50 protein-coding genes (1 of these 50 running past the window's edge) are annotated in these 57671 nt (G+C 65.8%); 19 read left to right on the top strand and 31 right to left on the bottom strand.

Annotated features, from left to right (window positions below; all coding sequences use genetic code 11):
* From NWF22_RS15595 to NWF22_RS15580, 4 genes are all read left to right on the top strand, one after another.
* Positions 1-1706 carry the 3' portion of a CaiB/BaiF CoA-transferase family protein gene (locus NWF22_RS15595; protein ID WP_160903497.1) on the top strand. Its footprint begins 703 nt before the window's first position, so only the last 1706 of its 2409 coding nucleotides appear in the window; the start codon falls outside the window, past its left edge; it ends in the stop codon at positions 1704-1706.
* 35 nt (positions 1707-1741) lie between these two features.
* Complete coding sequence (locus NWF22_RS15590) at positions 1742-2038, top strand: hypothetical protein (RefSeq protein WP_160903498.1); 297 nt, start codon at positions 1742-1744, stop codon at positions 2036-2038.
* Between the two features lie 4 nt (positions 2039-2042).
* Entirely contained in the window at positions 2043-2699 is a 657-nt protein-coding gene (locus NWF22_RS15585; RefSeq protein WP_160903499.1) for a 3,4-dihydroxy-2-butanone-4-phosphate synthase, read from the top strand.
* 270 nt (positions 2700-2969) lie between these two features.
* Entirely contained in the window at positions 2970-3692 is a 723-nt protein-coding gene (locus NWF22_RS15580) for an IclR family transcriptional regulator (protein ID WP_233751552.1), read from the top strand.
* A 198-nt stretch (positions 3693-3890) separates the two neighbouring features.
* Here the strand turns inward: NWF22_RS15580 and NWF22_RS15575 are convergent, their stop codons facing one another.
* From NWF22_RS15575 to NWF22_RS15565, 3 genes are all read right to left on the bottom strand, one after another.
* Positions 3891-5717: a flavin-containing monooxygenase gene (locus tag NWF22_RS15575; protein WP_160903501.1), complete on the bottom strand. Its 1827-nt coding sequence runs from the start codon at positions 5715-5717 to the stop codon at positions 3891-3893.
* A gap of 6 nt (positions 5718-5723) precedes the next feature.
* Complete coding sequence (locus NWF22_RS15570; RefSeq protein ID WP_160903502.1) at positions 5724-7058, bottom strand: NtaA/DmoA family FMN-dependent monooxygenase; 1335 nt, start codon at positions 7056-7058, stop codon at positions 5724-5726.
* 281 nt (positions 7059-7339) lie between these two features.
* Complete coding sequence (locus NWF22_RS15565; RefSeq protein WP_160903503.1) at positions 7340-8365, bottom strand: VOC family protein; 1026 nt, start codon at positions 8363-8365, stop codon at positions 7340-7342.
* 266 nt (positions 8366-8631) lie between these two features.
* Here NWF22_RS15565 and NWF22_RS15560 point away from each other — a divergent pair, with 266 nt between their 5' ends.
* Entirely contained in the window at positions 8632-9378 is a 747-nt protein-coding gene (locus tag NWF22_RS15560; protein WP_258321166.1) for a hypothetical protein, read from the top strand.
* A 266-nt stretch (positions 9379-9644) separates the two neighbouring features.
* On the opposite strand, the gene NWF22_RS15555 is transcribed toward NWF22_RS15560, so the two are convergent.
* The 3 genes from NWF22_RS15555 to NWF22_RS15545 all read right to left on the bottom strand — a co-directional run bounded on the left by NWF22_RS15555 (position 9645) and on the right by NWF22_RS15545 (position 12305).
* Positions 9645-11303, bottom strand: a complete 1659-nt coding sequence (locus tag NWF22_RS15555; protein ID WP_160903504.1) for an FAD-binding protein — start codon at positions 11301-11303, stop codon at positions 9645-9647.
* 80 nt (positions 11304-11383) lie between these two features.
* Entirely contained in the window at positions 11384-11653 is a 270-nt protein-coding gene (locus NWF22_RS15550; protein ID WP_160903505.1) for a cytochrome C oxidase subunit IV family protein, read from the bottom strand.
* Positions 11654-11657: 4 nt separating this feature from the next.
* A complete protein-coding gene (locus tag NWF22_RS15545; protein ID WP_309249715.1) occupies positions 11658-12305 on the bottom strand; it encodes a cytochrome c oxidase subunit 3 in 648 nt (215 codons plus the stop codon).
* A gap of 373 nt (positions 12306-12678) precedes the next feature.
* Here NWF22_RS15545 and NWF22_RS15540 point away from each other — a divergent pair, with 373 nt between their 5' ends.
* From NWF22_RS15540 to NWF22_RS15530, 3 genes are all read left to right on the top strand, one after another.
* Positions 12679-13542, top strand: a complete 864-nt coding sequence (locus NWF22_RS15540; protein WP_160903506.1) for an alpha/beta fold hydrolase — start codon at positions 12679-12681, stop codon at positions 13540-13542.
* Positions 13543-13723: 181 nt separating this feature from the next.
* The gene (locus tag NWF22_RS15535) at positions 13724-14908 is read left to right on the top strand and encodes an acyl-CoA dehydrogenase family protein (RefSeq protein ID WP_160903507.1); all 1185 of its coding nucleotides are present in this window, start codon (positions 13724-13726) and stop codon (positions 14906-14908) included.
* 35 nt (positions 14909-14943) lie between these two features.
* Positions 14944-15480, top strand: a complete 537-nt coding sequence (locus tag NWF22_RS15530; protein ID WP_160903508.1) for a flavin reductase family protein — start codon at positions 14944-14946, stop codon at positions 15478-15480.
* Positions 15481-15586: 106 nt separating this feature from the next.
* On the opposite strand, the gene NWF22_RS15525 is transcribed toward NWF22_RS15530, so the two are convergent.
* The 5 genes from NWF22_RS15525 to NWF22_RS15505 form a co-directional block, all read right to left on the bottom strand.
* Entirely contained in the window at positions 15587-16393 is an 807-nt protein-coding gene (locus tag NWF22_RS15525; RefSeq protein ID WP_160903509.1) for a crotonase/enoyl-CoA hydratase family protein, read from the bottom strand.
* Positions 16390-17157 carry an SDR family oxidoreductase gene (locus tag NWF22_RS15520; RefSeq protein ID WP_160903510.1) on the bottom strand — a complete coding sequence of 256 codons (768 nt, stop codon included), beginning with the start codon at positions 17155-17157 and terminating at the stop codon, positions 16390-16392. The genes NWF22_RS15525 and NWF22_RS15520 overlap by 4 nt, the downstream gene beginning before the upstream one ends.
* A gap of 79 nt (positions 17158-17236) precedes the next feature.
* The gene (locus NWF22_RS15515) at positions 17237-18532 is read right to left on the bottom strand and encodes an FAS1-like dehydratase domain-containing protein (protein WP_258321165.1); all 1296 of its coding nucleotides are present in this window, start codon (positions 18530-18532) and stop codon (positions 17237-17239) included.
* 79 nt (positions 18533-18611) lie between these two features.
* Positions 18612-18854 (bottom strand): hypothetical protein, encoded by a 243-nt coding sequence (locus NWF22_RS15510; protein ID WP_160903512.1) that lies wholly within the window; start codon positions 18852-18854, stop codon positions 18612-18614.
* A gap of 13 nt (positions 18855-18867) precedes the next feature.
* A complete protein-coding gene (locus NWF22_RS15505; RefSeq protein WP_160903513.1) occupies positions 18868-20055 on the bottom strand; it encodes an amidohydrolase family protein in 1188 nt (395 codons plus the stop codon).
* Positions 20056-20424: 369 nt separating this feature from the next.
* On the opposite strand from NWF22_RS15505, the gene NWF22_RS15500 reads away from it, so the two are divergent.
* The 5 genes from NWF22_RS15500 to NWF22_RS15480 all read left to right on the top strand — a co-directional run bounded on the left by NWF22_RS15500 (position 20425) and on the right by NWF22_RS15480 (position 25508).
* Positions 20425-21282 carry a mycofactocin-coupled SDR family oxidoreductase gene (locus NWF22_RS15500; protein ID WP_160903514.1) on the top strand — a complete coding sequence of 286 codons (858 nt, stop codon included), beginning with the start codon at positions 20425-20427 and terminating at the stop codon, positions 21280-21282.
* 70 nt (positions 21283-21352) lie between these two features.
* Positions 21353-22822 carry an aldehyde dehydrogenase family protein gene (locus NWF22_RS15495; RefSeq protein WP_160903515.1) on the top strand — a complete coding sequence of 490 codons (1470 nt, stop codon included), beginning with the start codon at positions 21353-21355 and terminating at the stop codon, positions 22820-22822.
* A complete protein-coding gene (locus tag NWF22_RS15490) occupies positions 22822-23706 on the top strand; it encodes an NAD(P)-dependent oxidoreductase (RefSeq protein ID WP_233751555.1) in 885 nt (294 codons plus the stop codon). Before NWF22_RS15495 ends, NWF22_RS15490 begins: the two co-directional genes overlap by 1 nt.
* Before the next feature lie 61 nt (positions 23707-23767).
* Entirely contained in the window at positions 23768-24976 is a 1209-nt protein-coding gene (locus NWF22_RS15485; protein WP_160903516.1) for a cytochrome P450, read from the top strand.
* 1 nt (position 24977) lies between these two features.
* Positions 24978-25508 (top strand): DoxX family protein, encoded by a 531-nt coding sequence (locus tag NWF22_RS15480; protein WP_258321164.1) that lies wholly within the window; start codon positions 24978-24980, stop codon positions 25506-25508.
* A 114-nt stretch (positions 25509-25622) separates the two neighbouring features.
* Here NWF22_RS15480 and NWF22_RS15475 read toward each other — a convergent pair whose 3' ends face one another.
* From NWF22_RS15475 to NWF22_RS15460, 4 genes are all read right to left on the bottom strand, one after another.
* Positions 25623-27953: an acyl-CoA dehydrogenase family protein gene (locus NWF22_RS15475; RefSeq protein ID WP_160903517.1), complete on the bottom strand. Its 2331-nt coding sequence runs from the start codon at positions 27951-27953 to the stop codon at positions 25623-25625.
* 6 nt (positions 27954-27959) lie between these two features.
* Positions 27960-28733 (bottom strand): enoyl-CoA hydratase-related protein, encoded by a 774-nt coding sequence (locus tag NWF22_RS15470; protein WP_160903518.1) that lies wholly within the window; start codon positions 28731-28733, stop codon positions 27960-27962.
* The gene (locus NWF22_RS15465) at positions 28733-29734 is read right to left on the bottom strand and encodes an NAD(P)H-dependent flavin oxidoreductase (protein ID WP_160903519.1); all 1002 of its coding nucleotides are present in this window, start codon (positions 29732-29734) and stop codon (positions 28733-28735) included. The genes NWF22_RS15470 and NWF22_RS15465 overlap by 1 nt, the downstream gene beginning before the upstream one ends.
* Before the next feature lie 137 nt (positions 29735-29871).
* Positions 29872-30678, bottom strand: coding sequence for a mycofactocin-coupled SDR family oxidoreductase (locus tag NWF22_RS15460; RefSeq protein WP_160903722.1), 807 nt, complete (start codon positions 30676-30678; stop codon positions 29872-29874).
* Positions 30679-31037: 359 nt separating this feature from the next.
* On the opposite strand from NWF22_RS15460, the gene NWF22_RS15455 reads away from it, so the two are divergent.
* From NWF22_RS15455 to NWF22_RS15435, 5 genes are all read left to right on the top strand, one after another.
* A complete protein-coding gene (locus NWF22_RS15455) occupies positions 31038-32285 on the top strand; it encodes an ABC transporter substrate-binding protein (RefSeq protein WP_160903520.1) in 1248 nt (415 codons plus the stop codon).
* Between the two features lie 44 nt (positions 32286-32329).
* Complete coding sequence (locus tag NWF22_RS15450) at positions 32330-35101, top strand: branched-chain amino acid ABC transporter permease/ATP-binding protein (RefSeq protein ID WP_160903521.1); 2772 nt, start codon at positions 32330-32332, stop codon at positions 35099-35101.
* On the top strand, positions 35098-35865 hold the full coding sequence (locus NWF22_RS15445; protein ID WP_160903522.1) for an ABC transporter ATP-binding protein: 768 nt from the start codon (positions 35098-35100) through the stop codon (positions 35863-35865). The genes NWF22_RS15450 and NWF22_RS15445 overlap by 4 nt, the downstream gene beginning before the upstream one ends.
* A gap of 124 nt (positions 35866-35989) precedes the next feature.
* Positions 35990-37267 carry an ABC transporter substrate-binding protein gene (locus tag NWF22_RS15440; RefSeq protein WP_160903523.1) on the top strand — a complete coding sequence of 426 codons (1278 nt, stop codon included), beginning with the start codon at positions 35990-35992 and terminating at the stop codon, positions 37265-37267.
* Between the two features lie 271 nt (positions 37268-37538).
* Complete coding sequence (locus tag NWF22_RS15435; RefSeq protein WP_160903723.1) at positions 37539-38039, top strand: NAD(P)H-dependent oxidoreductase; 501 nt, start codon at positions 37539-37541, stop codon at positions 38037-38039.
* Between the two features lie 172 nt (positions 38040-38211).
* Here NWF22_RS15435 and NWF22_RS15430 read toward each other — a convergent pair whose 3' ends face one another.
* From NWF22_RS15430 to NWF22_RS15385, 10 genes are all read right to left on the bottom strand, one after another.
* Positions 38212-39372 carry an acyl-CoA dehydrogenase family protein gene (locus NWF22_RS15430; RefSeq protein ID WP_160903524.1) on the bottom strand — a complete coding sequence of 387 codons (1161 nt, stop codon included), beginning with the start codon at positions 39370-39372 and terminating at the stop codon, positions 38212-38214.
* 34 nt (positions 39373-39406) lie between these two features.
* A complete protein-coding gene (locus NWF22_RS15425) occupies positions 39407-40558 on the bottom strand; it encodes a thiolase family protein (protein ID WP_160903525.1) in 1152 nt (383 codons plus the stop codon).
* A gap of 43 nt (positions 40559-40601) precedes the next feature.
* A complete protein-coding gene (locus NWF22_RS15420; RefSeq protein WP_202398898.1) occupies positions 40602-41717 on the bottom strand; it encodes a CaiB/BaiF CoA transferase family protein in 1116 nt (371 codons plus the stop codon).
* Positions 41714-41902 (bottom strand): ferredoxin, encoded by a 189-nt coding sequence (locus NWF22_RS15415; RefSeq protein ID WP_160903526.1) that lies wholly within the window; start codon positions 41900-41902, stop codon positions 41714-41716. Before NWF22_RS15415 ends, NWF22_RS15420 begins: the two co-directional genes overlap by 4 nt.
* A 38-nt stretch (positions 41903-41940) precedes the next feature.
* Positions 41941-43170, bottom strand: a complete 1230-nt coding sequence (locus tag NWF22_RS15410; protein WP_160903527.1) for a CaiB/BaiF CoA transferase family protein — start codon at positions 43168-43170, stop codon at positions 41941-41943.
* Positions 43171-43262: 92 nt separating this feature from the next.
* On the bottom strand, positions 43263-44411 hold the full coding sequence (locus NWF22_RS15405) for a thiolase family protein (RefSeq protein ID WP_160903528.1): 1149 nt from the start codon (positions 44409-44411) through the stop codon (positions 43263-43265).
* 66 nt (positions 44412-44477) lie between these two features.
* Complete coding sequence (locus NWF22_RS15400) at positions 44478-46010, bottom strand: class I adenylate-forming enzyme family protein (RefSeq protein ID WP_160903725.1); 1533 nt, start codon at positions 46008-46010, stop codon at positions 44478-44480.
* Between the two features lie 186 nt (positions 46011-46196).
* On the bottom strand, positions 46197-47387 hold the full coding sequence (locus NWF22_RS15395) for an acyl-CoA dehydrogenase family protein (protein WP_160903529.1): 1191 nt from the start codon (positions 47385-47387) through the stop codon (positions 46197-46199).
* 44 nt (positions 47388-47431) lie between these two features.
* A complete protein-coding gene (locus NWF22_RS15390; protein WP_160903726.1) occupies positions 47432-48214 on the bottom strand; it encodes an enoyl-CoA hydratase/isomerase family protein in 783 nt (260 codons plus the stop codon).
* A 29-nt stretch (positions 48215-48243) separates the two neighbouring features.
* On the bottom strand, positions 48244-49758 hold the full coding sequence (locus tag NWF22_RS15385; RefSeq protein ID WP_160903530.1) for a class I adenylate-forming enzyme family protein: 1515 nt from the start codon (positions 49756-49758) through the stop codon (positions 48244-48246).
* Between the two features lie 186 nt (positions 49759-49944).
* Here NWF22_RS15385 and NWF22_RS15380 point away from each other — a divergent pair, with 186 nt between their 5' ends.
* Entirely contained in the window at positions 49945-50703 is a 759-nt protein-coding gene (locus tag NWF22_RS15380; RefSeq protein WP_160903531.1) for an SDR family NAD(P)-dependent oxidoreductase, read from the top strand.
* A 337-nt stretch (positions 50704-51040) separates the two neighbouring features.
* Here the strand turns inward: NWF22_RS15380 and NWF22_RS15375 are convergent, their stop codons facing one another.
* The 6 genes from NWF22_RS15375 to NWF22_RS15350 all read right to left on the bottom strand — a co-directional run bounded on the left by NWF22_RS15375 (position 51041) and on the right by NWF22_RS15350 (position 57648).
* Positions 51041-51838 (bottom strand): FadR/GntR family transcriptional regulator, encoded by a 798-nt coding sequence (locus NWF22_RS15375; protein WP_160903532.1) that lies wholly within the window; start codon positions 51836-51838, stop codon positions 51041-51043.
* A gap of 78 nt (positions 51839-51916) precedes the next feature.
* A complete protein-coding gene (locus tag NWF22_RS15370) occupies positions 51917-53686 on the bottom strand; it encodes a thiolase C-terminal domain-containing protein (protein ID WP_233751568.1) in 1770 nt (589 codons plus the stop codon).
* A complete protein-coding gene (locus tag NWF22_RS15365; protein ID WP_160903533.1) occupies positions 53619-54677 on the bottom strand; it encodes an acyl-CoA dehydrogenase family protein in 1059 nt (352 codons plus the stop codon). The genes NWF22_RS15370 and NWF22_RS15365 overlap by 68 nt, the downstream gene beginning before the upstream one ends.
* A 162-nt stretch (positions 54678-54839) precedes the next feature.
* A complete protein-coding gene (dmpG, locus tag NWF22_RS15360; protein ID WP_160903534.1) occupies positions 54840-55916 on the bottom strand; it encodes a 4-hydroxy-2-oxovalerate aldolase in 1077 nt (358 codons plus the stop codon).
* Positions 55913-56818 (bottom strand): acetaldehyde dehydrogenase (acetylating), encoded by a 906-nt coding sequence (locus NWF22_RS15355; protein ID WP_160903535.1) that lies wholly within the window; start codon positions 56816-56818, stop codon positions 55913-55915. Before NWF22_RS15355 ends, dmpG begins: the two co-directional genes overlap by 4 nt.
* Before the next feature lie 41 nt (positions 56819-56859).
* Complete coding sequence (locus tag NWF22_RS15350; protein ID WP_160903536.1) at positions 56860-57648, bottom strand: 2-keto-4-pentenoate hydratase; 789 nt, start codon at positions 57646-57648, stop codon at positions 56860-56862.
* Positions 57649-57671 lie beyond the last annotated feature (23 nt).

The raw sequence follows: 57671 nt of genomic DNA, 5'->3' as shown, positions 1-57671 counted from the left end.
TCCCCGGCGTATCCCAGGCGTCGGACGGCATGGTGGCACTGGGCTGTGCAACCGCTCAGCAGTGGAACGACCTGTGCGTCATGGTCGGGCATCCCGAGTGGATCGACAACGACCAGCCACTCCAGATCACCACCCGTGCTGCCGAATTCGCCACGGACATCTACGCGTGGATCTCGGAACGCACCGTCGACGAGGTGTGTGAGGCGGCGACGGCCTTCCGAATCCCCAACGCCGCCGTGGGCAACGGCGCCAACCTGCCCGAACTCGCCCAGCACGAGGAACGCGGCTCCTACATCAAGAATCCGACGCGTGGGTTCACCCAACCGGGACATCCGTATCGGATGAGTTCCTTTGCCCTCCACCAACCCGAGCCGGCACCACGTCTCGGCGAACACACCGAGGCTCTTGGCGCGGAACTGTCGGCCCCGGATCACAAGGGTGATCGTCAGCAGGCCACGACGACCGGCAAACCGTTCGAGGGTATGCGGGTGCTGGACATGACGGCGTTCTGGGCGGGACCGTCGTGCACGCACATCCTCGCCACCCTCGGCGCCGAGGTCATCCACGTCGAGTCCACGTCTCGGCCTGACATGACACGATTCATCGCCGGGGTGCCGATGACCGACGAGAACTGGTGGGAGAAGTCGCCGATCTTCGCCGGACTCAACACCAACAAGAAGGGCGTGACCCTCAACATCCAGACCGAGCAGGGTCGGGAGCTCCTCAAGGAGCTGGTGAAGACGTGCGATGTGTTGGTCGAGAACTACACGCCGCGGGTGCTGGATCAGATCGGCATGGACTACGAGTCGGTCAAGGCACTGCGCCCCGACATCATCATGGTGCGTATGCCCGGCTTCGGCCTCGACGGGCCGTGGAAGGACAAGGCGGCGTTCGCCTATGTCATCGAGGATGCGTCCGGATTGACCTGGCTCACCGGCCATCCCGACCAGAATCCCGTCGAGCCGTACTCCATCGGCGACCCCAACGCCGGTATCCACGCACTCAACGGGCTGCTCGTCGCGCTGGCGCACCGCGACCGTACCGGTGCGGGAACCCTGGTCGAGGCCAGCATGATCGAAGCCGCGCTGAACGTGTCCGCCGAGCAGGTCATCGAATACTCGGCATACGGCAAGCTGCTCAATCGCGACGGCAACCGCGGCCCCGTCGCGGCCCCGCAGAACCTCTATCAGTCGGCCGGCACCGACGAGTTCGGACGAGACGACTGTTGGGTGGCCATCGCCGTCGAGACCGATGCTCAGTGGTCGATCCTGCGCGAGGCGCTCGGGTCACCCGAATGGGCACTCGACCCGGCGCTGGAATCGGCCGACGGCCGGCGTGCCGCACACGACCTCATCGACGAGAAGCTCGGACAGTGGTGCCGCGTGCGTAGCGACGACGAAATCGTCGACACGCTCTGGGATGCCGGAGTTCCGGTCGCCAAGGTCATGCAGCCACATCGGCAGACCGAACTGCCGCAACTGGAGTTCCGGAGGTTCTTCGCGCAGGTCGACCACGCGGTCAACGGCACCGCGCGGCACACCACGCTGCCGATCCGCTTCTCCTCGGCACCCGAGCAGTTCGACATGCGCCCGGCACCTCTGCTGGGAGAGCACAACACCGAGATCCTCACCGGGATCGGGGTGACGGCCGCCGAGCTCGACAAGCTCGAAAGCGACAAGGTCATCGGACGGAAGCTGGCCTTCTAATCAGTCATGCCACCCATGGATCAGAAAGGTTCACGATGAAACCCACACCGGGAAAATCCCTCTTCAGTACCGTAGACGCCACTACCGTCGTGGTCATCCGCTGGGGCGAGACGGAGCTCGACCTCACCTGCGGCGGTGCGCCGATGACCGACACGGACCCCAAGACCGTCGCCGCGCCGCCGACGACCGGCGCCACCCAGCTCGGCAAGCGGTACACGACCGAAGACGGCTCCGTGGAGTTGCTCTGCACCAAGCCGGGCGACGGTGAGCTGGCCATCGACGGCGTGGCGCTGGGCATCAAGTCCGCCACCCCACTCCCCGCATCGGACTGATGTCATGACCGCGGGATCTCTGATCGACATCTCACGCCACGAGCGGTCGGCGGCACGGACGGATTCGTGCCCGGTCTTCGACGCGATCACCCGACTGCGGGCCGGCGAGATCGTGATGGTCTGCGACGACTCCGCGTCGTCGGCCACCTACGACCTCGTCTGTGCGGCCGATCGACTGACGACGGACCGTGCTGCGTTCATGGTTCGTCACACCTCGGGCTTCCTGCAGGTCGCGCTCCGCGACCCGGTGTGCGATCGTCTGCAGATACCCCCGGTCGCGCCCAACGCCGACCGGTTGTCATCGCAGCAGTGTGTCGCCGTGGATGCCGCGGTCGGCGTCGGGACCGGCATATCCGCCACGGATCGGACCCGGACGATCAACCGGTTGGGCGCGCCCGACGCGGTGTCGAACGACTTCACTCGTCCCGGTCATGTCGTCCCGATCCGGGTGGCCAGTCAGCCGCTGCGCCACGACACCGCCTCGTTGGCACTGACATTGGTGGAGATGAGTGGTTCGACAGCAGCGGTGTTCGCCACTGTGGTCGATGCGGACGGCCTGACCGAGGGTCTGCCGACGAGCACCGAGTCCGCCGCGTTCGCCGCGCGCCACGGTCTCGCCGTCATCGGCCTCGCACAGGTCGCCCACGCTCGGTCGGCCTGAGTCCGTGGTCCGCGGCCCTTCACCTGTGCACGTCCGTCGTCGCCGCGGACGGGCCACTCCTGCCCGCAAGCGCCCTCTGCAGAGCGGAGGCGTCCTGGGCCACTGCCTTATCCCATCACGTTTCGACCGCGCTCCATCCACTGCCCCAGGAACTCTGGGCCCGTTTACCTTGGACGGTGAATCATGACCACAATGTTGTCGGACTCTATGGTGTCGGACTCCGCGCCTGCCTCTGTGCAGTCCTCTCTGCCGTTGTCGATGGTTGAACGCATGACGTTGATCATGGAGGCCTTCGACCGGCCGTTGGCGCGCCTGACCCTCGACGAGGTGACCCAGCACACCGGTCTCCCGCGGTCGACCGCGCATCGGATCCTCGACCAACTCGTGCGCTGTGGCTGGCTCATCCACGCCAAGACGCACTACAGTCTCGGCGGTCGGGCGCTGACGCTCGGCGGTCGTGAACGTGCACAGCACGAATTGCGTTCCGCAGCTGCCGACATCGCCCAGAACCTGGCGTCCCGGACCGGGACATACGTGCACATCGCGACTCTCGCCGGCGCCGAGGTGTTCTACCTCGAGATGTTCAGCGGCCGTTCCGGTAGCCGCCCGGGCTCGCAGGTGGGCGGCCGCGCACCGGCGCACTGCACCGCGGTCGGCAAGGCGATCCTGGCCACCCTCACCCCCGAGTACGTCGACAATCAGTACGCCGACGCGCTCGGCAACGTCCGCACCATGCACAGCATCCGCGACATGTCGGCGCTGCACCAGGAACTTGCGCGTGTCCGCGGACGCAACGGATTGGCCCTCGAGCGGGGCGAGTGCTTTCCCGGCCTCGCCTGCCTCGGCGCGGCCATCCGCAGCGATGACGGCACCGTGGGCGGTATCTCCGTCGTCACGCCTCGAGACCAGGTGCTCGAACCGCTGGCACCGATGGTTTCGCGAGCCGCGCAAGCCATTTCGGCTCGGCTGACCGGCCCACGCCGGCCGCGATAACCCGAGCACGGCCACACCGACGCCGGTCACGACCCCTCGTTTGTGACCGGCGTCGGCGTGTGTGACCAGTACCGCCGCCGGCCTGCCTTCGCACCCGTCGAGACGCTCGCAGGCTCGCTACGCAGAGACCGGAGAAGACACCCGCGCTGCGGGCGCCGCGCGCTCCTCAGGAGGACGACGCCCGCAGCACGAGGTACCTCATTCGATGGTGACGCCCTCCAGAGTCCCGGTGGCCCGCCACTTCTCCAGGATCTCGAAGAAGGCCACCGGCCCTCCGCCATAGCCGGCGGAGAGCAGACTGTCGGGATTGTTGGTATCCCCTTCGGAGTCCAGGTAGCTCGGGGTGCAGTCGACGAAGAACTGTTTGCCCATTTCAGTACTGTCCGCCATGGTCTGGACCCAGTCGTTCTCGGCCTCCTGGTCGGCTTCCACCAGCGATCCACCCCGTGATCGCCACTCGGTGAGGATATAGGCGAGATGCCGAGCACGTTCCTCGGCGGTGTGGATGTAGTTGTGCGCGATGCCGGTCTGGGTGTATCCGAGGAAGAAGCAGTTCGGGAAGTCATGGGACTGGAGTCCGTGGAACGTCCGCGGACCCTTCGACCATTTGTCACTGAGCCGGACTCCGTTACGACCGGTGATGTCGAATCCCGAACGTCTCGTATAGCTGGTCCCGACCTCGAAGCCGGTCGCGAACACCAGCGCATCGACCTTGTACTCGACGTCGCCGACCACCACGCCGTCGGTGGTCAATCGATCCAGTCCCCGGCCGTCGGTGTCCACGAGCTCGACGTTGTCCCGGTTGAAGGTCTGCAGATAGGCGTCGTGAAAGCTCAGCCGCTTGCACAGTCGCTTGTACCAGGGCTTCAACTTCTCGGCGGTCGCCGGATCGGTGACGATCGAGGCGATGCGATCACGGACCTGCTCCATCGACTTGTAGTCCTCTTCGAAGAGGAAGTCGCCGATCTCCTCCATGGTCATCTCACCACCGCGACGCTCCAACTCGCGCATCACGGCGGGCGCGGTCAACTCGTCGGATACCCGAGTCCACCCATCGTTGACGAGATCGACCTCGGCACCCGCACCGGCGGTCATGCGGGTGAAGTTCTCCATCCGCTCGCGCTGCCAACCGGGTTGCAGTCCCGCCGCCCACTCCGGGTCCGTGGGACGGTCGCCGCGGGCGTCGACGGCCGCCGGCGTCCGCTGGAACACATAGAGCTTCTGCGCCCATTCACCCAGGTGCGGAACACATTGCAGCGACGTAGCCCCGGTTCCGACGATGCCGACCGTCTTGTCGCTCAACCCGGTGAGCTCGCCGGATTCGTCGCCACCGGTATAGGAGTAATCCCAGCGACTGGTGTGGAACGTGTGCCCCTCGAACTCGTTGATGCCCGGGATGCCCGGCAGTTTGGGACGGCTCAACGGCCCCGGCGACACCAGCACGATGGTCGCCGTGATCGCGTCACCGCGGTCGGTCGAGACCGTCCACTTCCGTGCCTCGTCGTCCCACGTCATACCCGTGACCGCGGTCTGGAACAACGCGTCACGATACAGATCGAAATGCTCGGCGATGGCGACGCAGTGTTTGCGGATCTCGGGCCCGAACGCATACCGGCGCGAGGGGATGTAGTCGAGTTCTTCGAGCAGCGGCATGTAGATGTAGGACTCGATGTCGCACTGCGCTCCGGGGTAGCGATTCCAGTACCAGGTTCCGCCGACGTCGCCGGCCTTGTCGACGATCCGGATATCGTCGAAACCTGCCTGTCGCAGCCGCACCGCGGCCAGGAGGCTCCCGAGGCCCGCGCCGATGATCAGGACCTCGACCTCATCGGAGCGCGGCCCACGCTCGACGTATTCGGTGTACGGGTCGTCGGCGTAATGCGAGAATTCCGCCGTCACCTCGACGAACTGGTCGACGGCGTCGGTGCGCAGCCGCTTGGACCGTTCGTAGGCGTGTTTGGCGCGTACCCATTCGGGGTCATAGGAGTCGGGCTGTGGTCCCGGGTCCTGCACAGAAATGGTCATGTCGTGCTACTTCTCTCCATTGAGTCGGATCTCACTGCCGAACCGCTCCCGAAGAGGTCGCGAATCCGGTGTGCCGCGGTAGATGCCGCGATCGATCAGTCGGGGCACGACCTCCTCGATGAAATCGCGGATATCGATGACACCGGTCGGGAACATGATGTTGAATCCCCCGACGGTCCCCTGGGCGTGCCATCCGGCGAGGTCCTCGACGAAGTCGTCGTAGGAACCCACGAACTTGCGGTGCTGCGCGCCGCCGCGGGCCAGGGACTGCGCGGTGACGTCTCGGACGGTGACCCCCGGGTTGTCGGAGATCCAGGTGTAGAGGCCCACGTAGTTGCCGTAGGTGCTCTTGATCGTGTCCTTCACGTCCTCGGGCCGGGGGATCTGGTCGAGGGGGAACGGGTCGTCGATGCTGTCGAAGGTGTACTCCAGCCCGAACTGGATCAGCGCGAACGGCGCATAGAGTTCGTAGGGCACATGATCGTCGAGGGCTCGCAGCTTCTCCTCCGCATCGGCGGTGGTCCGCCCCAGATAGGGAATCAGGCCCGGAATCGCCGGGACACTGCCCTCGGGGCGGCCGGCCTCCACCAACGCCGCGTCGAGCGCAGCGCGGTAGTCCGCAGCCTGCTCATAGGTGTTCGCATTGGTGAACACCATCTCCGCATGTTTGGCGGCCACCCGGATGCCGGGACCGGACCCACCCGCCTGTGCGATGAGTGGACGCAACTGTTGACTCGGCGCGACGTTGAGCGGTCCCAGGACCTGAAAGTTCTTGCCCTGATGATTGATCGGGTCGGCATAGAACTTCCGGATCCCGTCGGCGTCGAAGCGGAGCTCGCGGTTTTCCCAGAGCCCCTTGACCACGTCGAGGAACTCATCCGCGATCTGATAGCGGGTGGTGCGATCCGGATGCCCTTCCTTGCTGTAGTTCAGCGCCCACTCCTCGCTGACGCTGGTGACCGCGTTGAAACCGGCACGACCGTTGGAGATCTGGTCCAGCGAGCCGAGCAGGCGGGCGAGGTTGTACGGATCGTAGAAGGAGGTCGATGCGGTCGCGATGAGACCCAGGTACCGCGTCTGAGTGGCCAGCGCGGCGAACGCCGTGATGGGCTCCGGCGGGCCCCCGTCGAAGGCCGGCGACCCTGCGGTTCCCGCGATGTCGCCGAGGAACATCGCCGTGAAGAGCCCTTCCTCGGCGAGCCTGCCCATCTCGAGGATGGGCAGGTAAGCGTTGGTACGGTCCGGACCGCCACCGTGGCCACGCTCGAAAGCCGGTGTGCCCTGATGGTGGTTGATCTCGTTACCGACGAGGTTCAAGTGTAGATAGCGTTTGTTTGACATCTGCTCTCCGTCTTCGACTTTCGTCCAGATCCAACTCGAACGGTGGAATCGGGGTGAGGGCCCCACTGGCCTAGGGAAAGGCTATGAATGTCGGCCCGGCAGGTCAGGCCACGTCCCGCTGGTCGAGACCCCTCGGGTGGCCATCTCGTTGGCATAGCGGCTGGCTGGGTGTGACACACATCGACCCCGGCCTCCGGTCGTCACATGCGTGCGCGACCGGAGGCCGGGGTCGGGGCGGACGGGGGGTGAGGTCAGGCCTCACCTGCTGCCCTGGAGTGGTGTCACGCCTGCCCGGCCACCGCCTGCTGGCCGATCAGCGAGGTCACCGACGACACCGCATCCGTCGCCGACGCCATCGAACCATCTTGTGTGACATCGAGTTCCTGGCCGAACCACGTCATGCCGTCGGGATTCATCGGAGTCCATCCGAGTGCTTCCCAATCGGGGTCGAAGATGTGGTAATTGCCCGAGTACAACTCGATGCGGTGACCGGAGCCGGGTTCTTCGACGTAGAGGTACATCGCCTGACCGATACCGTGCTTGCCGGGTCCGCAGTGGAACTTGACGTCGAGATCACGCAGGGTGTCGGCAGCGACGATCAGGTCGCTGTGGTTCTCGAGGTTGAACGCCACATGATGCATCTGGGAGTTCTGCCCGGTGAGGCTCATCGCGATCGCGAGGTCGTGGACCTGTGAGGTGACCGAGGTCCAGGAGGCGATGAGCATGTCGTTGTCCGGCACATAGACGTACTCGCGGCGCTTGAATCCCAGCGCATCGCGCAACCATCTCTCGGCATCCCCCACGTATTCCGGCGAGGCCTGGATGTTGAAGTGATCCAGGCGCCGGACGCCGAGCCCCCGCCGACGCGACGAGTTGCTCAGCAGACGCGAACTGATCTCCGGCGGCGCGGCCGGCGCGTCGATGTCGTAGTAGAGCTCGAAGGCATGGCCCGAGTACGGGACCACGAATCGAAGCGCGGTCCCTCGGCCCGCCTGATGGCCGGCGGGCAGTTCGGCGACCTCGACGCCCTGGGCGCTGAACTCCTCGTAGAACAGCTCGACGTCCTGTGGCCGCCGGACGCGGAAGCTGTGTGAATCGACGATCGCGGTGTCACTGGCGAAGAGCACCAGTGAGTGATGCTTCATCTCCTGGTAGCCACGGAGGTAGACGGTGTCGCCCACCCTCTCGACTTCCTCCATCCCCAGGATGTCGCGGAAGAAGTGCAGCGACGTCTCGAGTTTCGGGGTGCCCAACGCAATCGCTCCGCATTGCGCGATCTGCGGTCGCTCCTGGGGTGCAGCGGTCATGGTCTGTTCTCCTCTGACGTTCGACTCAAACCTGCGCAGCAGCCTAGATTCGCGCCACGGCCGATGATGCACCCGATCTCGCTCACCGGTACCCGCACAGCCCGCTCGACGGTGTCCCGCAGCGGCGCCCGATCGGCCACCGAATGTGGTCCCGGTCACCGGAATACCCGGTCCCGCCGTACCCGACCGTCCCCACACTGGGAATGTCGCAGCTGTGTGAGCGGCTCTCATCACGACACCGCCATAGTTCAAAGGAGATCGGTGCAGTGGACCTCAACAAGGCCTACCTCTACAAATTCCAGCGCCTGGCCGCCTGGTCGGGCTTCCTCGTCATGGCCGTTCAGGGCGTGTGCTTCTTCATGCTCGCCAAGGTGCAGCCACCGATCGACCCGGAATGGTCGGCAATCCAGGTGCAGGACTGGATGATCGACAATCGGACCGGGATTCTGTGGAGCATGGTGATCTGCTCGTTCATCATCCCGTTGGAATATCTGTTCGTGGTGACGACCAGCTGGCAGATGCGCCGGATCGAACGCGGCTGGGGCGTGTTGACCATGACCCAGGTGCTCACCGGCGTCGTGGCGCCCGTCGGGTTCCTGTACCCGATGTTCATGCTGTCAGCCGCCGCGCTGCGTGTCGAGGAACGCTCACCTGAGCTGATCCAGCTGATGACCGACGTGTTCTACTACTCGTACGTGGGTTTCGCCTTCGTGTTCTGCGTGCAGGTGATCGTGCTCGGCATCGCCACGCTCATCGACTCGCGCAGGAACCCGGTGTTCCCGCGGTGGTTCGCCTACGTCAACTTCTTCCTCGCAGTCGTTCTCGCCCCCGGGGCATTCATCTACCTGTTCACCTCGGGCCCGCTGGCCTGGAACGGACTGTTCGCCTTCTGGCTGCCGTGTCTGGCCTATTTCGTCTGGAAGGTGGCCACCCCGCTCCTGCTGCTCAAGGCCGTCACGCAAGAGGAGGCCGAAGCCGACAACGCCGAGAAGGCTGCTCCCGTGCTGATCTGATCACCCCGTCACCCTCGGCACACCTGGGCGCCGGCCGCACAGCGGCCGGCGCCCTCACGTGTGGACAAGGCCCCGATGCAGCACCCGGCCGAGCGGCACCGGACGAGCGGCACCCGACGACGGCGCGCATCGGTGTCGCATCCCCCCGGCTCCCCGGGGTACCGCGTTGTGCGACACCATCAGATGGACCACGAGAGGGCCACGGCGATCTGATCGCCGTGGCCCTCTCGCCGTCATCGCCCGTCAGATGTGACGGGCCCGTCGGTTCACTCGGTGTCTGCGTTCACGCGCCCGCTCTCCACCAGATCACCGCTCGCGCCCGCGCCTGCCGCGATGTCGGCCACAGCCTGATAGGCGAAGGCGAGCGCCGAGCCGATGGGAGTCCCGGCGCCCGGGTACACCTTGCCCGACATCGCAGCCATGGTGTTGCCCGTGGCGTACAGTCCGGCGATCGGTTCCCCGTCGGCTCCCAGCACCCGAGAGTCGGCGTCGGTCTTCAGCCCGCCCTTGGTGCCGATGTCGGAAAGTAGCAGGGTCGCCGCATAGTACGGCGGAGTGTCGATCGAGACGATCAGCGGGTTGGGACCCTCCGCCTCGATCGGTACGACAAAGTTCTGTTCCGGCAGCGCCGGATACCCGACGATGAACTGGCACATCTGATCCCACGGCGTCTCACCACGGTGGAATTCTTCGTCGACGCCGCTTTCGACATACCCGTTGAAGGTCTGCACCGAGGCCGTCAGCTCGGCCGTCGGCACGTCGATCAGAGCAGCGAGCTCCTCGAGCGTGTCGGCCTTCTTGAGAGCGCCCGAGGTGAACCAGTCGTCGGCGATGGGGGTCTGCGGTGACTTGCCGCCGAACCCGTCACGGGAGAGCTGCTTGTGGTCGAACACCCAGTGGGTCGGCGTGTGCGACACGTCGGTGTCGCGTTCTCCGTCACGGATGGCGTGCCCGGCCTGGTCGTAGGGTGCGGTCTCGTTGGTGAACCGCTTGCCTTCGGCATTGACCCAGATGCCACCGCGCGATGCGTGGTTGAACAGGGGTTTGCCGTCCGGCTGCACCACACCGGGTACGTACCAGGCCTCGTCCATCAATTCCGTGTCGGCACCCACCGCGATGCCGGCCAGCAGTGCGTCGCCGACGTTGGAGTCCACACCGTCGGACCAGTCACCGGTCGACGGGATCGCCCCGTACTTCGCCCGGAGCTCCGGATTGTGCTCGAACCCACCAGCGGCAAGGAGAACCCCACGTTCGGCGCGCAGCGCCACCACCTCACCGTCGCAGCGCGCTTCGACGCCCGTAACCCGACCGTCCTCGACGATCAGGCGACTCAGTGCCGTGTTCACGCGCACGTCGCCGTGTCCGGTGTCCAGGAACGCGGCCAGCGCCCGCGCAATGAAGGCACGCCCACCGACCAATGTCTCGTCCTCGGTGTGACCATAGCGCTCGGTGTAGATCGATTTGCGGACGAGATCGGCCTTGTCGCCGAGTTCGGCAACCGTGATCGGCGCCGGGAAGACCGTTCGGCCGTGTGGCGTCGCCCCGGGCAGGCCGGCGAAGTAGTCGGGCACCGTCATGTGCGTGAACTCCCCGAACCAGGGGTTCTTCTCGAGTTCGTCGATCAGGCGGGGCCCCGCGGACAAGTAGGCGTCGTGTAGCTCCGCACGACTGTCGTCACCGACGACAGCACGCAGGTACTCGCGGGCAGCCTGGCGGTCCGACTCGTCGATTCCTGCCCGGGCTACCGGCGCGCTGCCCGGGAACCACAGTCCGGCACCGGAATACGACGTGGTTCCGCCGACCTGGTCGGTCTTCTCGATGATGAGGGTCCGCAGGCCGCGGGAGGCGGCAAGATAGCCGCCGATCATCCCACCACCACCGGATCCGACGACGACGACGTCGTAGACTTCCTCGTTGACTGACATACATCTCCTCCTGTGTCTCGATTTGTTCTCCGCCGCGCCGAGGGTCGGCCACGGTCACGTCAAGCAGATCCTGGTGTCACTCACAGCAGAACCAAGGCGCCGACAAGGACGAGCCAGAGTGCGACGCAATAGAATTCGAAGATCCAGCGCAGTTCCCTGCGCGCATGCCGTATCTCCATGAAGTCCAGCCCGACCAGGCGGACCTTGTAGGCGGCCAATGCCAGTACCACCACCGCCACCGGGGTCCCGGCGTGCATCTGCAGGCTCAGGATGGGACCGACGACCGCCAGGAGCACGAGGATGATCCAGGTCCGCACATACCGTTCGGCGAGCAATCCGTTGAGTGTCATCGGATCACGCCACGAGGTACACGAGCGGGAACAGCATCATCCACAACAGGTCGACCAGGTGCCAATAGCATGTTCCTCCCTCATAGAACACCCGACCCGATCCCTCCGATCGGATCCGTCGGCGCGCCCGAAGCATCAACACCACGAGGACGACGAAACCGAGCGCCACATGCGCCAGGTGCACACCCGTGAGGATGAACAACCACATGAAGTACGGATTCGAGTCGGGACCATGACCTTCCTGGACGAGGTGGGTGTACTCGACGGCCTTCAGTGCCGTGAACACGACCGCACACAACGCTGCGCCGGCAAACGCCCACGTCGCCCGACCGAATGCCGTCGCCCGGACGTTGCGCAGAGCGATCACGACGATGAGTGAGCTGGTCAGCAGCACCATGGTGTTCGTCAACCCGATGGTGAGATCGAGCGACTCCCGCGACATCAGATACAGCTCGGGGTCCTTGGCCCGGTCGAACAGGAAGGCGACGAACATGATCGCGAAGATCGCCATGTCACCGAGCAGAAAGACCCATAGCCCGGGCTCGCCCGGCACCCCGGATGAGGACATCTGATCGGTCGGGCGGGCTGCTCGCGACCGCACCGCCTCATCGTCGGCGCCACCCACCGCGCTCTCGGTCGGGGTCGACTGCATCACTCCACCTTCTCGGACCGGCCCACCATCACCGACCGCCCTGTTCTGCTCGGCTCTCACCGTCTGCGTGCCTGCACGTCATCGCCTCCCACCCGAAGGTCCTCCAGCGTGACGGTGTTCAGCACGCTCACGCGTGTTCGCTTCCACTCAGCGAGATCGATCGAGGCCGAGCGCGCGGTGGCCGGATCGCGGACCTGCGCGACTCCGGCACGCCCGCGCGCCTCGTCTCACTGTGCGGAATCGGGCCGCGCCAGAGACCATTCCGATCTCTAGCGTGTGCTCCGGCGGTCCGTCGCGCGAACCCACGTCGTGCGACACCCGACTGCGCACGACGTATGCAGTGCAACCGCTGCCGAACATCGGAGGACGCCCCATGACAGAGACATTCACATACGACTCGACCAGTCGGACGATGGCGGTCGACGGCGTCGAGGTGCACTGGCATGACGCCGGTTCCGGACCACCGCTGATCCTGCTCCACGGTTCGGGCCCGGGGGTGAGCGCGTGGTCGAACTTCCGCCACAACCTTCCGGTCTTCGCAGAGCACTTCCGGGTGATCATGCCCGATCTGCCCGGCTTCGGCGGTTCCGAACTCCCGGAACCCAAAGAGGTCTATCCCCTCGCCGCAGCCCGGTGGGTGGCGCGACTCATGGACGAGCTCGAGATCGAATCCTCCCCCGTGGTAGGCAATTCGATGGGTGGCGCGGTCGCCGCGGAGATGGCCGGACATCTACCCGAACGCATCGACCGGATGGCGATCATGGGATCGGGCGGCCTGTCGGTGAGTCTGTTCCAGACCGAGCCGAGCGAGGGTTTTCAGCGACTGTTCGCGTTCCTGCAGGAACCGACCCGTGAACGGATGGTCCAGTGGATCGACACCATGGTGTTCGACAAATCGCTGATCACCGACGAACTCGTGGACGAGCGCATGCGCAACGCCACTGCCGAGGGTGTGCTGGATCGCACTCGCGCCATCTTCGGCGCGATGTTCAACCCCACGCTTCGCGAAACCTACACACCATTGTGGAAGCGCCTCGAGACGATCACCACTCCCACGTTGATGCTGTGGGGACGCGAGGACCGGATGCTTCCCTACGACCAGGCCCACCTCGCCAACCGGTGGGTCCCCGACATCGAACTGCACACGTTCGCCAACTGCGGTCACTGGATCCAGGTGGAGAAGAAGGCCAGATTCGAGCGGGTGGTACTCGAGTTCCTGACCCGGGAATCGGACTGATCTGCACCACCACCCAGCCCACGGGACCATTCCCGCAGGCCACACCCCGACGGCCCGGAGGGAATCACCGCTATTCCCGCTGAGTGGAAAGTACCACCCACGGCCGACGAAGAGACAACAGAATCACAATCATCCGCCCGCCGGGCGGGAAGGACTACAAGGAAGTCAGAGGTGTGATGGCATGGCGCACGAAGTCATCAAACGGATCGAGGAAGCAGGACCGGAGCTGGCGTCCCTGGCCGAGGAGAACGAGCGACTCGGCAAGCTGAGCGACCGGACCGCGGAGCTACTCCGTCAGACGGGGGTCATCCGGTTGCTGCAGCCCACCGACTTCGGCGGCTATGCGGCACACCCGCGGGACTTTGCCGCCGCGGTCATGGCGATTGCCGCCAGCGATCCCGCCGCCGGCTGGGTGGCCGGCGTCGTCGGTGTGCATCCCTGGGAGCTCGCCCAGATGGATCGTCAACTGCAAAAGGAGATCTGGGGCGAGGACCCGGACACCTGGGTCGCGTCACCGTACATGCCGAACGGCGTCGCGGATCCGATCGACGATGAATCGTTCGTCCTCAGCGGCCGGTGGCCGTTCTCCTCCGGGTCCGACCACTGCCAGTGGGACTTCCTCGGCGCGCTCAAAGGCACCGGCGCGGGTGCGCCGATCATGCCGCCCGAGGTGATGCACGTCGTGCTGCCGAGGTCGGACTATGAGCTCATCGAGGACTCCTGGGATGTGGTGGGCCTCAGCGGGACCGGTAGCAAGGACGTCGTCGTGAACCAGGCGGTCATCCCCGCCTACCGGACGGTGACGCAGGCCGATATCTCCGACGGGACGGCCTCGGCTCGTTCGGGTCGCCCCGAGGCGGTGTACAAGCTGTCGTTCGGTGTGATGTTCCCCCTCGGCATCACGGCCGCGGTGGTCGGCATCTGCGAGGGTGCCCTCAAGACGCATCTCGAGATCCAGAAGGATCGGGTGGCGGTCACCGGGGTCCAGGTGCGCGACGATCCGTACGTGCTGCACGCGGCCGGCGAGGCCGCGGCCGAGATCGAGGCCTCACGGGTGCAGCTGATCGAGGGCATCAGCCGCCTGCACGACATGATCGAGAACGGGATCGAGCCGAGCATCGAGGATCGCTCCAACCAGCGCCGCAACCAGGTTCGCTGTGCGTGGCGTGCGGTCTCGGCGCTCGACGAGATCTTCGCCCGCTCGGGTGGCGTCGCCATCCGTAAGAGCAGCCCGATGCAACGCTATTGGCGCGACGCACATGTGGGTCTGCAGCACATGATTCACGTGGACGGCGCGCCGTATCATTCGAACGCGCTGCACAACATGGGACTCGAGACACCCCCCGGGATGCTCGTCACCATCTGATCACGAGCACCGGCGAAGGCGACAGGACCGACGACATGACCGACACCGATTCCACCAGGATCTTCGAGGCGCGACACCTGCGCGACGTGCTGGGGAACTTCCCCACGAGCGTCGTCGCGGTCACGACCACCGCGGCCGACGGCGTCCCCGTCGGAATGGTCGTTGGATCGTTCACCTCGGTGTCCCTGGATCCACCGTTGGTGTCATTTCTGGTCGACAGGTCGTCCTCGACACTGCCCAAGATCCTTGCTGCCGGGCGGTTCTGCGCCAACGCGCTGGCATCGGATCAGGAATGGCTGTGCCGGCAGATGGCAAAGAAGGGTGCGGATCGATTCACCGGCGTCTCCTGGGAACGGTCTGCCCACGACAACCCCATCATCGACGGCGTCGTGGCCTGGGTCGACTGCACGATCGACAAGACCGTTGAGCTCGGCGACCACTTCCTGGTCGTCGGGTTCATCGGGGATCTCAACGTGGCGTCGGTCAAGCGCCCACTGTTGTTCTTCCGTGGCGGCTACGGCGACTACACGTCCACCTCGCAACTGCTGCTCGACAGCCACCTGCGCTCCTGAACCCGCATCATCAACACCGGGGCATCGTCAGAGCGATGCGGAAGGGGCCGGCGAGGATCAGACCTCGCCGGCCCCTTCCGCGTCTTCACTTGTCACGTCACCCGACTCAGCGCCCGCTCCACTGCGGCGCCCGCCGCTCGGCAAACGCCGCCGGCCCCTCCCGGGCGTCATCGGATGCGAAGACCGGATCGGTGTAGGCAGTCTGGCGCTCGAATGCCTCGTCGTCGGTCCAGGTGCGCGAATGGTGGGCCAGGGCCTTGCTGGCCCGCACCGCGAGCGGCGCGTTCCCAGCGATCGTGGCGGCGAGTTCACGTGCCGCGTCGAGCGCGCCGCCGTCGGCAACCACCCGATTCACCAGTCCGTGCCGTTCTGCCAGTCCTGCCGACATCGGGTCGCCGGTCAGGAGCAGCTCCAACGCTATGGCCTGTGGCAGCACCCGGGGCGCTCGAAAGATCCCGCCCGCTCGCGCAACGAGTCCGCGTTTCACCTCCGGTAGGCCGAATCTCGCGCTCTCGCCGGCGACGACGAGGTCGGCGGCGAGCACCATCTCGAATCCACCGCCGAGAGCCCACCCTTCGACCGCGGCGATCAACGGTTTCGCCGGCGGGCGCTGCACCAGACCACCGAATCCACGGCCTTCGACGACGGGCCGCTCTCCCAACTGGAAACGTTTCAAGTCCATTCCGGCGCAGAATGTCCCACCCCGCCCGGTCAGGATGCCCACGGATATGTCCGGATCGGCGTCGAGGCGATCGAGTGCGGCCGCGAGTTGCTCGGCAGCACTCCTGGTCATGGCGTTTCGCTGATCGGGCCGGTTGATGGTCATGATCAGCACACCGCCGGCCACCTCGGTCAGGATCTCGGCACCGGGATCGGCCGTGGCGTCCGCGGTGGTTCGCCTGCCCGTGCTCATCGCGGAGCCATCCTGATCGCACCGTCGAGACGGATCGTCTCGCCGTTCACGTAGGCGTTCTGCAGAAGGGTCAGAGCCATCCCCGCGTAGTCGTCGGGCAATCCGAGACGCTTGGGGAACGGTACCGAAGCGGCCAACCCTTCTCGGATGTCGTCGCGCAGGCGCGCGAGCATCGGCGTATCGAAGGTGCCCGGCGCGATGGTGTTGACACGGATGCCCACGCTGGCCAGGTCGCGCGCGGCCACCAGGGTCATGCCGTGGATTGCTGCCTTGGACGCGGTGTAGGAGGTCTGCCCGATCTGCCCATCGAAGGCGGCGACCGATGCGGTCAGCACGATGGCGCCGCGTTCGGTGTCGATCGGTTCGTTGCGCGCGATCCGGGACGCAGCGAGCCGGAGCACGTTGTAGCTCCCGATCAGATTGACTTCCAGCACGTCGCGAAAGCTCTGCAGCGCGGCGGGCTCGCCCGCCTTGTCGAGAATGCGCAGCCGGTCACCGCCGCGACCCGCGCAGTGGACGGCACCGCGCAGCGGACCGTGCGACTCCGTCGCGTCGAGTGCCTCGACCAGGCTGTCCTCGTCGGTCACGTCGGCCGGTACGAACACGGCCGCCGTCCCGAGGCGTTCGGCGGTCACCTTTCCGTCCGATGACGGAAGGTCGGCGATGATCACGCGTCCGCCCGCCGCCACTATCGCGGTTGCGGTCGCCTCACCCAGCCCGGACGCGCCGCCGGTGACCAGGAAGGTGTTGCCGTTCAAGTGCATCTCTGCCGTGTCCTTTCACATACCTCACCCCGACGACAGGTGGTCGTCGGGATACTCGATGGTGACATGCGACTCAGTATCACCCGCGTCGCTTCGCCGCCCGCAACTCGCCATGCCGCTTGAGCATCTGCGCCGCGATCGCCTCGAGGTCGGCCGGCGGTGTGCGCAAGGCCGCGAGACCCGAATCCCGGCTCGGCAGAGACACCGTGGCGGTCGCCGGACAGGTGACCTCACCGCGCTGGCTCGTACCACGGAACCCGATGTCGACCAGATGTCGCCGGCCCTCGACCCGCTTGCCCACGACCTCGCCGGTGAACGTGTGGACGTCCCCGAGGTAGTTGAATTTGCGCATCTGGCTCGACATCGACTCGACCCAGCCGTCGTCACCCACCCAGTCGGTCAGATAGTGGGTGAGCCAGCAGTCGCGCATCATCCCGTAGTCGTAGGACGCGGGGATGCCGATCGAGCGCGCGTACTCCGCGTCCCAATGGATACGCTGCGCCACATCGGGGATGCCTTGTTCGTTCGGAATGTAGAAGGCACCGATGCGGTGCCGATTCTGATGCCACAGCCGGCCGGTGCACGGCGTATAGGGCGCGAATCCATATCCGCCCGAATGGAACACGACCATATCGGTGACGGTCAGCGGCCCCTTCGCCATCGTCGGTAACTGCTCACCGACGGTGACGTCCTCCCAGTATCGCGGTTGGGCACCGCGACGCTGCTCAGCGGCATAGATCTCGTCGATGGCCGCGATGTCGTCGGGCGTGTAGGTCGCGCGTTCGATGGTGTCGTACTTCTTGCGCTTCTTGGATTCGTGGCGTTCGGTGTGGATCGTCAGCACACGCTGGATCTGGACGATCTCGGCGCGCTGATTGAACTGGACGTGAATACGGGTGACCAGCAGCGAACGGCCGGCGAACTCCGAATCCTTGAACTCGACGTTGTCGAATCCCTCGAAGGAGTAGACGGTGTCGCCGTCGTAGACCGGGCGATACCAGTCGGTGGTGGTGCCGGAGACGAACACGTGGATGCCACGGAACGGCGGACGGCGCTGTTCGGTCGGGATCGGGTCCGCGAGGAGATCCTTCGTGACCGCGATGTTGATCATCGGCGGTGCGATCTGCGCGCCCCAGCGGGTGTCGAGACCGTAGTCCTCGTCGACGAACAACGGATTGTCGTCGCCGTAGCTGCGGGCGAATGCCCTCATCACGTCCGGTGAGGCCCGGGAGAACTGCTCACGCTTACGGACTGCGTGATAGACCCCGACGATGTCGCGGGCACGCTGGATGTCCTCGTCCTTGAAGGTGAAGACCTCTGTGGGCTGCGGAGCCTCCGGAGTCTCCGCAGCCTTCGAAACAGCCTCAGTGCTCACAGGTGGATGCCTTTCGAAAACCATGCCTTGCGGCATTCGGGAATGCCGAGTTCGATTCTGTCGCCGGTGTACCCGAGAATCAGAACTCGATGGTCGCCTCGTCGTGCACGCCGGCGCGGATCTCCTCCATCGCGGCGAGCCTGCGCACCATGTCGGCACGGCTCATCACGATGTCGTCACCACCGACCCCGCGATCGAGGCGATCGATCCGGCCACGTTCGGCCGCGATCTCCTCGTCGAGCAGTGACCCGGCGAGGTCACGGGTCAGCAGATCCTGATCCACCCAGTCAGCCTGGGGGACTTGCTCGATTGGTTCTTCCATCACCGAGTCCGTCCTACGAGGTGCGCGGGAAATTGAGCAGACGCCGTGCATTGAGTTCGACGATCTTGTGCACTTCGTCGTCGGGTACGTCGAGCATCGTGTCGTGCACGATCTTGCGACTGTTGGGCCAGTTGGAATCCGAGTGCGGGTAGTCACCTTCCCAGGTGATGTTGTCGATACCGACGAGGTGGCGGTTGGCGACCCCGAAGTCGTCGTCGATGAAGCAGCCGAAGATGTGCTCGGCGAACAACTCGGATGGGCGGACCGACTGATTGATGTTCTGGTAATAGCGGTGCTTCTCCCACACACCGTCCATCCGTTCGAGCATGTACGGAACCCAACCGATTCCGCCCTCGGACAGCATGAACTTCAGCCCCGGATGCTTGTGGAACGTGGGCGAGAACAGAAGGTCGACGGTCGCGTACATCGAGTTGCAGCCGAACAACGCGGTCATGACCGCCATCGGCGCCTCGGGGCAGGTGATCGGCGGCTTGCCCGAGGTGCCGAAATGAACGCACAACGGTTGGCCGGTCTCCACCGCCGCACGATAGACGGGATCCCAGTGATCGGTGTGGAAAGAGGGCAACCCCAACGGATATGGATTCTCCGGGAAGGAGATGGTGCGGGCACCTTTGGCAGCCGTGCGGTAGATCTCCTTCACCGACTCCTCGATCGACCAGAGCGGCAGAATGACCAATGGGATCAGCCGCTCGGGATCCGCCGGGCACCACTCGTCGAGGACGTAGTCGTTCCACGCCTGCACCGACAGCAGCGCGAGCTCCTTGTCCTCACTCTCGAGGAAGACGGTTCCCGCGAAGCGCGGGAACGACGGGAACGACAGCGTCGCCTGCACGCCGTCGATGTCCATGTCGCGCAAACGCGCCTTGGGCTCATAGCAGCCGGGGATCATGTCCTCGTAGCGTGTCGGTTCCGCGCCATACTCCTCGGGCTTCTTACCTGCCACCGCATTGAGTCCGATGTAGGGATAAATCCGACCCTCGTACTGCCAGACCTCGGCGAGCTTCGTCTCGCCGGCCTTCCGGCCGCCATCGCCGGAATGTATCGACTTGGGCATCAGTTTCTCGATGATCTTGGGACCGGCGTCGGCGAAGCGCTTGGGCAGTCGGTCCTGCCACAGGCGAGGGTGCTCGATCAGGTGATCGTCGGTCGAGATCAGGTGCATGTGGTCCTGAAGTGGCATTCGGAGCCTCCTGAAGCTGTTCGGCTTCTACGCTAACTTGTATAACTATCTAGGGCAAAAGGAGCACGGCCTGACCCACTCGGCGCCATCGAGCCCGGCACCGAGGCTGCCCGATCGCCCACTGCCTTCCATCTGCATGTCTCGATCACCGGGACCGGCCGAGGCGCCGACTCCGGCGGATTGGGAGTGTGAAGCCGCGCAGACGTTGCCATGATCGGCCTCACACGATATGAATAGCAACTAGGTTAAATATGTCAGCGGCCAGTCGTGAGTCGGCGACGGTAGGTTCCTGCGGCACGCGGATGCGCTGCGACATCGATCGGTTTCCGGGCCGGAGAAGCTCCCGGGCCAGAGAACGGAGAGACGAGAATGGGAAAACTCGACGGCAAGATAGCGGTGGTCACGGGGGCCGGTCGGGGCCAGGGACGTAGCCACGCAATCACCCTCGCGGCCGCCGGCGCCGACATCATCGCGCTGGACCTGTGTGCCGACATCGCCACCAACAGCTATCCCCTGGCCGGCCGCGAAGACCTCGACGAAACCCGGCGCTTCGTCGAGAAGGAGGGACGCCGGTGTGTGGCCGAGGTCGCCGACGTCCGTGATCCGCAGCAACTCCGGGCGGCGATCGACAAGGGCGTCGGGGAACTCGGCGGCCTGCACATCGTCGTCGCCAATGCGGGCATCTGCCCACTCGGTGACGTCCCGCGTCAGGCCTTCATCGACGCCGTCGACGTCGACCTCGTCGGCGTCCTCAACACAGTCAGCGCCGCCTACCCGCACCTGTCCGCGGGGGCATCGATCATTGCGACGGGTTCGGTTGCCGCGCTGATGAAGGGCAGCGGGACAGACGTTCTGGGCGCAGGCGGTTTCGGCTACAGCCACTCCAAGCGTGCGGTGGCCACCTATGTCCACGACTGCGCGCTGGCGCTGGCACCGGAGAAGATCCGGGTCAACTGTGTGCACCCGACCAACTGCAACACCGACATGCTCCAGAGCGAGCCGATGTACAAGGTGTTCCGCCCCGACCTCGAGGCGCCTGCGGCCGACGACGTGGTGGCCGCGTTCGCGACCACACAGCCGATGAACGTGCCCTGGGTGGAGCCGGAGGACATCAGCAAGGCCGTTCTGTTCCTGGCGTCCGACGATTCGCAGTACGTGACCGGGCTGCAACTCAAGGTCGACGCGGGCGCCGCGCTCGTGCACACCAATGCCTACTCGCTGAAGTAGCCAGCCGATTCACCTGACGCGCAGCCCAATAGGCGTTGTCCATGATGACACCAGTGTGAGGATCACAACCATGCTCAAGGAGTATCGTCAGCTGTTCATCGGTGGCGAGTGGATCGATGGCGAGACCGGCGGAGTGCAGTCGGTGGTCAATCCGGCCAACGAGGAGGTCATCGGTGTCGCCCCGGCCGGCAGCCGCGCTGACACCATCCGCGCGATCGAGGCAGCCCGCACGGCGTTCGACGATGGGCCCTGGCCGCGGATGTCTGTCCGGGAACGGTCCGCGGTGCTCGTGCGCATGGCCGAGGTGATGGAGAAGCGCCAGGACGAGATCATCGACCTGAACATCGCCGAAACCGGCTGCACGCGCCCCGGTGCGTCGTCGTTTCAAACCGGGATACCCATCGCCCACTTCCGCGACATGGCAGAACGCGTGCTGCTCACATTTCCGATGGAGACGCCGTTGCCGCCACACGTGGGTATGGGCATCGGTCAGGGAGTCATCCGGCGTGAGCCGTTCGGCGTGGCGGCGCTGGTCTCCGCGTATAACTTCCCGTTCTACCTCAACCTGATGAAACTCGGGCCCGCGCTGGCAGCCGGATGCACGACGGTGCTCAAGCCGGCCCCGAACACGCCGCTGGAGGCGTTCATCCTGGGCGAGATCGCCCAGGAGGCAGGGCTTCCGGACGGGGTGCTCAACATCGTGACCGGTGACACCGCGGCGGCTGCCGAACTGACCTCGAACCCGATGGTGGACGTGGTGAGCTTCACCGGGTCGGATGAGGTGGGCCGGAAAGTGTTCGAACAGGCCGCGCCAACACTCAAGAAGGTCGTGCTCGAACTCGGCGGCAAGTCCGCGAACATCATCTGCGACGATGCCGACCTGAGCCGGGCGATCAGTGGCGTTGTCCGTGACACCATCCTGCATGCCGGACAAGGGTGCGCCTACCTCACCCGGACGCTCGTGCACCGTTCGCGCTACGACGAGTTGGTCGAGATGCTCACGGGCGCATTGGCCGGGGTCACGGTCGGCGACCCGGCTCGGCCGGAGACGACGATGGGCCCACTCGGCAGCGCCGCACAGCGTGATCGCGTCGAGGCACTCATCGCGACCGGCGTCGAGGAGGGAGCGACCATCGCCTTCGGCGGAGGCCGCCCGGCCCATCTCGACAAGGGCTTCTACGTCGAACCGACCCTGTTCGTCGACGTCGACAACTCCATGACCATCGCCCGTCGCGAGTTCTTCGGACCGGTGATGATCGTGATGCCCTTCGACGACGACGAGGAGGCGATCAAGATCGCCAACGACAGCGACTACGGACTGGCCGGCGGAGTGTGGGCACGAGATCCGGTACGTGCGTATCAGCTTGGCCAGGGCCTGCGAACCGGGTACGTCACGATCAACGGCGGCGGTGGCGGTCTCAGCCCCGAGGGGCCGTTCGGCGGCTACAAACGCAGCGGCCTGGGTCGCGAGCGCGGTGCGGCAGGAATGGACGAGTTCCTCCAGACCAAGACGATGGTCTGGGGCGTCGCCTCCGGCTGATGCCGATCGACCCCGAACCACCCAAACCTCTCCCGAAGGACACCATGGACCACTTCCGCATCGGATTCGTCGGGCCCGGAAAGATCGGTGAGCCGATGGTCGAGCGTCTACTCGACGCCGGTCACCCGACGTCGGTCTTCGCCCGGCGCCCCGAGGTTCGCGAACGTCTCGCCCGCCTCGGCGCCCGGACTCCGCCGCGCGTCGAGGCGGTTGCCGACGCCGACGTCGTCATCGCCTGCGTCTTCGACGACACCCAGCTACTCGAGGTCGCACCGACGATCGTCGACCAGATGCCCGCCGGATCGGTGTTCATGTCACACACCACCGGCAGTCCGCACACCATCCGTCGGCTCGAACAGATCGGGCGGGCCGGTTCGGTGTCGGTCGTGGAAGCTCCCTTCAGCGGTACCCCGGCCATCATCCGCCGCGGAGAGCTCACCGTCATGCTCGCCGGCGACACCGAACCGGTGGGCCGTGCCGCAGCGGTTGCCGGCGCGTACGCCGCCCGTATCCATCGCACCGGAGCATTGGGTACCGCACTGTCGGCCAAGCTGATCAACAACACCCTGTTCGCCGCATGCACACAGCTGACATTGTCCGCCTTGCGATCAGCCGAGAAGCTCGGGATCGACGAGACGGCGCTGCTCGATCTGCTCGCCGACTCCAGTGGCGGCAGCGCCGCCGCCCGCTACATCGCCGCGTCCGGCGAGGAGGCAGATGTATACGCCGAGCGCATCACGCATTACCTGACCAAGGACCTCGCCGCGGCGAGTTCAGCCGCCGATGACCTGGGTGCAGATATCGACAACCTGCTGGCTGCAACACGTCTGGGCCCCATGCGCCTTCTCGCCGAGCCCGCACCCACGCCCGTGGATGTGCGTTGACACCCCGGGCAATCGTCGGACTTCAGCCCACCGAGACAACCGACCACCACAGGAGGAGATCATGAGCACCACCGATCAGACGTCCGCAGAAGCACCGACGTGCCCGGTGCACAACTTCAATCACTATGCGGAACTCGACTTCGGCGAGAAGCTGGCCCGCTACGACAGCCTGCGCGACGAGGCGCCCATCATCCGCAACGAATTCGCCAACGGCCACTACATCGTGACCCGCTACGAGGACATCATCAAGGCGTATCAGAATGCCAAGGTGTTCTCGAACACCGCTGTCACGGTGTTCAATCCGAATCCGACGTTCCGGTGGATCCCGCAGATGCTCGACGGTGACGAGCACAAGCAATGGCGCAAGCAGCTCAATCCACTGTTCTCACCGAAGCATGTCGAACGACTCGAGGACAAGGTGCGCGAGCGAGCGGTCTCCCTCATCAAGGAGATCGCCACGAAGGGTCGTTGCGACTTCATGCAGGACTTCGCACTGCAGTACCCGTCGTTCATCTTCCTCGAGCTCATGGGGATGCCGTTCGAGGATCTGGACAAGTTCCTGCATTGGGAAGACGAGATCCTACATGTCTCCGGCGATGCCGAAGAGACCGCACGCCGCCGCGGTGTGGCCACCGTCGAACTCACCGAATACTTCCGCGTTCTCATCGACGAGCGACGCAAGGAGCCGCAGGACGACCTGATCAGCAAGGCCATCGAGTTCGAGATCGACGGCAAACCGGCCACTCAGGAGGACCTGGAGTCGTTCTGCATCCTGATGTTCATGGCCGGACTGGACACCGTCACCGCCACCCTGGGAACGACATTCCTGCACCTGTCGACGCACCAGGAGGACCGTCAGGCCATCGTCGATGACCCCGACCTCATCCCTTCGGCCATCGAAGAGATGCTGCGCGCGTTCGCAATCGTGATTCCTTCACGAAAAGTGTTGGAGGACGTCGAGATCGCTGGTTGTCCGGTCAAGGCCGGCGAGATGGTGTGTCTGCCGCTCAATCTGGCCACCCGCGACGAGGCGGCGTTCGACGACGCCAAGGAGGTGCAGCTCGACCGCAGCCCCAACAACCACATCGCGTTCGGCGCGGGCCCGCACCGCTGCCTCGGCTCGCACCTGGCCCGACGTGAGCTGCGGATAGCACTGGAGGAGTGGCACCGCCTCATCCCGAACTACCGGCTGGCGGCCGATTCGCATCCCACGGAGTCGGGAGGACAGCTCGGACCCAACGGCAACATCTTCCTCGAATGGGACGTCTAGGGTGAGCGGTGTTCTGCCCGGATCGAAGACAACATCCGGTGTCGGCTCGATCGCCCCGCTGCTGCTACGGGGTGCCATCGGCGGGACGCTGATCGCGCACGGCGTCAAACACGCGCGATCGCTGTCCGGGACCGCGGGATGGTTCGGCTCCATCGGTTTTCGGCAGCCGCGCATCCAGGCTGTCTCGAGTGCGGTCGTCGAGGTGGGTGCCGGAGGCGCCATCGTACTCGGAGCCGCCACACCGGCGGCCGCGGCCGCCGGCATCGGGACCATGGCCGTCGCTGCCCGGTCGGTGCACGTACGCAACGGCTTCTTCATCACCGCCGAGGGTTGGGAGTACGTCACCAACCTCGCAGTGGCGTCGGCAGTTCTGGCCGGCACCGGTCCCGGCCGGTGGAGCGTCGACCGGGCGCTCGGCTGGGATCGGCGCCTCACCGGAGACCGAGCACTGGTGACGTCCCTCGCGCTCGGTCTGGGCGCGGCCACCGCGCAACTCGCGGCGTTCTACCGTGACCCCGATTCCGGAGACTGAGGGGTTCCCGGAAGGATCCGCTTCCGCGCAGGGCGGTTGACACAGGGCCCGTAGGCAATCACTTGCCAACGGGCCCTGTGTACTGCCGCCAACAGATGACGCGCGTCGGCCGAATCAGGCGGATTCGATCCGAGAGATAACGTGTTCGGCCGCTTGGTCGCGCAACGCCTCGGGCCTGGCACAACACGCCTCGTTCGAGAGCGCCCGACGGAGCAGAAGGTGAGCCGGATGCTCCCACGTGAACCCGATGCCGCCGTGCACCTGGATGCACGACTCCGTCACACGTACGGCCGCACTGAGGGCCTGCGCTGCCGCGAGAAGCACTGCAGGCTCGGCGTTGTCGGGGTCAGACTCGACGGCTGCGGCGGCCTGGACCTGATTGCGCGCGCTCTCGGTATCGACGAGCATGTCGGCGCACCGATGCGACACCGCCTGGAACTCGCCGATCGGCCGGCCGAACTGTTCGCGTTGTCCAGCCCAGTCGACCGCCATCGCCACCGCGCGGGCGGCCACGCCGACCGAATCGGCCGCGATCATCAGCAAGGCGACCCGGTGGGCGTACACACTCGCGCGGCGAGCGGTGTCACCCGAGGCCACGACCGTCCCAGTGACACCGTCGAGGTTCACCTGGGCGGCCGAGGCCGTGAGGTCGAGCGGTTCCTCCGGAATGAGCTGCACGTCGGCCTGCTCCACCACGGCGATCACGAGCTCACCCGAATCGGCTTCCCGCGCGAGGACGACGAGGACGTCGGCGTCGGGCGCTCCGACCACACGACCGACGGTGCCGGACAGTACCCCCTCGGCGATGGTCACGAGTCCCGCGGGGTCGGCGCTCGCGCCGATGCGCCAGCCTGCGTCGTCGGTTGCGACCACCACCACCGCGCGCTCCCCATCGATGAGTCGGCGGGCGTGCTCTTGTGCGCCCGCCTCGGTCAACAGTGCGAGTGCAGAGATGGTGGGCACCAAAGGAACCGGCGCAAGGTGGTAGGCGGCCTCTTCGACCGCGGCACACAGCAGGCCCAGCGGCGCTCCTCCCCCACCCCACGCCTGCGCCGCAGCCAGGCCCGGTAGGCCGAAATCGACGAGCGACATCCACGTCTGCGCACGATCCACCTCACCGCTCACCAGCCGATCGGGAGCCACCAGCGCGGCCACCATGTCGGCGACCGTCTCCCGGACGACGGCCTCATCGGGATCGGGTGCCGCCAACGGCCGCCCCGGCGCAACCGCAGGCGCACGACGACCCTCGCCGCGGTGCGACGGAAGCCCCAGCACCGATTCCGCGATGGTGTTGCGCTGGATCTCCGCCGTACCCGCGCCGATGGTTGATGCGCGGGTCATCATGTAGCCGTGGGTCCATCGTCCGCCGTCGACGGCGCCGAATGAGCGGCCACCGAGGACCGCACCGGGGCCGGTCAAGCGCAACGCCAATCGGTGCATCCGTTGCTCGAACTCGGATTTGACCAAGCGGTTGATGGAAGCCACACTGCCCGGATCCTCGCCCCGCAGAACGGCCCCCAGCGCCCGAGCGCTGTTCGTCGCGATCGTCGCCACATCGGTTTCGAGTTCGGCGATCCGCTGCCGCACGAGTGCGTCGTCGCGGTACCCCTGCGCGATGGCGAGACGCACCACCTTGTCGACGGTCGTCCGGTATTTGAACTCGTCGGCAAGAAAGGCGGTGGCGCGCTCATGCCCGAGGGAGGTGCGCATGATCGACCAGCCGCCGCCCTCGTCGCCGACCCGATTCGCCACCGGAACCACCACATCGTCGAAGAACACCTCGGCAAAGTGCCGCCCACCGGCCGCATCCCGTAGCGGACGGACCTCGACACCCGGTGAATCCATCGCGATGAGCAGATAGGTGACACCGGATGTGCCACGTCCTGGCTCGCCGGTACGCACCAATGCGAACATCCAGTCGGCACGGTCGGCCATCGTGGTCCAGATCTTCTGCCCGGTGACTCGGTAGTGGTCGCCCTCGCGCACAGCACGCGTCGACAGCGAGGCGAGGTCGCTGCCCGCGCCCGGCTCGGAGAATCCCTGACACCAGAACTCGTCGGCGCGAAGGAGTGGCTCGAGGTATCGCTGTCGCTGCGCATCGGTGCCGTGCACGATCAGCGTCGGCGCGACAATGAAGGACAGGCTGCACGGATGTTTCGGTGCACCGGCCGCGGTCATCATCCGGTAGTAGTCGAGTTGATCGGTGAGGTCGAGGCCCAACCCACCCACTGCCTCCGGCCAGCCCGGCGCAGCCAGACCGGCATCCACGAGCTCGGATTGCCAGGCGACCGCCGCGGCGAAGCGTTCGTGCGACGTGGCGGGCCGCGGCCGACGCCGGAAGTCGTCGAGTAGCGCGCCAAGGCGTTCACGCCAGGAGGAATCCGGCTCGTGGGCCGAGGTCGCGGCGCCGCGGGTCGCACGGCCGGGTGTGGCAGATGTGGTCATCGTGCTTCACTCCCCGATTGTCGAACGTTGTCTGCCGTAGCGCGCCCCGATCTCTCCACCGCTGGTGCGAAACGACACCGCGGCCTCGGCCTCAAGCGCCAGTGCCTGGGTGACCGACGCGCCGGCACCGTCCTTGAGCAGTCGCAGCATGCGTTGCACCGCACCGGGATGCCCGCCGGCGATGGCGTGCGCGATCTCCAGGGTCCGTTCCATCAGCCGATCGTGGTCGACGACCTCGTTGGCCAGACCCAGCCGCAGCGCAGTCTGGGCATCGAACGGTTCACCGCCGAGGATGATCTGGATCGCGGCCGCCAACCCGACCGTTCGGGGCAGCAGCGCACTGCCACCCCATCCGTTGAGCAGCCCGATCTGCGCATGCGTGTCGGCGAACACGGCTTCCTCGGACGCGATGATGAAGGAGCAGTTCACCGCGAACTCGAAACCGCCGGTATAGCAGGGTCCGTTGACCGCGGCGATCACCGGTTTGGAGATCGCCCGCAGCACCTGGGTGGGGGTGGGTCCCTCGGTCCTCGGCGACGGACCCGCCAGCGCCTCGGGCAGATCCACCCCCGACGAGAACGACGACCCAGCGCCCGTGACGACCACCGCGCGAATCTCGTCGTCGGCGTCGGCGCGCCACAGTTCCTTCTTGATCGATTTGCGCATGGCACGGTTGATGGCATTGCGCCGGTCCGGCCTGTTCAGGGTCATCACAGCGACGTTGCCGTCCCGTTCGACGAGCACCGGGGCATCCGGCTCGTCCGTCCGATCGCCGCCCATCAGCTCGCCCCCCTGGCCACGGCTGCGTCGGCGACCACGACGCGGCCGTCGAGGCCCCGTATCACCGATTCCGCATCGGTTGCGATGCGGCGCACCAATTCCCCGGCGGAGGGTATGTCGTGGATGAGACCCTGCGACAGTCCCACCGTCCACACGCCGAGTTCGGGGTCGCCTTCGGCGAAGACCCGCCGTCCACGCACTCCTGCCACCAGGTCCTTGATGTCCCGGAACCGTCCGCCCTGCCCGAGGATGTCGATCACCTCGTCGCTCACCGTGTTACGAGCGACCCTCATGCTGTTGCGCAACTGACGCATGATCAGGCGGGTGTCCTTCTCCGTACCGCCGACGATGAGCTGTTTGATGTTGTCGTGCACCGGACTCTCCTCGGTACACATGAAGCGGGTTCCCATGTTGATGCCGTCGGCGCCGAGCGCGAGCGCCGCGGCCAGCCCACGGCCATCGGCGAATCCGCCAGACGCGACGAAGGGGATGGACAGCGCATCCGCCGTGGCCGGGATCAACACGAGCCCGGGGATGTCGTCCTCCCCCGGATGGCCGGCGCACTCGAAGCCGTCGATGCTGACCGCGTCCGCGCCGATCCGCTGGGCCTTGAGCGCGTGAGCGACACTGGTGCACTTGTGGATCACCTTGATCCCGTGCTCCTTGAAGTGCTCGATGTGCACGGTGGGATCGGACCCGGCGGTCTCCACGACCGAGATGCCCGATTCGATGATCACCCGCCGGTACTCGGCGAAGGGCGGCGGGTTGATCGACAACGTCAGAGTGATGTTGACGCCGAAGGGCCTATCGGTGAGCGCTCGGCAGCGCGCGATCTCGGCGGCGAGGTCGTCGGGGGTCGGCTGGGTCAGCGCGGTGATAATGCCCAGGCCACCGGCGTTGGAGACCGCCGCCGCCAGTTCGGCGCGACCGACGAACATCATCCCACCCTGGACGACGGGATGGTCGATCCCGAACTGTTCGGTGAATCGTGTTGTGAGCATGGACAACTCCTGTCGCGAGCAGAGGCCATCGGACATGCGCCGCGCCGCTGTGCAGATACCTATCTAACATAGTTCACTATGTCTGCTCCGGCAACAAGCGTCGGGCTCCGACTTGGCGCCCGGCGTCCCGCGGGACACTAGCGATTGGCACGACCGAGGTCGACGGGCAACTGAACCCCGGTCACATGCCGCGCCTCGTCAGACGCCAGCCAGGCGATCGCCGCCGCGATGTCGTCGGCCTGGCTGATCCGATCCGGCAGAGTGGCCTGATAGAAGGGCGCATACGCCGGCGTCGCCTCCAGTTGCGGGTGGAGTTCGGCCACCTTGAGTCCGGTCTCCACCCCGAACGGATGTATCGAATTCACCCGAATACGGTGCATGCCGAGCTCATTGGCCAGCACCTTCGCCAGGCCCGTGACGCCGTGCTTCGCCGACACGTAGTCAGCCAGCAGCGGCAGGCCACGTAGCCCCGCGGTGGAACTGACGAAGACGATCGCACCGCCGGTCGCCTGTTCGATCATCGCCGGAATCGCTGCCTTCGCCGTGTAGAAGGCGCCGGTCAGGTTCACGCCGATCGATGCCTCCCAGTTCTCCGGTGTGATCTCCCAGGCAGGGGCCGCGGTGGTCATACCCGCGTTGGCCACCACCACATCGAGCCGCCCCAACTCGGAGAGACCCTCCTCGACAGTCGACCGCATGCCCGCGAAGTCACGAACATCCGTCTGCGAGCTGACGATGCGGCGGCCATGCTTCTCGACCAGGCGAACGGTCTCGGCCAGATCCTCGGGCGACGCGCCCGGATACTGCGTGGTCGGCAAGTCTGCACAGATGTCGACGGCGATGACGTCGGCACCCTCGGCGGCGAGCCGGACCGCCACCGCACGACCCTGCCCCCTCGCCGCACCGGTGACCAGCGCCACCTTCCCGACGTAGCGCTGCGCCACCGGCTCCGCCGGAACCGCCGCCCCCTGGACCTCGAGTACCTCACCGCTGGTCACGTGCCCCACTCCCTTCACATCCAGTAGCACTTATATGACTATGTTAACTCACAAAACGAACTCGTGAGGATGGATATGCGAATTCGACACACATTCCAGCCCACCCGAACACAGGAACACCGGGATGCAGGCCCGGCGACGGCCGATGCGAGATCAGAAAGCTGGCGCGAAGTAGTGACATCCGCCCGACGACTATGCAATAGTGACTCATCACACATAGTTATCTAGGTCATCTACGCGAGATAGGACGATCTCGAGAGTCCTCTCCGCGACCGGTGCGACCTGCGAGACCGAAAAGGAAGCAGATGAATCCCCTGCGTGGACTTCGTCCCGGCAAACTACTGACCGCGACGACCGCCGTCGTCGCCCTGACACTGATGGCCGGCTGTTCCGACGACAACGGCGCCTCCTCGTCCGGCGAGTCCGGCGTCGCACAACCGTCCGCATCGTTCCCGGGCAACGCGGCATCCGGCACGCCCATCAGGATCGGGTTGATCAACAATGAAGGCGGCCAGACCATCTCACAGCCCGACAATCGGATGGCCGCCGAAGCCGCGGCGGACTACGCCAACGATCAGCTCGGCGGCATCGGCGGATATCCGATCGAGCTCGTCACCTGCCTCAACGCGGAAGAGCCGGCCTCGGCACGCGACTGCGCCAATCGCATGGTCGAGAGCGATGTATCCGCGGTCGTGGTCACCACCACCGGTCAGGGCGACATCCTGGTGCCGATCATCACCGGGGCGGGTATCCCCTATGTGTCCGCGTCGGGACAGAGCATGCAGGAGCTGACCAACGAGAACTCGTTCCTGTGGTCCGGCGGGTTCCCGTCGAGCCTGCAGGCAATGGCCGCGCACGCCAAGACCGAGAACATGAAGAACGTCACGGCGTTCACCATCGATGTGCCGGCCGCGGTGAGTGGCCTCCAGGCTTTCGGTGCGGCCGCGTTCGAGGCCAACGGCGTGAATCTCAACATCGTGACCATTCCCCCGGGGACCCCGGACTCCACTCCGCAGGTCAGTGCAGGCCTGGCCGACTCCCCGGAGGGGGTCGTCGTGGTCGGCGAGGGAACGCTGTGCACATCTGCGCTGAAATCGTTGGGCACGCTGGGATACGACGGCGAGAAGATGGGCATCCAGGCCTGCGCGACACCGGATGTCGTCGCATCTGTCGGCCCATCGATCAACGGTACGAAGATCTTCACCGCTGCGATGACCACCGGCGATGACCCCGAAGCCGAGCTGTATCGCAGCGTCATCGACAAATACAACCCGGAGACCGATATCTCGGGTTACGCCTACGTCGGGTATCAGGGCGTTCTGGGACTGGTCCGGGCCACGCAGTCGCTCGACGGGACCGACACCGCTCCCGCCGCGATCGCAGCCGCCATCCGGTCCGCGCAGGACGTGGTCCTACCCGCCGGCGATGGTCTGACATTCACGTGCAATGGCAGCGCCAACCCACAGCTGCCTGCCGTGTGCGGGAAGGGATCTGTCGTCGCCACCCTCGACGACGGCAACCTGACCGAGGCCGCGATCGTCGGCGGCGAGTAGCACCAACCCGATCACCATCTGCCACCAGCATCGAAGAGATTCCCATGACACAAGACATCCAATTCCTGATGCTGGGCCTGGGCAATGGGGCCGTGTACGCGGCGCTCGCCCTCGCCCTCGTGATGACCTATCGCAGTTCAGGCGTCGTGAACTTCGCCACCGGCGCAATCGCGCTCTACGTGGCCTACACCTATGCCTATCTCCGCGATGGCGAGCTGCTCATACCGATCCCGGGCTTCCCCACCACCCTCGACCTCGGCGGCGCACTGGGGTTGTTCCCCGCGATGGCGATCTCGCTACTGATCGCCGCCGGCCTTGGTGCATTGCTCTACTTCGCGGTCTTTCGCCTGCTGCGCACCGCACCGGCGACGGCGAAGGCCGTCGCGTCCATCGCGCTGATGCTTGCCATCCAGGCGCTGCTCGCCGCGCGCATCGGCACCACGCCGGTGACCGTCGACCCGATCCTGCCGACCGGCATCTTCGAGATCGGCGACATCCGGGTCCCGGCCGACCGCCTCTGGTTCGCCGGCCTCATCGTGGTGATCACCGTCCTGCTGATCCTGGCGTTCCGACTCACCCGGTTCGGACTGGCGACCAGAGCTGCCGCAGAATCCGAGACCGGAGCGCTGGTGACCGGGTTGTCGCCGGAGCGCATCGCCTATGCCAATTGGGCTCTGAGCACCATGGTCGCGGGCCTGTCGGGCATATTGATCGCACCCATCGTCCCGCTCATCCCGGTCTCCTACACGTTGTTCATCGTGCCCGCACTGGCCGCCGCGTTGGTCGGCAACTTCAGCGCGATCGGCCCCGCCGTCGCGGCCGGCCTCGGCATCGGCGTGCTGCAGTCGGAGATGACACATCTGCAGTCCACGGTCGACTGGATCCCGCAATCCGGTGTCGCCGAACTGATCCCCCTGGCCATCATGCTGCTCTTCCTCGTGTTCCGCGGCAAACCGCTGCCCACGCGTGGAGCGATCATCCAGAACACGCTGGGTGTGGCGCGGCGCCCGCGGAACGTCGGGGTGGTCGCCACCGTGTGGACCGTGATCGCGCTCGGATTCCTCGTATTCACCGAGGGCAGCTATCGCGGCGCGATCATCATGACGTTCACGCTGGCCATCATCGCCCTGTCACAGGTCGTGGTCACCGGTTTCGCCGGCCAGATCTCGCTGGCGCAGCTGACACTGGGCGGCGTTGCAGCGTTCATGCTCAGCCGGTTCACGATGGACATGGGGATAGCCTTCCCGATTGCCCCGATCCTCGCGGCGTTGGTCGCCACGGTTGTCGGCGTCGTGGTCGGCCTTCCGGCGCTACGTATCCGGGGCTTGCCGGTGGCTGTGGTCACGCTCGGCCTGGCGGTGTTCCTGGAAGCCTTCTGGTTCCGCAACAACAGCCTCAACGGCGGCATCGACGGCGCCAAGGTCGAGCCCCCATCGTTGTTCGGCATCGACCTGGGTATCGGCGTCGGTGACTCCTACCCGCGCATCTCGTTCGGAATCGTCTGCCTGGCCGTCCTCGTGGCGCTTGCACTCGCCGTCGTCGCCCTGCGGACCAGCCGCCTCGGTGCGTCGATGCTCGCGGTCCGCGCGAACGAGCGTTCGGCGGCGGCCTCAGGGATCAACGTGTCCGGTATCAAACTGGTCGCATTCGCCATCGGCGCGTTCATCGCCGGTATCGGCGGGTCGCTGATGGCCTACCAGCAGACCATGGCCGTTCCCGAGGCCTTCACCGCCATCGGCGGCATCGCGATGTTCGCCATCTGCTATCTCGCGGGGATCACCTGTGTGTCCGGAGCGATGCTGGCCGGCGTGATGGGGGCCGGTGGCATCATGTTCGTATTCCTCGACCGCGTCGCCAACGTCGGCGAGTACTACCACGTCATCACCGGAATCCTGCTGGTGGTCACCATTATCGCGAGTCCCGAGGGCATCATCTCGGGTGTCTACAAGCGGATAGATCAGCTCAAGGCGCGATTCGGCAAGTCCACGGACGCCACGATCGAGACCGACCTCGACGTATCCCTGGACCCAGAGGACGTCGCTGCTCGCGGCCCGGCCCGCGAGATCGGGGAGGTGATCCTCTCCGCCCAGGGTGTCGGCGTCCACTACGGCGGCGTCACCGCACTCGACGACGTGTCCTTCGATGTCCGAGACGGCGAGATCATCGGACTCATCGGACCCAACGGTGCCGGCAAGACCACCTTCATCGACGCGATCAGTGGTTTCGCCGAAGCCGAGGGCAGGGTCAGCCTCGAAGGTCGTCCGCTGGCGAAACTCCGCCCGCACCAGCGCAGTCGGGCCGGCCTGGGGCGGACCTTCCAGGGCATCGATCTCTACGACGACCTGTCCGTCGGTGAGAACGTCGAGGTCGGTACCACGGCGTCGCGACATCGGCGAGGTGGACGTCCACACCTGGATGCGGCACAGATGACCCGGCTGTTCGAGGTGTTGCATCTCGACAAGGTGCTCGACCGCCCGGTCCGCGAGCTCTCCCAGGGACAGCGCCAATTGGTCTCGGTTGCACGGGCACTCGCCGGACGGCCACGTGTGGTGCTCCTCGACGAGCCGGCGGCCGGCCTGGACACGGGCGAGAGTCAATGGCTCGGTCACCGTCTCCGCGCCATCCGTGACAACGGCACCACCATCGTCATGGTCGACCACGACATGGAGCTCGTTCTCGAGGTATGCGACCGAATCGTGGTCCTCGACCTCGGTCGGCCGATCGCCGTCGGCACACCCGATGAGGTGCGGCGCAATCCCGACGTGACCCGCGCCTACCTCGGAGCAACCCACAGCGGACAGGAGCTGCACGCATGACCACGGTACTTCGATGTGACGATCTCGCAGCGGGCTACACGAAGGGCAGGCCCTGTGTCCGAGGCCTCGATCTCGAACTGAACAACGGACAGATCCTGGCGATGCTGGGGCCGAACGGCGCCGGCAAGACGACCGTCCTGCTGACCATGGCGGGCCTGTTGCCGAGCCTCGATGGGGCCGTCGAGGTCAACGGCACGAGGCTACATCCCGGAGACGCGCGCGGTACTTCGCGTGCCGGGCTCGTGCTCGTCCCCGACAACCGAGCCCTGTTCACCACGCTCACGGTGGCGGAGAACCTTCGTCTGGCCGTGTCGGCCCGCCGCACATGGACAAAGGAGCGCGATAGAATCCTCAATTACTTTCCTGCGCTTGGTGATCGACTGAAGGTTGCGGCGGGCGCACTATCTGGCGGCGAGCAGCAGATGCTGGCCATCGGACGGGCACTCGCCCAGAACCCGAGTGTGCTGCTCATCGACGAGATGAGCATGGGACTTGCGCCGGTGATCGTGGAACGCCTGTTGCCGGTGATGCGGCAGGTCGCCGACGACACCGACACCGCGATCGTCCTGGTCGAGCAGCATGTCGCCCTCGCACTCGAGGTCGCCGACACTGCCGTCGTCCTACGCCACGGCGAGAAGGTCCTCGAAGGAGACGCGGCCGAGCTCAAGGCCGATCCGGCGCGCATCGAACAGGCCTACCTCGGTGAACACGCAGACCCCGGGGGTGGTGTCGGTGCGGCGCTTCCCGCCGATGCCGTGAAGTGATCGACAGGCCCCGCTGGCTGACCGAAGACGCAGCGAATCAATCAATTTCGCGCATGTATACGAATTCAAGAATCCCGATGACAGATCAAGGAACGGCACGAGCCGTACGTCGAAAGGTAACCTCATGAAGACCCCTCGTCGAACCAGGACCCTGCGGCTCGCAGCAGCCGTCGCGTCCGCAACGGTGGTATTCGCGACCATGACCGCATGCAGTAGTGACGATGAAGATGGTTCCGCCGACGGCGGCACCGGTGCCGACTCGACCGCTGCCGTCCCCTCCGGGGCCTACGCCGGCAACGCGGCCTCGGGTGAACCGGTGAAGATCGGACTCATCACGAATGAGGGCGGACAGGCGATCTCACAGCCGGAAACGCGCGAGGCCGCCGAGGCCGCCACCGCGTACGCCAACGCCAATCTCGGCGGGATCGCAGGCCGCCCGATCGAATTGGTGGTCTGCAAGACGCAGGAAGAACCAACAGCGGCACGCAACTGTGCGAATCAGATGGTCGAGCAGAACCTGCCCGCAGTGGTCGTCACCAGCACGGGACTGGGCAGCATCATCAACCCGATCATCACCGGCGCCGGAATTCCCTACGCCACCGCCCTCGGCGGCAGCCCGGCGGAGATCATGAGTGAGAACTCCTTCGTCTGGACTGCCGGTTCCAACACCACCCAGGCGATGGCCGCCTATGGCGAGGAGCAGGGCTGGAAAACGGCTGTCGCCTATAGCATTGACAGTCCTGCCGCCACCGGGACGCTGGAACGGATGGGCGGCCCGGCCTTCCGCTCCAAAGGCATGGAGTTCGAGCTCATCACCATCCCGTTCGGCTCCCCCGACGCCACCCCGCAGGTCAGTGCCGGATTGGACAAGGACCCGCAGGGCGTCCTGGTCTACGGGGAATCCACTGTCTGCACGTCGGTTCTCAAGGCGCTGAGCACGCTGGGGTCGACTGCACAACCGATGTCACCGCAGACCTGCGCGGCGCCCGAGGTGGTCTCGGCGGTCGGTCCGGCCGCGGTGGAGGACATGAAGATCTTCAGCAGCGGCGACTCGGTCTCCGACAACCCCGAGTCGGTCCTGTTCCGCGAGGTCATGGCCGAATACGCCCCCGACACCCCCATCGAGGGCTTCGCGGTCACCGGCTACCAGAGCATGCTCGGCTTCGTGCGGGCTGTCGAGGGTCTGACCGGTGACGTCACGAAGGAAACCGTGGGCGACGCGCTGCGCAGTGCCACCGATGTACCGCTGCCCGCCGGCGACGGCATCACCTTCACCTGCAACGGCACGGCGATCCCCGGCATGCAAGCGATCTGCGGCAACCAGATGATCGTGCTGACCATGAAGGACGGCGAACTGACCAATCCCGAACCGGTCAGTGTGGTTCCCCCACAGCAGTCATGACAACGACTCTGGTTGTTCGCTGATCAGCTCCAGTGCCGCGGCGCCCGATCTCTACGTGCGGGCGCCGCGGTTGCTGCCTGAGTCTGCTTTGCCACCGAGGTCGCCACCGCGGTGAGCGACGAAATCGGATCCGAACACGCCGCTCTGCGGATCTCCCCTGTATTTGCGGTCCAATACGCCACGATCTCGCAGTAGAGCATCGTGCCTTCCGCGGTCTCCACCGTCAGTTCACCGGACACACACGAATGTCAGGAGTCTGAACCCGATGTCCATCACCACGGCCGTCGTCGTCGGCAACCCCAAGCCGGCCAGCCGGACGCTCACTGCCGCCACTCACGTCGTACGCGAGCTCACCGGTGCCGAACCGACACTGGTAGTCGATCTGGCCACGCTCGGCTCGGCTGTCCTCGACTGGTCCGACCCCGACGTCAACAGTTTGGTCGAGCAGGTAGGCGCATCGGATCTCGTGGTCTTCGCAAGTCCAACCTTCAAGGCCGCCTACACCGGCCTGCTCAAGGTGTTCCTGGACCGGTTCGCCGGCGGAAGTGGACTGTCCAACATCGCGATCCCACTCATGCTCGGCGCCAATACGACACATTCCCTCGCCCCCGAACTGTCGTTGAGACCGGTGCTCACCGAGATCGGCGGCACAGTTCCCGGGCGGGGCCTGTACGTCATCGACTCGGCCCACGACGATCCGGCGACCTACACCGAGTGGCTGGATGCGACCCGGCCGGCGGTGAACGCGCTCCTGGCCGCATCCGCGAGGTAGTCATACGATCGTCGACCAGCCAGCCATCCCGCGGTCGGAGACCTCGAGGCGGACTACAACGTGCTCGATGTACCCGGGCAACCGGGCAGTCGATCACCACGTACCCGGCTGAGTGGCGAGACGGGCATCGTCGCGGTGGTGCACCTACCCCGCACGTATGCAGGCACCGACCTCAGCCCGGGTATCGCCCGGCGAGATCACGTCCGATGATCTCCTTCATGATCTCGGTGGTACCCCCGACGATGGTCTGCACCCGGGCATCGGCATACGCTCGCGAGATCGGGTATTCGTCCATGTATCCGTAGCCACCGTGCATCTGCAGACACTGGTTGATGATGCGGTTCTGCAACTCGGTGGTCCACCATTTGGCCTTGGCTCCGAGCGTCGCATCGAACTCGCCGTCGTTGAGAGCTCGGATGCCCTGTTCGAGAAAGGCTCGGGTGATCTCCACCTCGGTGGTCATCTCCGCGAGGGCGAACCGGGTGTTCTGGAAATCGATGATCCGTGAGCCGAACGCCTTGCGCTCACTCGTGTATCGGATCGTCCAGTCCAGCGCGGCCTCCGCGGCCGTCAGCGCCCGCCACGCGATCGACAACCGCTCCAGCGGTAGTTGTGCGGTCAGATGATGAAATCCACGGCCCTCCTCGCCGACGAGGTTGCTCGTCGGGACGCGGACGTCGGTGAAGGCGATCTCGGCGGTGTCCTGCGCGTGCAGACCGAGTTTGCGCAGCTTTCGGCCGCGGATGAAACCGGGCGTGGTGGTCGGCACGAGAATCAGCGACAGCCGCGGCCTGCCGTCCTTCTCCCCGGTCCGGGCCGCGGTGAGAACCACGTCGGACGAGTATCCGCTCGTGATGAACGTCTTGGCGCCGTTGATGACCCACTCGTCACCGTCGCGTACCGCGGTGGTCTTCATCCCGCGCAGATCACTGCCGGCGGCCGGCTCGGACATGGCGATCGAGGCGACGACGTCACCCTGGGACATCCCCGGCAACCATTGCCGCTTCTGCTCGGTGGTGCCGAGCTCGGTGAGGTAGGAGCCGACGATGTCCTCGTTGATCGAAAAGCCCGAGGCGAGTGCAGCGGCGCCGACCCGAGCCAGTTCCTCCTGGACCACGCACCGAAACCGGTAGTCGGCACACCCGCCGCCGCCGTACTCCTCGGGGAATCGCAGTCCGAGGATCCCCAACGCGCCCGCGGACTTCCACACCTCACGCCCGGTCTCCCGGTTCTCCTCCCAGATGTCCAGGTTCGGCTCCACATCGCGGGTGACGAAGCCACGGACGACCTCGCGAAACGCCTCGTGATCGGCGTCGTAGAAGCTCTGTGTCACTGTCGATCTCCTTGTCGCGCGCGGCTTCGGACGGTCAGCTCATCAGTTCGTACAGTGTGGCGTTGGCCGTACCGCCGCCCTCGCACATGGACTGCAGGCCGTACCGGATGTCGTTGTCGCGCATGTGGTTGATGAGCCGCGTGGTCAGAATCGCCCCCGACGCGCCGAGCGGATGTCCGACGGCGATGGCGCCGCCCACCGGGTTGACGCGGGCGGGCTCTGCGCCCGCCTCGATCTGCCAGGCGACCGGAACGGGCGCGAAGGCCTCGTTGATCTCCATCGCACCGATGTCGTCGATCGACAGACCGGTACGCGCGAGGAGTTTCTGCGTGGCCGGAATCGGACCGGTGAGCATCATGACCGGGTCGTCCCCGACCACCGACCCGGCCACGATGCGCGCGATCGGCCGCAGCCCGAGGTCCGCGGCGCGCTGCGAGGTCATGATCATCACACCGGCAGCTCCGTCAGAGATCTGGGACGCATTTCCGGCGTGGATCACCCCGTCCTCGCGGAAGGACGGCTTCAGTGTCGCGAGCTTCTCCGGCGTCGTACCGCGCCGCAGACCCTCGTCGGTGGTGATGGTGCGCTCGCCCAGCTCGACATCGACGGTCTGGGCGTCGAACGCACCACGATCGATCGCGGCCGCAGCCAGTTCATGCGAACGCGAGGCGTACTCGTCGAGTTGCCCACGCGAAAGTCCCCATTTCGCGGCGATCATCTCGGCACCCGAACCCTGATCCAGCCCGGTGACACCATATCGATCCAGCACGGTCTGCCCGTACGGGAACCCGGATTCCCGCGCGGCTCCGAGCGGCACTCGCGACATCGTCTCCACGCCGCCCGCGACAGCGATGTCGTAGGCCCCCGCGATCACCGCGTGCGCCGCCGACTCGATGGCCTGCTGGCTCGATCCGCAAGCGCGGTTGATCGTCACGGCGGGAACATGATCCGGCCATCCGGCGGCGAGCACCGCGAACCGTCCCACATTGCTCGATTGATCACCGAGTTGGGTCACACATCCCCACATCACGTCGTCGATCTGGCCCGGGTCGATTCCGGTGCGTGCGGTGAGTTCGCGCAAGACCAGAGCCGACAGGTCGACGGCATGGACCTCGGCGAGCGATCCATGTCGTTTGCCGATGGGGGTACGGACCGCTTCGACGATCACAGCGTCACGGGTCGACATCATTCTCCTGTCGTCGGCGGGCAGTAGCCCGGTGTGGTTCTCATCATGGCCTCTCGACGCGCCAACGCTGCAACAGATCGTCCACATGCGTCGGCTGCGCGACAAAGCCGTTTGGAAGCCGTGGGGTCCATTGCTCGGCGTCGCCGGCGACCAGCACCTGACGTTGTGCCACCTGAGGGTGCTGCGCAGCCTCGGACAAATCCAGTACCGGCGACAGGCACGCGTCGGTGGATGCGGCCAGTCGGGCCCACTCGTCGCGGGTGCGGGTTCGCAACGCATCACCGATCGCCTCCCGCAATGCCGGCCAGTTCGCCGGATCCTCGCGGCCCACGGCGAGGCCTGGATCGAGGTCGAGGACCTCGAGCAACGCGACGAAGAACGGTTCCTCGAGCGCCCCGACCGCGACGAAACGTCCATCAGCACAGGCATACACGTCGTAGTACGGCGCGCCCGTGTCCAGACGGTTCGTCCCGGCGACATCCGACCACGTTCCGCGGGAACGGTACTCGTGCTGCATCGATGTCAGGTAGGTGGTTCCGTCGATGATCGAGACGTCGAGCACCGCGCCCTCCCCCGTTCTGCCACGGTCGTGGAGGGCAGCGAGAACGGACGTGGCCAGGTACATCGCCCCACCGCCGAAGTCACCGAGCAGGTTCGCCGGCGGAACGGGTACGCCCCCGGCCCGGGTGGCCAGGTGCAGTGCTCCGGTCACCGCGATGTAGTTCAGGTCGTGGCCCGCGGTGTGTGCCAGCGGCCCGGTCTGACCCCACCCGGTCATCCGCGCATAGATCAGACCGGTCTCGCAGGCGCGCACATCGTCGGGCCCGAGACCCAGACGTTCCATCACGCCCGGCCGGAACCCCTCCACCACGACGTCGGCCGCCGCGATGAGTGCCCGGACCCTGGTGCGCACATCGGCGTCCTTGAGGTCGACCTCCAGTGTCTCGCGGTTGCGTACCAAGGCCGGCACCGACGACCCCGGACGGCGCAGCGCGATCACCTCGGCCCCGAGGTCGGCGAGCAACATGCACCCGAACGGTGCAGGACCGAGCCCGACGAACTCCACCACCCGCAGCCCAGTCAGCGGGCCCGTCGCGCACGGCGGATGCGTTGCCGAGTCCGGCTCGTCGCCGATGGGCGTTGTCTGGGTGCGGTTCAATGGCTTTCGATCGCACGTTCCGGGCACGCCGCGACCGCCTCGAGGGCGGTGGCCTCCGCGCCGACGGGGATGTCGATCTCCGCGTTGAGGGCATAGCCGTCGTCGTCGAGGTCGAACAACTCCGGCGACGCCGCGAAACAGCGGGCGTGGCCGGCACACTTGTCCAGATCGACACTGACCTTCATCGTCTACTCCGTTCCTCGTCCACGTCCGATCGGCCTCGTCACGTCACCGCGCCGGCGATCTTCATCGCGATCAACTGGTCGTCGTCGAAACCGAGTTCACGCAGCACCTCGTCGGTGTGTTCGGCGAACGCGGGCGCTCGGCTGATGTCGACGCTGGTGTTGTCGAATTTCACCGGGTTGGCAACCAGTTTGCGCGGGTTGCCCTCGGCGTCGAGCACCTCGGTGATGCGTCCGTTGGCGATCAGCGCCTCGTCGTTGCCGATCTCCCATGAATCCTGCACCACCGCCCACTGTCCGCGGATGTCCTTGAGTGCGGCCCGCCAATGCTCGAGCGGTTGCCGGGAGATGATCCCGGCAAAGATGTCCATGGCCTCGGCGTGATTCTCGGTGATCAGCGCGTCGGTCGCGAACCGTTCGTCATCGACGAGTTCGTCGTGGCCGATCGCGCGGCAGAACTCCGGCCAGTACCGCCCGGCCTGGAGCATCGACAGTTGGATCCAGCGTCCATCGGCCGTCCGGTACGCACCGGAAAGCGGGTTACCGGCGGCAGCCGATCGCCGTTGCGCCGATTGCGCAGGCAAGGCCTCCCCTTTCATCAGCGCCATGTTGACAGTGAACTGGGTGGCCCAGGCCCCGACAGCGAGCAGGGAGACATCGAGTTCCGAGGTCTCGCCCGTCATCGCGCGTCCGTACAGTGCGGCGGCGATACCACCGGCGATGGTCATCCCGCCGATGTTGTCGCCGTAGGCCCCGGCAGGCATGAAGCTGACCCGATCCGCACCTGCCGGTGTGGTGCCGAACGCGCTCCCGCCCCTGGCCCAGAACGCCGTCGAATCGTAGCCGCCCTTCTCGGCATCCGGTCCCTCCGTACCGAAACCGCTGCCCGACACGTAGATGATGTCGGGGTTGATCGCGCGGATGTCGGCCACCGTGATTCCCAGCTTGTCGCGGGCGGTCGGCAGGAAGTTCGTGAGGAACACATCGCTGTTGCGGACCAGTTCTTCGAGCACCGGCCGTGCCTCCGGACGCTCGAGAGCCAGACCCACACTGCGCTTTCCGCGGTTCGGACCTTCCATGATCGGCGAGAACGACGAGCCGGCGGCATCGTAGCCGAGCACCCGCACCAAACCGCGCTGCGCGTCGCCCTTTTCGGCGTGCTCGATCTTGACGATGCTCGCACCCCAGTCGGCGAGCACCGCGCCGGCAGCCGGAACAAAGGTGAACTGTGCCACCTCCAGAATGCGGACACCCTCCATCGGACGGTGCATATCGTCTCCTCACAATCGGTGTCTCGGTGTGTTGAGCAGGGTGCCCGCTGGCCGACCCTCGCGAAAGCCGGTTCCCGGCTGTCGAGACCAGGTCACTCGCTGATCAGCTCCAGGATCGTGGCGTTGGCCTGACCGCCACCCTCGCACATGGTTTGCAGCCCATAGCGGATGTCGTTGCGGCGCATGTGGAAGATCAGGTCGGTGAGAATCCGGGCGCCCGACCCACCGAGTGGGTGACCGAACGCTATGGCACCACCGTTGGGATTGAGCAGTTCGTCGTCGGCACCGATCTCGCGCTGCCACGCCATGGGGACCGGGGCAAAGGCCTCGTTCACCTCGAAGACCCCGATGTCGCCGAGGGACAGGCCCGACCTGGCCAGGGCCTTCTCTGTCGCGGGGATCGGGCCGGTCAGCATGATCACCGGGTCCGAACCCGTGACGGCCGCGGTGTGCACGCGGGCGATCGGTCGCAGCCCGTGGCGGCGCGCAGCGTCCTCGCTCATCACCAACAATGCTGCGGACCCATCCGAGATCTGCGAGGCGTTGCCGGCGTGGATCACCCCGTTCGCGTCGAACACCGGCTTCAGCTTGGCGAGAGTCTCGACGGTGGTACCGCGGCGGATGCCCTCGTCCGCGATGACCACACCGTCGGGTGTGGTGACCGGGATGATCTGGTCGTCGAGCAGTCCCGCATCCTGCGCGGCCGCGGCCCGATCATGCGAACGGGCCGCATACGCATCGACATCGGTGCGGCTGAAACCCCACTTGGCGGCCATCATCTCCGCACCGACGCCTTGGTTGGGGATGACGTTGTCGTACCGGGACCGGTAGCTCTCACCGAACGGGCTGGCGCCGACCGAGGTCGACGAACCCATCGGCACCCGTGACATCGACTCCACACCACCGGCCACGACCACGTCGTAGTGGCCCGCCTCCACACTGGCGACGGCGAAGTTGAGGGCCTGCTGCGATGACCCACATTGGCGGTCCACCGTGACGCCGGGGATGGTTTCCGGCCACCCGGCACTGAGGACGGCGGTCCGCGCGATGTCAATGGCTTGTTCGGACACCTGCTGGACGCAGCCCCAGATCACATCATCGACCAGGTCCGGCTCGATCCCGGTCCGCTCGACAAGTGCGCGGAGAACGCCGGCCGACAACTCGGCCGGGTGAATCCCCGACAGTGCCCCGTTTCTCCGCCCGACCGGGGTACGAACGGCTTCGACGATGACTGCTGACATGACGCTCTCCTCGCTACGTTTCTGGTCGCATCGATTGGTCGATGCGTCCGGTGGCCGCACACCCACTCATGCGGTGGTGGCCTCGAGTTCCGCGACGAGCTCGAGCAGGCGTCTGCGGTCCACCTTCAATGACACGCTGCGGGGAAGCGACTCGACCGCGTGAATGCTCACCGGCACTTCGTACGCCGTCAGATGGGTCCGCAGGTGATCTTTCAGCTCGGCCTCGGCGACATGCTGTCCGTCGATCAACTCGACGACCGCAACCGGTACCTGACCGAGTCGCTCATCGGCTCGACCGTAGACCGAGGCGTCGAGGACAGCGGGATGGGCACGTAATGCATTGGCCACCACCTCGGGCTGCACCTTGAATCCCCCACGCAGGATCGCATCGTCGGCGCGACCGTCGATGTAGAGGAAACCGTCGGCGTCGATGTGCGCGAGATCGCTGGTACGAACCCAATCCCCGGTACCCGACCCGGTCTGCCCCGAACTGACCTCGAGCCTGCCGGTGTCGTCGGGAGGCAGCGGGTGCCCGTTGTCGTCGACGACGCGCAACCTGACGCCGGGGAACGCACGACCCACGCTGCCGCGCTTACGCTCCCACCATTTCGCATGCATGGGCTTGGTCCAGCCGGCGACGGCACCGGAGAACTCGGTGGCGCCATAGACGATCAGCACGGGAATTCCGTAGCGAGCGATGAACTCGTCGGCGAGATCCGGACTCACGAATGTGGTGCCGGCAGTCACCGCACGCAGACTCGACAGACGTTCCGCCGGAACGTCGGCGTTGAGGACCGAACGCATCGCGGCCGGAGGGAGACTCGCGATCCGCGGTTTGTGTTCCTCGATCGCACCCGCCCAGCCCTCGACGGTGAATCGCGGCAGGAGCACGAATGGTCGCGCTTCGGTCAGCGCCTGCAAGACACCCCACATCCCACCGATGTGCACGATGGCCAGCGTGACCAAGGCAACTCTGCCGGTGAGGGGTTCGCGCTTGCCGTGCTCGGTGCCGACGTGTCCGTGCACCGCCGCCATCGCGGCATCGAGCTGGCGCCACGTCAGCGGTACACGTTTGGGCGGTCCGGTCGTCCCGGAGGTGAACATCTCGATGGCGATGGCACCGGTGGACTCGGGATCGGTCGCCGACGGAGTTACAGCGCCGTTCGACGACGTCGAGTCCGCTCGCGAGGCGCGCTGCGCCACACCCTCGTCGATGGCGAAACCGTCGATGCCCAATTCGACGACCACGGCCGCGAATTCATCGGCGCACCAGAGTTCTTCCGGTGCGAGGATCACGTCGGGACGTGTCATCTCCAGATCTCCGGAAATGCGCGCGATAGGCTGCATCGGGTTCAACGTGGTGAGTGTGCGCCCATTGCTCAACAGGGCGACCAGGGCGGCGATCGAATCCACCCGGTTGGCCAGGACCACGCCGACCCGAGCGCCTTCGACCGCGCCCACGCGGATCAGTGCGCGGTCGATCTTCTCCGCCAACGATCGCACTTCCGCCCACGTGTACCAGCGCCCGTCCTGCTGGATCATGCGGGCATCATCGGTGGCCGACCACAGCTGACGTAGCGCCTGCCTGATACCCGACATGCCGCCTCCATTCACCTTCACATCACTGCGCCGCGACCGGCCGGCCCCACCGAGACCGGTCACGGAGTTGGCCGCTTCGTCGTCAGACGTTTGCATCGCTCATTCAAGGTATATGACATAGTTAACTAGGACAACCTTATGGACGGCATTGTCGTCCGCCACATGACTCGTGCAGTAGGAACCGACTCAACGAGGCAGACCGAGGCCACGTTCGGCGATCACGTTCCGCATGATCTCGGAACTGCCGCCGGCGATGGTGTAGCCCCGGGCATACAGGAATTCGTCCTGCCACCGTCCACGGTCGACGGCGTGGGGATCGGTGTCGACCAGGACCCCGTCGGCGCCGCAGAGGTCGAGTGCGAATGCGGCGATCTCGACTCCGAGTTCGCTGTACATGAGCTTGGCCATCGGTGCGTCACCGGGCCGCACATCGCCCGCGGATGCGCGACTCAGGCCGGCATAGACCAGTGCGGACAGCGCATCGACAGACGCCGAGAGCGCGCCGAGACGATCGCAGATCGCCGAGTCCTCGATCGCCGGCCGGCCGTGTCGCTGCACCACGGCGGCGAGATCGACGAGCGCGTCGATGTTGCGCTGCAGTCGGACCGCATTGTTCGCCACGCCGGCCCGTTCGTGCGCGAGACTGGAATTGGCGATGCGCCAGCCCTGATTGACCTCCCCGATCAGCGCATCCGCGGCGACGACGACATCGTCGAGGAACACCTCGTTGAAATCGGCGGTGCCGGTCATCTCCCGCAACGGCCGAACGTCGACCCCGGGCAGCGTCATGTCGATGAGGAATGCGCTGATGCCCTTGTGCTTTGCCGCTTCTGGATCGGTCCGTGCCAGCAGATATCCGTAGTCGGCCCAGTGCGCGTTGGTGGTCCAGACCTTCTGGCCCGTGATCCGGAAGCTGCCGTCGTCGAGTCCCGTTGCGCGTGTCCGCAGGGAGGCGAGGTCGCTGCCCGATCCGGGTTCGCTGAAGAGCTGACAGAAGATGAGCTCGCCGGACCGGATACCACCGAGATGGCGGCGTTTCTGTTCGGCAGTCCCATGGTCGATCAGCGCGTTCGCCACCAGGTTCGCGGCCCCCTGTACCGGCGCGGGCGCACGGTGGCGGGCGATCTCCTCACCGACGACCACGTCTCGCTCGAGCTGATGGGATGCCCCGCTACCGCCGTACTCTGCCGGCCAGGCGCCACCGAGGTAACCCGCATCGAAGAGATCGCGGGTCCACTTCTTGAGCAGCGCCAGCTCCTCGGCGTCCTCGGCGCTGCGCACCCCGGCCTTGGGCGGGATCGCCGGCGCGTGGCCGCGGACGAACTCACGGACCTCGGCGCGGAAATCGTCCAGCTCGGCGCCCGTCCCGTAGTGCATGACCATCTCACTCCCTGCCGACGCCGTCGATGACGTTGCGGCACTTACCTGACTTCGTACTCGCGCGTGGCGACCTCGGACCGGACCACCTGGGCCTTGCCGATCGGGTTGCCCAGTGACGTGTAGGCCATTCCGGTGGCCAGTGCTTGCGACCTCCCGGTGTCGCGGGATTCCCAAATGGCCCGAACACTGCCCTGGATTGCCGCCGGTGGCTTGGCGGCGATGCGTCGTGCGAGCACGTCGGCCCGCGTCCATAGCTCGTCTCGGGCAACGATCTCGGAGACAAATCCGATCTCCCTGGCTCGCTCGGCGGACATCCGCTCGTCCAGGCCCAGCAGGACCATCCGGAGCACCTCACCGATGGGGATGCGGTGCGCCAGTCCGATGGGTTCGAGCGCGGCCACCAGGCCGTAGGAGACGTGCGGGTCGAAAAACTGTGCGTCGTCACTCGCGACGATGATGTCGGATTCGTTGAGCCAGTACAGCGCACCGCCGGCAGCCATCCCGTGCACCGCGCTGATCAGCGGCTTCCAGCAGCCGTTCTGTTTGGGCGACAGATCGATTCCGGGGTCGCGCCGGCTGAACACGTTGTCGGAGACGAAGGTCCCCTCGCGGGTGTCCATCCCGGTGGAGAAGGCTCGTTCGCCTGCCCCGCGCAAGACGATGACGTGCACGTCGTCGGATTCGCGGGCGAACTCCCAGACGCCGCGGAATTCCTCCCGCATGACATTGGTGAACGAGTTCATCCGCTCCGGGCGGTTGAGGGTGATGGTCAGCACGTGCTCGTGGAGTTCGGCGATCACCGTGGTCAGGTTCTCGAGTTCCATGTCACCTCCGTTGGTGCGCAGCGTCCGGGTCATGCGGGCTCCGACGCCGGTTCACTCAGGTTGACCAGGCGGTCCACCACATGGCGGCGGACCAACTTGCCGGTCTCGGTTCTCGGAACCTCAGGCCAGTAGACGAACCGGTCCGGGGTCTTGCTGCTACGCAGCGCCTTACGGACGTGATCTCGCAGCGACTCCGAGTCGACCTCGACTCCGGGTCGCAGCACCACCGCCGCCTCGATGCGCTGACCCCACTCGTCATCGGGAACACCCACCACCGCGACGTCGAGGACGTCGGGGTGGCGCAGGATGACGTCTTCGATCTCGGCGGGCGCGATGTTCTCCGCGCCGCGGATGATGGTGTCGTCCGCACGGCCACCGACGAACAAGAAGCCGTCGGCGTCGAGGTAACCCTTGTCGCGGGTGTCGAAGAAGCCCTGTTCATCGGTCACCCGGCCGATACCGGCGTACTCGGCAGAGACCTGCTCGCCGGCCACGCAGATCCGGCCCACCTCGTCGGGTCCGAGCAGGGCGCCGTCGTCGTCGCGGATCTCGATGACGACGCCGGGTAGGGCGCGCCCGACCGAGCCCAGACGTGCCCGGATGCGTTCATCAGTGCCGGCGAGCGCATCGCGGTGATCGTCGGGTCCGAGAACTGCGATGGTGGAACTGGTCTCGGTGAGACCGTAGGCGTTCACGAAGCCGACCTGGGGCCAGAGTTCGAGCGCCCGCTCGATGACCCGCGAGGGCATCGGCGCGCCGCCGTAGGCGAGGTTGCGCAGTGACGGTATGTCTTTGTCGGCGTCGGACTCCACGATCCTCGACAACATTGTCGGTACGACGAGCGCGTTGGTGATATGTTCCGCGCGCACCGTGTGCAGCCATTGCTCCGGTGTGAACTGTTCGAGCACCATCGTCCGCCGGCCCGCGTAGAGGTTGCTGATCACGTTGGCCACGGCGGCGATGTGGTAGGGCGGGACGCTGACGAGAGCGGCCTGGTCCTCCCCTGCGTTGGCGAACTCCACTGAACCGAAGACGTACGAGGTCAGGTTCTCATTGCGCAACAACACCCCCTTCGGTGCCGCCGTGGTTCCGGAGGTGTAAATGATCACCGCCGGGACCTCGGGCGCAGCGTCGTTGCCGCCGTCTACGGTGGGCTCGGTCGTCTGCGCGCTGATCATCCACTGTTCGGGAGTGATGGTGGCGAGTCCTGCGCGCTGCAGGATGTGTACGTGCTCGGCATCGGCGATGCCGAGCGCCGACGGGTGATTGGCAAGCAGCGCATCGAGTTGTTCGGAACCGAGTCGATAGTTGACCGGGACGAGCGGCACCCCGGCACGTGCCGCGGCGAACATCGCCACCGGGAATGCCGGACCGTTCACCGCGAGATAGACCACCGCCTCCGCGGAGTGCGCTCGGATGACCTCGGCGCCGGCGTCGGCCATGCTACGCAGCTGCGCCGCGGTGATCCCGGAGTCCTGTGGCCCGATGACCACCCGGTCACCGAAACCGTCGGCGGCCATGTCCAGCAACAGTCCGATGTTCATGCGAGCTCCACTCCCCTGTCCGATAGCGCTGTCCGGTGGCATCATCGCGCGGCGACACGCGCCACCACACCACTCATGCCGTTGTGTGGGACCACTCCGGGAATCTTACATAGTTTAGTTAGTATGATAACTGCATCACAATCGTCGACGACGCACAACGTTGCGTCGCACACGAAGGAGATCGTCATGGACCTCGCACACCGGAAGGCCGTCGTCGTGGGCGGAGCCTCGGGCATGGGCCGCGCCACCGCGGAAGCACTCGCCGCCGGCGGTGCGACCGTGGCAATCCTCGACCGAGAGGGCAGTGACGGCAAGGACGTCGCCGCCGAAATCGGGGGTACCTTCCACGCGGTGGACATCCTGGACTTCGACGGAACCGAAGGCGTGCTCGCCGATGCGGTGTCCGAGATGGGTGGACTGCACATCGCGGTGAACACGGCCGGCGGCGGAAGGGTGCAGAAGACCTTGGGCCGCAGTGGCCCCCACGATCTCGACATGTTCCGTCAGGTCGTCGACCTGAACCTGGTCGGCACGTTCAACCTGAACCGCCTCCAGGCGCAGCACATGAGCGCCAACGATCCCGTCGACGAAGAACGCGGCGTCATCGTCAACACGTCATCGTTGGCGGCCTTCGAAGGCCAGATCGGCCAAGTCGCCTACGCCGCAGCGAAAGCCGGAATCGCCGGTAGCGCCCTGGCCATGGCCCGCGATCTGGGCCCGTTGGGAATTCGCGTGGTCGCGATCGCACCGAGCCTGTTCTCGACCGGCGCCACCGCGAAGTTCAGCGAAGACCAGGTGGCCCCGCTGGTGAAGGACGCCGCCTTTCCAAAGCGGATGGGACGGCCGAGTGAGTACGCGAAGCTGGCGTTGGCCATCGTCGACAATCCGATGCTCAACGGGCAGTGCCTGCGACTCGATGCGGGGCAGCGGTTCGCGCCACGTTAGATGGGTGATTCCCGCGCAGCCCCTCCAGGTTGACTGTTCCCCCAGGCAAGACCCCTTCCGGTCCAGTAGCCGTCAAACCCCAGGCAAGCCCCTCCCCGCTGGTCGAGTAGTTGTCGAGCCCCAGGCAAGCCCCCCTCCCCGCTGGTCGAGTAGCTGTCGAGCCGCTAGGCGAGACCCTCCCCCGCTGGTCGAGTAGCCGTCGAGCCGCTAGGCGAGACAGCGTATCGAGACCACTTGCACAACAATCGATCTCCGGCACACGCGAATCCCGATACGATCGCTCCCCAACCGGTCCGCGGATACCCGATCAACAGAACAGGCGCGCACCGCCCGCAGGTCAGTCCAGCAGGTCCTGCACCTTGAGGTCCTCCCGCCCAAGCATGACGAACTCACGGGCAACGCCCATGTGTTTCTGCCAGTGGGCAAATGCTCCGGCACCGTCGCGCGCGCGGAGCAGCTTGATGAACTTCCGCTGAGACCGGACGAACAACTTGTAGTTCGACTCATGTTGCGCACGATCGCGATTCACGTTCTGCTGCGCGAACGCGACGTGATTGCGTTCGAAGATCTCGTGCACCATGCCGGAGATGAGGGCGAGTGTCGGGCTGCCCGACAACCGCACCATGAGCGAATGGAACTCGGCCGCGGCCTTGCCGAATTGCCCGGATGCGTACTCGTCGGGCACCACCTCGTCGACGAATCGCTCGAGTTCATCGAAGGCGGTCTCATCGCCTTCCTCCGCGAGCAAGCGCGCGGCGGCGGGCTCCACGGCCTCCAGTGCCCGATAGACATCGGCGACGGTGGCACCCGCGAGTTCCAGCAGCAGCGATGCGGGCCGCGCGACAACCTCGGGTCCGGGGATACACACCTTGGCGCCCGAGCGGGACCCGCGGCGCACCTCGACGAGTCGTTCGGCCTCGAGCACGCGGATGGCCTCGCGCAGTGTCGGCCTGCTGACCGAGAACAACTCCATCAGTTCGGCTTCGTTGGGCAGGTGGTCGCCTGCGGAAAGCTCGCCGTCGACGATCATGCTGCGCAGCTTGCGGGCGACGAGCTCCGCGGTCTTGGGGGTACGGATGCCCCGCTCGCCGTCGGAACGCGTCGCAAAGATCGCTGCCAGGGAGTTGTCGGTCACGTGTGGGTCCTCTCGTCGACAACGTTCACTTGTTAAGTTACCTCACCGTCAGCGACGCGCGTGACCTGGACATTCACGTCATCGGCGGAGCAAGATCGCACCGGACGGCACCCCACCGCCCGCGGTGACCACAGCCAGTTCGGCATCGGGCACCTGGCGCGAGTCGGCGTGTCCACGCAGTTGCCGGACCGCCTCGCGAAAGAAGCCATAACCGTGCAGCCGTCCGGCGGAGAGCTGACCACCATGCGGGTTGACCGGCAGCCGGCCGCCGAGTCGGATCGCATCTCCGTCGCCGATGAAGTCCGCGGCACCGCCCAGTTCGCAGAAGCCGAGAGCTTCGAGCCACGACAACGCGTTGAAGGTGAACCCGTCGTAGAGCAGGGCCACGTCGACATCATCCGGTGAGCAGTCGGTCCGTGTCCAGAGGTGCTTCGATGGCCCCAGCGACTGCGGCAGGTGCGTCAGGGTTCCCTGATCCCACGACAGCGTCTCCATGATCTGGGTACCGACGGCTTCGACGAACACCGGCGGGTTCGGACCGTCGGTGGCGTAGTCCACCGCCGAGACCACCACGGCGACCGCGCCGTCGACGGGGACGTCGCAGTCGTAGAGACCGAACGGGCTCGAGATCATCCGCGCGCCGAGGTAGTCGTCCATGGTGATCGGCTCGCGGTACACGGCCTCGGGATTCGCGGCGGCATGCTGTCGAGCGGTGACCGCGATCGCACCGAGCGTCTCCCGGGAGCCACCGTATCGGTGAAAATAGTTGCTGGCGCACAACGCGATCCAGTTGGCCGGCGACATCGCCCCGTAGGGGGCCCGATGCTCGGTCATCCCGGTGGCGCGCGCATCCGGCACCACCCACCTGCCGTCGCGGACCATGGCCGCGTGTGAGCTCTCCCAGACCGTGCGATAGCACAGCACGTGTCGGCACAGGCCGGATGCGACCGCGAGCATGGCCGCGATGATCGAGCCGTTCTGCCCGGGGAACTCGTTGCCGCCGCTGACCCAGGTCGGGCGGATGCGCAGGATCTCCTCGACCGGCATCGTGCCGCCCTCGGTGAGGCCACCGCCGATCGGGCCGCCGGGATAGGTCGCCAGCCCGTCGATGTCCTCGAAGCGCAGTCCGGCATCGGCGACCGCCGCTTCGCAGGCGTCTACGGTCAGGGTCAATGGGTCGACCATCAGCCGTCGCCCCACCTCCGACTGTCCGATGCCGGTGATGGCCACCCGTTCCTCGAACTTGTCCGGCGACGCCATCGGCCTCGATCGCGCGGACAGATCCTCCGGTTCGGGAATCGGGCCCTCGTCGGGCCGTTCGTCGTCGAGTTCGAACAGCGGGATCCAGATGTCGGCAGCCGCCTGTTCGAAGGTGACGCGCACACGCGTTCCGACGCCTACGTCCCCCGGGTCGCAGCCGACGATGTTGGTGGTGAGGCGGGCCGCGGAATCCTCTTCCAGCGCAACGATGGCGATGATGTAGGGCGCCGGGAAGGCGGGCAGCCACTGCTGTTCGTTCACCGTGACGGCGACCACCACACCGCGCCCCGTGACGGGGCTCATGGTGACGTCGCGGCTGCGGCAGTGTGGACACATCGGTGGCCGCGGATGCGACAGCCGACCGCACGCTTCGCATCGCGCGATCCGCAGCACGCCGTCGGCACCCGAGGCCCAGAACTCAGCCGACCGCAACGTGGGCTGCGGCAGTGGCCGGCCCGTCACTCGTGGCCTCCGCTCTCCTGATTCGGCAACGGTGTCGCGCAATCCGACCGTGTCACGTTCATCCGGCGGCATGCAGATCCACCACGCGTCGACGATGGTCGGCGACGGTGCCGTCGAGGAGTTCATCGACCTTGATCCGCCGGATGAGCAGATGGACGTCGTGTTCCCAGGTGAATCCGATGCCGCCGTGGATCTGTAGTGCGAGTTGGCCCGTGTCGCCGGAACTCTTGCAGGCGTAGGCCACCGCCGCAGCCACCGCAGCCGCGCGCTCGCCGGGGTTATCACCGTCGAGCGCGAGTGCCGCCCGCCACAAGACCGATCTCGATGCCTCCACCCAGAGCGCCATGTTCGCGAGGTGATGTTTCACAGCCTGGAAAGAACCGATCGGTTGTCCGAATTGCGAACGCTGTCCGGCGTAATCGATGGCCATGGTCAGAAGTCGATCGGCGCAGCCCAGGGCGTCGACGGCGCGGAAGGTCGCGAGCTGTTCGGACAACGCGGCGGCCGAACCCGTGGACAACGTTGCCCAGTCACCGGATTCGAGGGTGACGTCGATGTCGACCACCGCCCATGATCGCAACAGATCGAGCGTATCGAGAACGGTGACCTCGATGGCCTCGACCCGGATGACGGCTGCCACTTCTGCCCCGTCGTCGGTCTGTGACACCACGACGATGCGGTCGGCGTCTATCAAGCCGGTGATGGGCGCACTGCGGCCGGTGACCCGGAGGGTGTCACCATCGATACGCATGTGGAGGCCGGGTGCGGGAGGTACCGGGACCACGATCTCGGTGCTCTCGGCCGCGTCGTCGGCGCTCGAATGTCCGATGTCCTCCAGTAGTCGGGCGGCGATGGCCATCTCGGCGAGCGGCAACGCACTGCCTGCCCATCCGTGGGCTTCGGCGAGCACCAGCAGATCAACATGGGTAGCGCCGACGGCGATGGTGAGCAACCCGGCCAGGCCGGATTCGGCGACGTGCTTGCGCATGGCGGCAGTGATCCGGGCGGGCGACTCGTCGATGGACTCGCGTCGTTCCAGGATGGGATCGTGCTTGTGCAGCCAGGCGCGCTCTGCCTCGGCGAGATCGAGCTGCTCGGTACTCAGCGCGAAATCCATGAATCCTCCTTCGTCCGCCTATCCAACGTAGTTAACCATGTGTAGTCGATGGACGCGAGGACTTTCGGGCAACAACAGCAGACGCGGGCCGCGTCGATGTGCGTGCCAGTGCAGTGCTGGCGACGGTACATCTGCGCGACCCGCGTCGGCGTGTGGTGCTGCTCAGACCCCCGCGTTCGCGTCCTGCTTCTTCTTCAGTTCCAACGCGATGTCGATCAGCTGATCTTCTTGTCCGCCGACCAACTTCCGATTACCGGCTTCGATGAGAATCTCGGCGGCCGAGACGTTGTGGCGTTCGGCGTGCCCCTCGGCGTGCTTGAGGAAGCTCGAGTAGCAGCCGGCGTAGCCCATCATCATCGCCGAGCGATCCACCAGGCATTCCGACGGCATCGCCGGTCGCACCACATCCTGGGCGGCGTCGGCGATCTTCATGAAATCCACGCCGGTGGTGATACCCAACTTGTCGCACACCCCGACGAATGCCTCGGTCGGCGTGTTTCCGGCACCGGCCCCGAAGCGGCGGATCGAGCCGTCGATCTGCTGCGCGCCGGCACGAATGGCGTTGATGGAGTTGGCCACTGCGATGTCGAGGTTCTCGTGCCCGTGGAAGCCGATCTGCGCATCATCACCGAGTTCGGCTCGTAGCGCCTGCACCCGGTAGGTGACGTCCTCGAGGACCAGTGCGCCTGCGGAGTCGACCACGTACACGCACTGGCAGCCGGCGTCGGCCATGATGCGGGCCTGTTCGGCCAGCTTCTCGGGCGGCTGCGAATGGCTCATCATCAGGAATCCGACGGTCTCCAACCCGAGATCGCGGGCGAGCCCGAAGTGCTGGATCGACACGTCGGCCTCGGTGCAGTGGGTGGCGATGCGGCAGATCTGCCCACCGTTGTCCTGCGCAGCCCGGATGTCGTCCTTGGTGCCGAGTCCGGGCAGCATCAGGAACGCGATCTTGGCCTGCTTCGCCGTCTCAGCAGCAGCCTTGATCAGTTGCTGCTCCGGGGTTTTGGAGAAACCGTAGTTGAACGACGATCCGCCGAGTCCGTCGCCGTGGGTCACCTCGATCACCGGCACACCCGACGCGTCGAGCGCGCCGACGATGTCACGCACCTCCTGCTCGGTGAACTGGTGACGCTTGTGGTGGCTGCCGTCGCGCAACGACGAGTCGGTGATGCGGATGTCGAGCGTGTCGGAGTACTTGCGGGCGTTGGCCATCAAATCCGGGGTGGCGATAGTCATGCCGAGGCTCCCAACTTCGTCTTTGCGATCTCTTCGCCCACCTTGGTGGCGGCGGCGGTCATGATGTCGAGGTTGCCCGAGTACGGCGGCAAGAAATCGCCGGCGCCTTCGACCTCGACGAAGATCGACACCCGGGCGTGGCCGCCGTTGATGGCCGAGGGCGGATCGAACTGCGGATCCTGCAACAGTCGATAGCCCGGCACGTACTGTTGGATCTCTTTCTCACGCTTGCGAATCGACTCGGCAATCGCGTCGGTGTCGGCGTCCTCCGGGATCGCGCAGAAGATGGTGTCACGCATGATCATCGGCGGGTCGGCCGGATTCAGGATGATGATCGCCTTGCCACGCACGGCACCACCGATGGTCTCGATGCCCTTCGACGTCGTCTTGGTGAACTCGTCGATGTTGGCGCGCGTACCCGGCCCAGCCGACACCGACGCGACCGAGGCGACGATCTCCGCATATGGCACCGGCACCACCGACGACACCGCATGCACCATCGGAATCGTCGCCTGCCCACCACAGGTGATCATGTTGGTGTTCGGTGCGTCGAGGTGTTCACGCAGATTGGCCGGCGGCACCACCGCCGGCCCGACCGCCGCGGGGGTGAGGTCGACGGCGGTGATCCCGGCCGCCTCGTATTTCGGCGCATACTCACGATGCACGTAGGCCGAGGTGGCCTCGAAGATCAGGTCGGGTTTGTCCGACGACCCGAGCAGCTCATCGGCACCACCACTCATGGTGATCAGCCCGTGGTCCGCGGCCCGCTTCATGCCCTCGGAGTCGGCGTCGATACCGACCATCCAGCGAGGTTCGATGACCTCGGATCGTTGCAGCTTGTACATCAGGTCGGTGCCGATGTTGCCCGACCCGATGATCGCTGCGGTCAGTTTGGCTGCCACGTGCGCCTCCTGTTTCTTGACATGTCGAAAGTCGTTGATGGTCAGTCGAAATCGAGGGTGACCGATCCGAGGCCGGCGAACTCGGCCACGAAATGGTCACCCGAGCTGATGTCGATGGCGCGAGTGGCGGTACCGGGCAGAATCACATCGCCCTTGCGCAGCCGCACCCCGAAACTCTCCACCTTGCGCGCCAACCACGACACGGCATTGAGCGGGTGGCCGAGCACCGCCGACGAATTGCCCTTCGCCACGATCTCCCCATTACGGTGCAACACCGCGTCGATGTCGCCGGTGTCGATCTCGCTGATCGGGACGCGCTGCTCGCCCAGGATCCAGCCGCACGACGATGCGTTGTCGGCGATCGTGTCGCACAGCGTGATCTTCCAATCGGTGATCCGCGAGTCGATCAGTTCGATGGAGGGCACCACCCACTCCACCGCATCGATGACGTCGTCATTGGTACATCCCGCACCGGGGAGGTCTTTGCCCAGAATGAACCCGACCTCCACCTCCACCCGGGGAAAACACAGTTTCGCGGCGTCGATCGGGGTCTTCTCGAAGTACTGCATCTCGTCGAGCAGATGGCCGTAGTCCGGCTCGTCGACGTTCATCATCTTCTGCATCGCCTCGGACGCGAGACCCACCTTGTGCCCGGCGACCTTCGCTCCGGCATCCAGGCGTTTACGGATGTTGATCAGTTGGATCTCGTAGGCGTCGACGACGTCGAGTCCCTGATACGAATCGGTCGGCCGGTCAATCGCCACCGCACTGTGCTCCGCGTTCCACAGATCGGCCGCGATCTGCTCGCGTATTGCCTGGTCGACCGCCACGTGGTCTCCTTCTCGGTAGAAAG

It is taken from the genome of Gordonia mangrovi (assembly GCF_024734075.1).
Classification (GTDB): domain Bacteria; phylum Actinomycetota; class Actinomycetes; order Mycobacteriales; family Mycobacteriaceae; genus Gordonia; species Gordonia mangrovi.
This window is presented reverse-complemented; position numbering and strand designations above follow the sequence as displayed.

Excerpts from the sequence above, each read along its gene's own strand:
- NWF22_RS15590 (WP_160903498.1), top strand. The coding sequence starts at position 1,742 with ATGAAACCCACACCGGGAAAATCCCTCTTCAGTACCGTAGACGCCACT.
- NWF22_RS15585 (WP_160903499.1), top strand. The coding sequence starts at position 2,043 with ATGACCGCGGGATCTCTGATCGACATCTCACGCCACGAGCGGTCGGCG.
- NWF22_RS15580 (WP_233751552.1), top strand. The coding sequence starts at position 2,970 with ATGACGTTGATCATGGAGGCCTTCGACCGGCCGTTGGCGCGCCTGACC.
- NWF22_RS15575 (WP_160903501.1), bottom strand. The coding sequence starts at position 5,717 with ATGACCATTTCTGTGCAGGACCCGGGACCACAGCCCGACTCCTATGAC.
- NWF22_RS15570 (WP_160903502.1), bottom strand. The coding sequence starts at position 7,058 with ATGTCAAACAAACGCTATCTACACTTGAACCTCGTCGGTAACGAGATC.
- NWF22_RS15565 (WP_160903503.1), bottom strand. The coding sequence starts at position 8,365 with ATGACCGCTGCACCCCAGGAGCGACCGCAGATCGCGCAATGCGGAGCG.
- NWF22_RS15555 (WP_160903504.1), bottom strand. The coding sequence starts at position 11,303 with ATGTCAGTCAACGAGGAAGTCTACGACGTCGTCGTCGTCGGATCCGGT.
- NWF22_RS15550 (WP_160903505.1), bottom strand. The coding sequence starts at position 11,653 with ATGACACTCAACGGATTGCTCGCCGAACGGTATGTGCGGACCTGGATC.
- NWF22_RS15545 (WP_309249715.1), bottom strand. The coding sequence starts at position 12,305 with ATGCAGTCGACCCCGACCGAGAGCGCGGTGGGTGGCGCCGACGATGAG.
- NWF22_RS15540 (WP_160903506.1), top strand. The coding sequence starts at position 12,679 with ATGACAGAGACATTCACATACGACTCGACCAGTCGGACGATGGCGGTC.
- NWF22_RS15535 (WP_160903507.1), top strand. The coding sequence starts at position 13,724 with ATGGCGCACGAAGTCATCAAACGGATCGAGGAAGCAGGACCGGAGCTG.
- NWF22_RS15530 (WP_160903508.1), top strand. The coding sequence starts at position 14,944 with ATGACCGACACCGATTCCACCAGGATCTTCGAGGCGCGACACCTGCGC.
- NWF22_RS15525 (WP_160903509.1), bottom strand. The coding sequence starts at position 16,393 with ATGAGCACGGGCAGGCGAACCACCGCGGACGCCACGGCCGATCCCGGT.
- NWF22_RS15520 (WP_160903510.1), bottom strand. The coding sequence starts at position 17,157 with ATGCACTTGAACGGCAACACCTTCCTGGTCACCGGCGGCGCGTCCGGG.
- NWF22_RS15510 (WP_160903512.1), bottom strand. The coding sequence starts at position 18,854 with ATGGAAGAACCAATCGAGCAAGTCCCCCAGGCTGACTGGGTGGATCAG.
- NWF22_RS15505 (WP_160903513.1), bottom strand. The coding sequence starts at position 20,055 with ATGCCACTTCAGGACCACATGCACCTGATCTCGACCGACGATCACCTG.
- NWF22_RS15500 (WP_160903514.1), top strand. The coding sequence starts at position 20,425 with ATGGGAAAACTCGACGGCAAGATAGCGGTGGTCACGGGGGCCGGTCGG.
- NWF22_RS15495 (WP_160903515.1), top strand. The coding sequence starts at position 21,353 with ATGCTCAAGGAGTATCGTCAGCTGTTCATCGGTGGCGAGTGGATCGAT.
- NWF22_RS15490 (WP_233751555.1), top strand. The coding sequence starts at position 22,822 with ATGCCGATCGACCCCGAACCACCCAAACCTCTCCCGAAGGACACCATG.
- NWF22_RS15485 (WP_160903516.1), top strand. The coding sequence starts at position 23,768 with ATGAGCACCACCGATCAGACGTCCGCAGAAGCACCGACGTGCCCGGTG.
- NWF22_RS15475 (WP_160903517.1), bottom strand. The coding sequence starts at position 27,953 with ATGACCACATCTGCCACACCCGGCCGTGCGACCCGCGGCGCCGCGACC.
- NWF22_RS15470 (WP_160903518.1), bottom strand. The coding sequence starts at position 28,733 with ATGGGCGGCGATCGGACGGACGAGCCGGATGCCCCGGTGCTCGTCGAA.
- NWF22_RS15465 (WP_160903519.1), bottom strand. The coding sequence starts at position 29,734 with ATGCTCACAACACGATTCACCGAACAGTTCGGGATCGACCATCCCGTC.
- NWF22_RS15455 (WP_160903520.1), top strand. The coding sequence starts at position 31,038 with ATGAATCCCCTGCGTGGACTTCGTCCCGGCAAACTACTGACCGCGACG.
- NWF22_RS15450 (WP_160903521.1), top strand. The coding sequence starts at position 32,330 with ATGACACAAGACATCCAATTCCTGATGCTGGGCCTGGGCAATGGGGCC.
- NWF22_RS15445 (WP_160903522.1), top strand. The coding sequence starts at position 35,098 with ATGACCACGGTACTTCGATGTGACGATCTCGCAGCGGGCTACACGAAG.
- NWF22_RS15440 (WP_160903523.1), top strand. The coding sequence starts at position 35,990 with ATGAAGACCCCTCGTCGAACCAGGACCCTGCGGCTCGCAGCAGCCGTC.
- NWF22_RS15425 (WP_160903525.1), bottom strand. The coding sequence starts at position 40,558 with ATGTCGACCCGTGACGCTGTGATCGTCGAAGCGGTCCGTACCCCCATC.
- NWF22_RS15415 (WP_160903526.1), bottom strand. The coding sequence starts at position 41,902 with ATGAAGGTCAGTGTCGATCTGGACAAGTGTGCCGGCCACGCCCGCTGT.
- NWF22_RS15410 (WP_160903527.1), bottom strand. The coding sequence starts at position 43,170 with ATGCACCGTCCGATGGAGGGTGTCCGCATTCTGGAGGTGGCACAGTTC.
- NWF22_RS15405 (WP_160903528.1), bottom strand. The coding sequence starts at position 44,411 with ATGTCAGCAGTCATCGTCGAAGCCGTTCGTACCCCGGTCGGGCGGAGA.
- NWF22_RS15400 (WP_160903725.1), bottom strand. The coding sequence starts at position 46,010 with ATGTCGGGTATCAGGCAGGCGCTACGTCAGCTGTGGTCGGCCACCGAT.
- NWF22_RS15395 (WP_160903529.1), bottom strand. The coding sequence starts at position 47,387 with ATGCACTACGGGACGGGCGCCGAGCTGGACGATTTCCGCGCCGAGGTC.
- NWF22_RS15390 (WP_160903726.1), bottom strand. The coding sequence starts at position 48,214 with ATGGAACTCGAGAACCTGACCACGGTGATCGCCGAACTCCACGAGCAC.
- NWF22_RS15385 (WP_160903530.1), bottom strand. The coding sequence starts at position 49,758 with ATGAACATCGGACTGTTGCTGGACATGGCCGCCGACGGTTTCGGTGAC.
- NWF22_RS15380 (WP_160903531.1), top strand. The coding sequence starts at position 49,945 with ATGGACCTCGCACACCGGAAGGCCGTCGTCGTGGGCGGAGCCTCGGGC.
- NWF22_RS15370 (WP_233751568.1), bottom strand. The coding sequence starts at position 53,686 with ATGAACTCCTCGACGGCACCGTCGCCGACCATCGTCGACGCGTGGTGG.
- NWF22_RS15365 (WP_160903533.1), bottom strand. The coding sequence starts at position 54,677 with ATGGATTTCGCGCTGAGTACCGAGCAGCTCGATCTCGCCGAGGCAGAG.
- dmpG (WP_160903534.1), bottom strand. The coding sequence starts at position 55,916 with ATGACTATCGCCACCCCGGATTTGATGGCCAACGCCCGCAAGTACTCC.